We start from the raw sequence: 57,671 nt of genomic DNA on the forward strand, positions 1-57,671 counted from the left end.
TAAGATAATGGTGCATTAGGTTCATTCCATTCTAATTTACTGTACTCCTCTTTATCAAAATATAATTTTATGCCTACAGGTTTTCTACTAAAGTTTAATGCACAGTGAATATCTTCACATAATTCTTTAACAATATTTTTATCATATGGATCCTGCGGAAATCCATAAGTTATTTTTTCATGTTTAAATGGCATATTTATCCCTCCAATGTTTTATTATTGTACATACTTAACAGCAAAAGCGACAAGATTATTTAAATAAAGTATAACTACAACAGAAATAATATATAGAATATAAACTGTTGTCATAATTATTTCATTTATAGGCATATGAAGCTTTCTATAATAGGTTCTAGTTTTGTATTTATCAAAAGCACGTGTTTCCATAGCCATGGATATTCTTATACCCTTTCTAACAGCATTGGCCATCATAGGAAGTATATATCTTTGTGAATTCCATACTTTAATAAAAGGATTTTTGCTTTCCACAATTCCTCTTACTTTATGGGCATATTTTATGGTTTGAAGTTCCTCTTTAAAAGTAGGCAGAAATCTATAGGCAGTCAAAAAAGCATATCCTACCTTAGGAGGTATCCTAAAATATTTTATTAAGGATATAACAAACTCTGTAGGATCCGTTGTTTTTACGAAAATAGAAGTATAAATGCTTATTAATATTATCCTAAACCCTAAGCCTAGTACAGCAATAACCTTAAGAGGTTCCCCACTAATATATCTAATAGCTAAAATAACAAACATAAAAGTTACTGACATTATTATAAACCCTTTAACAGAATTTAATATTTGTAAAATACCTAAACTACTAAAAATAGAAGCAATTATAATTCCACTAATGATCAAAATACTTGATGTATAAGGTTTAAAATCTAGAGATCCTATGATAGTTATCAGTATAAGAATAAGTAATTTTAAAAATGGATTCATGTTATCTATAAAATAATTTTTTTTAGTCATATTTTCTCCTTCTTTTTAGGTAAAAATATTTTCTTTCATATTTTTTAGTGAACCTTCATATTTTACTTCTCCATTTTCCAAATATATTACTCTATCACAACAATTTAAAACCATATCCATATCGTGAGTTATCATAAGAATAGATGTACCTTCGCTGTTTATTTTATATAATAAATTTATTAATTCCTTAAGATTACTTCTATCTTGTCCATATGTTGGTTCATCCAAAATTAAGATAGATTGTCCATTTATCATCATGCTGGCTGTACTTAACCTTCTTTTTTGTCCTTGACTTAAAGAAAATGGATTGGATAACCTATGGTTAGCTAAATCAAACATGGACAAATATGAGTCTACAGTGTTTTTGATTGTTTCTGAATTTCGATTCCTTATTTCTAGACTTAATGCCATTTCCTTTTCAACGGTCATTTTAATAAATTGATGCTCAGGATTTTGAAACACAAGTCCCATATGTTCTCCCAATTCTCGTGGATTTATATTTTTTATGTTTATATCCTTTACTAATATATCTCCCTTGTCTGCTTTTAATAATCCCATTAATATTTTTGATAAAGTAGATTTACCTGCCCCATTTGGGCCAATAATGGCTGCTATTTCCCCTTTTCTTAATGAAAAGTTCACATCTTTTAGCACTTTACTGTTTTTATTATAAGAAAAGCATATTTCTTTAGCTTCTAATACTTTTTCTGTAGTTGATTGATTTTTATTACCAGCAGGAAGAGTTGATTCACTTTTATAGGATTGTATAAAGAACTCCTTATCTATATTCCTAGCATAGTCTCTTTGAAACCAGATTATATCATCTATTATTTCACTAAATTCATTTATTTTATGTTCAACAATTAGTATAGTTTTTCCAAATTTATCCCTAAGGTCTTTTATAAGGTTGATTATTTCCATAGTAGATTTAGGATCTAAATTTGCAGTAGGTTCGTCCATCAAAATTACTTCAGGATCCAATGCTAATATAGAAGCTAAAGCAACCTTTTGTTTCTCTCCCCCTGAAAGGTGATTTAATTGTCGCTTCCTAAGATGCTTTATACCTGTTAGCTTTAAAACTTTATCAATAGTAGGATCCATATGAGATGGTTCCATTTTTATATTTTCAAGTCCAAAGGCTATTTCGTCTTCAACCATAAATGTACACAACTGACTATCTGGATCTTGAAACATATAAGCAATTTCACCTGAAACAGTTTTTACACCTTTGTTTTCTATATTTTCATCTTTATAAATAATTTCACCAGTAATGTTCCCCTCTATAATATCCGGTATAACCCCAGTAATACACATAAGTAATGAACTTTTACCACATCCACTTTTACCAGTAAGAAGGGTAACTCTATTCTTTTTTACTTTGATATTTATATCTTTAAAAACCTTATAATTCTCATGAAAAGAAAGACTTAAATTTTTTATTTCAAGCAATCTTAAGATTCACTCCCTCTACTAATTTTAAAATCATTAAGAACGCCTGTAGATTTTAAAGCTTTTCCTAAAGCTATTGAAAGGCCGGCTCCAAAGATAATTGAACTAATCACTCTAATAATAAGCATTATTGGTATAAGTTTAGGATAAAGTTGAAATCCAAAAATAAAGTAATCTCTTATTGTTACAAGAATCATTGCCAATATTGAGGCAATAGACATTTGAAAATAAGAAAACTTTGAATATTTTCTAATTGCTACAGCTATTTCAACGCCAGCACCTTGAAGTAAGGATGCCACAATTATATGGATTCCATAAGGACTTCCCATTAATAAATTTACTAATCCTGTGAAAAGTGCTCCAAGAATACCAGCCCCTGGTTTTCTAACGATATACATTGATAATAAAGCTGATATTAAATATACTCCATATATAATATCTCCTCCTAAGGGACCTGCTATAGTAGTAAGGGGCTGATAAACACTGTCTAAGCCCATAAAAACAACTCCCATAAGAGCACTTAGCATAGCCATTACTACAATTTCTTTTAATTTTAAAGTTTGTTTCATATTATATCTCCTCCAATTATTAATTTGTATAATGTCCATTATAATATTAGTAAACATTAAATATTTTGTCTAATAAGAAAGATTTATGCTTTAACGTGTAATGATTTAAAAAATTAATAAGTATTGACTTTTAATGAAATTTATATAAACGCATAAATATATTAGAAAAGATTAGAGAGTGAAATTAATTCACTCTCTAATCTTAAAAATATATTTCATAAAAAATTATTTACTATATTTAGTTACATATTCAGAAGTCATAGCTGCAAGTAAACATCCATAATTCATATTAAACTCTACAGTATCTCCTATTTTGTATTGCTTTTTACATTCAGTTAAATTCAGCAAGAGATGATCACTGCTTGCTCCTAATATTTCTATTTCACTATCCTTAGGAATAAGTCCATCTAATTTTATATCCTGCTGTCCTAAGGCGAGTATAGCCCTTTTCATAATACCTTTATCTATAAAACTTGGCTTATTTCCAAAAGCATCTAACCCTATATTCCCTTCTGGCATAGAAGGCTTTTCCTTTAATTCTACAATTTCTCCTACTAAAGTTACACAATCTTCATAAAAATTATCTAGTTTTTGTCCAAAAGCTGTTTCTCTTCCTAATATGGCAGCCTCCCCTATTCTTAGTTGGTTTATGCCTTGTGGTATAGAATGGTTTACAACCATGTGTAAACTACTAGAATTCCCACCAGAAACTATAGAAACCTTTATTTTTAGTTCCTTTTCTATTTGATTTTTTATTTCTAAAAGTTTTCCCAAATTATTTTCATCAGGAATAACTCCACCATAGCAAGTAAGATTAGTACCTACGCCTACAAATTCAAGGTTTGGAAGTTTTATTATTTCTTTTACTGTAGGCAATACGTCCTTTGGAAGAATCCCCTCTCTTAAATCTCCTAAATCTATCATGAGAATTATTTTATGAATTTTATTAAATTTCCTAGCTTCCTTTGACAATTCTTTTATAATTTCTAGTTCTGAATTTAAACTTATATCTGCATATTCTATTACCTTTGAAACTTCGCTTTTCATAGGTATGCGTAGAAGAAGCTTTTCACAATTTGAATCCTGTATTTTCATAAGATTTTTCATTCTAGCATCTGCTATAGTTTTAATTCCTTCCTTTATTATGGTTTCTACCACAGCTTTTTCTGCACAAAAGGATTTAGTTACTATTACAGGCTCTATTCCTGCTCCATTACACAAATCAATAAGCCGTCCAATATTGTAAGTTATATTTTTAAGTTTTATTTCTACACATGGATAAATTTTATTCAAAAATCACACCCCCAGATTATTTTCATAAATTTACTATATTATACTATATGATTCTCATATTTTGAAATAATTCTTAATTACATTAAATTTTATAAAAAATATCTTATATTTCATCTTATTGTGTATTAAAACAACATTTGCTAAATATGTGAATCATTGAAAGAATTAAAAAATTATCAGAACTCTACTTAAAATTAATAGAAACATTATATAAAAATATAATTATATTGCATAGTTATTTTATTATAAGGGAATAATTATTTTATCTATAATATTTCCTATAAAGGGGTATGGTGTTTATGAGAAATAGAAATTTAAATTCATTACAAGATAAAATTAATTCTATTAAAACTTTAATTGGAGAAAAAAATGATTTAATAGTAAAAGAATTTATAATATGTAAAACTTCCAATATGGAGGCTGTATTATTATATATAAATGGGTTAACTAATAACCAAGTCATAGATAGAGATATTCTCAAACCTTTAATGTTTAATATAAAGGAAGATCTAAGTATTATAGATAATTTAGAAGAAATTCTTTGTAAGAAATACATATCACTTAGCAACGCTTTTTTAGAAGAAGATATTAATAAAGCTATTTTTCACTTAAAGCGAGGTAAAACTCTACTACTTTTGCAAGACAGTACAAAATTTATAATTCTTGACACTGCTGGGGGAGAATATAGAAGTATTTCAGACCCCATAAACGAAACTTCTACAAGAGCCTCTAGAGAAGGTTTTGTAGAAAAATTAGAAACTAATATAAGTCTATTGAGAAGAAGACTAAAGGATAACAATTTAATAGAAGAAAACTTTACAATTGGGAGAAGAAATCAAACAGATGTAGTGTTAATGTATATTGACAATATAGCAGATAAAGATATAGTTGAAGATGTAAAATCAAAATTAAGTTTAATAGATGTAGATGCATTAGTAGGTAGCGGTATTTTAGAACAATTAATAGAATATAGTCCCTATAGTATATTTCCTCAGGCTTTTTTTACAGAAAGACCAGATGTAGTAGGGGCAAACTTACTTGAAGGCAGGATTGCTATTATTACTGATGGGACTCCTTTTGTATTTACAGTACCTGCAATATTTTTTGAGTTTTTTCAAGCAATTGAAGATTATAGTCAAAGAACTATTATATCTTCTTTTACTAGAATATTAAGATATATTGCAGTTTTTATAGTTATAACACTGCCTGCTATATACATAACCTTAATAAAATTCAATCCAGAATTAATTCCCTTTAAATTTTTAGGGGCCCTTATTGAATCAAGAAAAGGTATAGCATTAACGCCTTTTATGTCTATATTATCTATGAATATGATTATAGACTTTTTAAGAGAGGGTGGATTGAGATTACCCTTTAAGATAGGTCAGACATTAAGTGTGGTTGGTGGTATTATAATTGGTGATGCAGCAATAAGAGCAAAAATAGTTAGCTCTACTACTCTGCTTGTAGTAGGTATCGCTACAGCAGCCACTTTTTTAATCCCTAATTATGAAATGGCTATTTCTATAAGATTAATAGGTTATCCTATGTTATTTTTAGGTAATTTTTTAGGCATGTTCGGCATTACCATAGGATGGTTTTTTTTAATAGCCTATTTATGTACTTTAGAAAGCTATGGAATACCCTATTTTAAAATTTATAAAAGCGATTTAAAAGATATATTAATAAGAGCTCCTAATTATAAAATGAAAAAAAGGCCAGAAATTATCCCAAATTCAAACCCAACTAGACAAAGCAATTTTAGAGATTTGTTTAGGAGGAAAAAAAGTGATGAATAATAAAGAAAATGCCTTAACTGAGAGCCAATTAACCTTTATGGTTATAGGTAGCATAATTGGAATAAGTGTACTAAATTTACCCTTAGCTCCAATAAAAGTAGCTAAGCAAGACGCTTGGATAGCTACTTTTTTAGGAACGATTTATCCAATATATGTCGTATTTATAACAATTTATATAAGAAAAAAACACCCTAAAAAGGATATTTTATATTTAAGCAAAAAAATTTATGGAAAAATCCTAGGAAACATATTAAATTTAATATTTTTATTATTTTTTTTCCTAATTGCCACAGATGTAGCTGCAGGTATAAATAATGTTCTAAGAACTTATATGGTGAATTTTTTAAATTCTTGGAACATACTGAGTTTGCTATTTTTGGGAGCTGCTTATGCTGTCTATGGTGGGACTAAAACAGTAGGAAGATTAAATGAAGTATTGTTTTATATTACCTTTATAGTTTTTCTAATACCTATCTTTTCATTAAAAGAAGCTGATATACTAAATCTACAACCAGTACTAGGAAGTGGAATAAAAAATATTATAAATGCTACAAAAAAAACTATTATAGCTTATTCAGGAATAGAAATGCTTCTTATATTATATCCCCTTGTAGATGAAAATATAGAACTAAAAAAAATAGGTTTTAAAAGTATATCCTTTATTACAATTTTATATACTTTATATACTTTGCTTACTACGTTATATTTAGGAATTAATATCACTAGTAAATTTTTATGGCCAGTTATAACCATATCTAGAAGCATAATAATACCTGTAATAAATTCTTTTAGCTATATATTTTTATCTCTATGGACTATGACTATGTTTAAATGTATATCTGTACATTACTTTTTATTTGCTCATGGATTAAATAAAATATTTAAGAAAATTAGCAGGAAAACTTGGGTAATATTACTCTATCCTGTAATGATTATAGTATCAAATCTATATGGTACTCCAGTAAGGAGAAGAAGTTTTTTAGATAAAATTTTCCCTCCCTATGTGATTTTTAATATTATATTTATTTCTATTACTGCTCTATTAGTAGCTTTAGGAAAAGGTGATAAAAATGAAAAATAAAATGAAAACAATAATAAAAATTGCTTTTATTTTAATTATAATTGTTAATTTAATAGGGAAAAGAGGAACTCTGATAGAAGAATTAAATCTTCCTAATAGCATAGGTTATGATATAGTTGAAAAAACAGGAGATCAAGTATTGTATAGTGTACCTCTAAGAATTTATTTTTCTGAAAGTAAATTGCCTAATGAAAGTAAATTAATAACTGCGGAAGCAATAAATTTAGGAGAAACTAGAAACAAAAGACAGCTACAAGCTAGTAAAGATTTTATATTAGGACTAGAAAAATCTCTTGTTATAAGTGAAAAAGCTGCTAGATTTGAAATAAGTAATATAATTGATATATTGCTTAATAATCCTTTAGTAAATGATAATGCTGCAATGGTAATCTGCAGTGGTAAAGCAAAGGATGTTTTAGAGTATGAAGTAAAAAAATATAGTGGCACAGAAGAATATGTCGGTTCATTAATAGAACATTTATATGCTTTTAATTTTTTTTCTAAAAAATATACCTTAATGGATTTTATCATAAAATCTAGTTCGGAGGGTAAAAATCCAGTTGTTCCTTATATAGAGATTGTTGATGATGAATTAAAAATAACAGGTTTAGCTATTTTTGATAAAACTAAAATGGTAAAAAAGTTAGGCGTAGAAGATGGTAAAATATTAAATCTTTTAAGAGAAAATAATGGTAAAGGAATTTTAACCCTTCAAAAGAACTCTAAGGAATATGTAAATTATTACCCTAAATCAAAAAAAAGAGTTAAATGTTATAAAGAAGGAGATAAATATAAGTTCATAATAGATATTACTCTTAAGGGACCTATAGTATCTAATCAACTATATAAAAATTTAGATACTGATTCAAAGATATTAAAAAAATTTGAAAAGGATATGGAGCAATTTGTAGAAAAAAAATGTACTCTTTTTATAAGTAAAATGAAAGAAAGTTGCAAAGTAGATGTATTACAATTAGGGAGTGTTGCTGCAGCTAAATATGGTAGAGAATCTGGAGTAGACTGGAATAAAGAAGTATTGAACTCTGAAATTAAAGTTAATGTAAAGGTTAAAGTAGATAGCCAAGGTAGAGGAGATTATTAATTAAAATATTTTGTCTTATAATAAATTAGGAGGATATTTCATGAAAAATAATAGAGATAATGAATTGACAGAAATGCAATTCACTCTAATTCTAATAGGATCTATGATGGGTGTGGGCATTTTGAGTCTACCAAATGATGTTATAAAAATTGCAAAACAAGATGGATGGATATCTGTTCTATTAGGATCTATTTACCCCTTATATATAGTATTTATAGCAAGTTATTTAGGTAAGAATTATCCAAAAGAAAATATGCTTATTTTAAGCAAAAAATTTTTTGGTAAAATATTGGGGAACATTCTAAATTTAATTTTTATCTTATATTTTGTAATTATATCTACAAAAGTAGCTGCAGATGTATCTAATGTATTACATATTTACATGGTTCAAAGTTTAAATAAATGGACTATATTAATTGTTATGTACTGTATGATAGCCTATGCTGTACATGGAGGATTTAAAACTGTAGGAATATTAAATGAATTTATATTTTTCTCCACTATTATCATTTTTTTTATACCCCTAATAGCAATAAAAGATTTAAATATTTTAAATATACAGCCAGTATTGGGAAGCGGAGCATTAAATATACTAAAAGCAGTAAAAGAGACCATTTTCTCCTTCTCTCAAATAGAAATAATTTTATTAATCTATCCATTATTAAAAGATAATAAAAAAATAAAAAAATGTGGGTTTAAAAGTATTATTTTTATAACGGTAGTTTATTTCTTATTTACTATTATAGATATACTTTATTTAGGCATAGAGGCTAGTTTAAAATTTACATGGCCAATAGTTAATATTACTGAAAGTATAATGGTACCAGTAATAAATTCTTTCAGATATATATTCATGTCCTTATGGAGCTTAACTATGTTTAAGACTATATGTAATGGCTATTTTATAGCTTTTCATGAATTAAACAATCTAATTAAAAAAATAGATAAAACAAAAATTTTATTATTGAGCATTCCTTTAATGATTATAATATCATTCTTCTATGGTAATGTAACTAATTCAAAGAAAATTATAGGCAAAATAATGCCTATATATATAATTTACAATATAATTTTTTCCACTTTAATCGCCCTATTTGCTTGGAGAGAAAAAGATAAGAAATTACTCCAACCTAATTCATAAGCATATAATTTTTAAATTTTACTTTTTTGTGGAATAATAATCTAAAACAGAAAATTTATCTTCTACTATATAACTAAAATTTAAAATACATATACATAATTCATTAGTAAATCTATATTAAAATATAGAAAATCAAAATATTAAGGGTTAAAGTATAAAAACAACTTTTTTATACTTTAACCTTTTTATAATAAAATTAATTTCTATATAGATATTATAAAATTTAAATTTGTATTTACAATATTAGCTTTCCCTACAGCTTTATTTTCTGTTTCAGAATCTTTATTATCATCTATAAAGTTTTTTATTAAATTATCCAAATTTTCTTTAGCTGAATTTAAACAATCTTCATTTTCTGAATTATTAGGCGTATTTGTGTTTGGGGCAATTAGTATATTCTTGTTTTCATTATAAGCATAGGCTGTTACAGTACATTTCAAATGTTTTTTATTATAATACTTTTCAGTTCTATTTCTTTTATTATATGAACATTCTTCTATGTTTTTTTATATGTATTTTAAATTTATTTACTTATAATGATAAGTAAATGTTATTTTTTACAATTATACGTTTTGTATTTACCTTCTCTATTTCACAATACTCAACTTCAATATTACGATAACATTCTGCACAAATTCCTTATATAAAGCTTTTACTCTATCTATATAAGCATCATCCTAGTATTTTATATTTTTTTTATTTCATCTTAATATATCTTATTCATAATTTTAAAATATGGCACTAACATTTAAACTTATATTWTATATTTTCTTGGAACTATAAAATTATCATTATAAATACACTATTTATGTAATAGATTTATAAAATTATTTATTTTGTAATATCTCTTTTAAAATAACAATTACATCTGATACTAATTTAGGACAAAATGTGGTGAGTAATTCTTCTTCCTGAATCTTTTTCATATCTTCAGAATTCGTAAGGTCATATCCTAAAAGATCTTTACATATAACTGAATCATATTTTTGTAAGAACTTTTCTCTAAATTCTATTAACTTAGAAATATTTTGTTCTTTTATATGAGGGGTATCTGGAATACTATGACCATATTTTAATCCTATGGCCATAAGTGCTCCAGTTACTGCTCCACAGGTACTTCCACAAAACATCCCTCCACCAAAACATGCTGATATTTTTTTAGCTATAATCTCATCTATACCTAGATCTTTAGCTACACTACTTAAAACCACTTGTGAACAATCAAACCCCTCTGAAAAAGCTTTTAAAACCTGTTGTTCATTCACTTATATAACCTCCCTATTTGTAGTAAATTAGAAATTTTTGATAATTTTATTATATCATATACTATAGTCATCATGCCTAATAAAGGGTCGAATATTGTAAAATATTGATAATATATAGTAATACCACCCAATCACTGTATTACGTTTTTCTATTTGACACAAGTTAAACAAGCATATACAATAATTGTGATTATACACTAAAATTAACATGATTTTGTAGTTATTTTAGTAAATATATCTATATACATAAAATAACTAATATATAAACTATTTATACTTATATATAAACTATTTATAAGCATACAGTTTGAATTTAATATTTAAAATTATTTTTAAAAAGCTTAAGGGAGGATATATAAATGAATACTTATTATGATCCACAGGACCTTGGAAAGTTTGGAACAATTGGAGAAGATGCACCTGAACTGTGGGAAAAATTTCTTGAATATTATGGTGAGGTTTTTAAAGAAGGAAATTTAACTGCTCGTGAAAAAGCAATTATAGCTTTAGCAGTAGCACACGCATTACAATGCCCTTATTGCATAGATTCTTATACTCAAACTTGTTTAGAACAGGGTGTAAATAAAGAACAAATGATGGAGGCAATTCATGTAGCCGCTGCAATTCGTGGAGGTGCTACTTTAGTTCATGGTGTTCAAATGAAAAATGTAGCAAATAAATTAGAACTTTAAAGGGAGTAAGATATGAATAATAAAAGTTATTTAGATAAATTAGATTGTATTCCTAGCTTTGAAAGCAAAGTGACTAATAAAGATTTTTGTAAAACTAATAAATCCTTAACAACAATACAAATAAATATTGGAAAGCTTTGTAATTTATCCTGTAGACATTGCCATGTAGAAGCAGGTCCAAGCCGTACAGAAATTATGAATTTAGAAACTATGAAAGATTGTCTACAGGTTTTTAAAGAAAATAATTTTTCTATTTTAGACATTACTGGAGGAGCTCCAGAAATGAATCCTAATTTTGAATGGCTTGTTAAAGAAGCTATAAAAATAGGAGCTAAAGTTATTGTACGCTCAAATTTAGTTATATTAAGAGAGGAAAAATATAAACATTTACTAGAATTTTATGCAGAAAATAAGGTAGAAGTGGTATGTTCTCTTCCCTATTATAGTGCTAAAGATGCAGATAGACAGCGTGGTGAAGGAGTTTTTAATGAAAGTATTAATATATTAAAAAAATTGAACAAGCTAGGATATGGAAAAGATGAATCTCTAGTTTTAAATCTTGTATACAATCCAGGTGGAGCATTTTTACCACCACCTCAAGAATCCCTAGAATTAGAATATAAACAAAAATTAAAAAAGGAATATGAAATAACATTCAATAATTTATTTACAATTACTAATAATCCTGTAGGTCGTTTTGGAGCATTTCTTAAAAGAAGTAATAACTTAGAAGGATATATGGAAAAACTTTCAAATAGTTTTAACTCATCAACTGTAGAAAATATGATGTGTAGAGATCAACTTTCTATCGCTTGGGATGGAAAACTTTATGATTGTGATTTCAACCAGACATTGGGATGGACTGTTAATGGTAAAAATCATATTAGTATGCTAAAAGGTAATCCCATTGTAAAACGCCAAATTTCTTTAGGAAACCATTGCTATGCTTGTACTGCTGGTAGTGGATCAAGCTGTGGTGGATCTACAACATAATAAAAACCAAAATACAGAGTTTTGTTATAACTTCTGTATTTTGGTTTTTGTATTTATAACAAACATTAATATATAAAATATTGTTCTTATTATTTATATTTAAAGGCTATCAATATCCCTATGAAATTTTAATAATTTTTATTATAGACCCTCTTTTCAATTTAATTAAGCTATATTTATTTTTCATATACACTGATACACTAGCTATAGTTATTTTATATATTAAAGCATTCTATTGCCCTTATATAAAAATATGCATAGAATAAAGTTGAGTGAAAAAAATTTGGGGAGGATTTATTTACTTATGAAGTGTATAAATTTTAATGAGTTTAAATGGTCAAAAGAAAACTTGCAAATGGGAAAATATGAACATGATGCGGAAAAGTTTTTTTCTAATGGCTACTATTCTTCGGATATAAAAGAAAAAATTAAATTTTACACCATTTCAATAAAACTAAAGCCTTCTTTTATAGATGCTTATTTTAATAGAGCTGAATTATATAAAGAATTAGAAGAATATAATAAATCTATAGAGGACTATAGCAAAATTTTAGAATTAGATCCTAAAGATAAAGATTGTTACAATAATAGAGCTATTGTATATTATTTAATAAAAGATTATGATAAAGCCCTACAGGACTTAGATAAGTTAGTTTCCATAGATAAACATTATAAAAACATATATTTTAATAGAGGTATGGTTTTCCTTGAAATAGAAGATTATAAAAGAGCAGCCATTGAATTTACAAAAGCTATACATGAAGACTCGAGAGATAGTGAAGCCTACGAAAATAGAGCTTTTGCTTACTATAATTTAAAGAAATATTCTCCTTCTATAAAAGATTATACCAATGCTCTTAAACTCAAACCTGAAAATAAAAATATTTACTTAAATAGAGGAACTATGTATTATAAAATGAAAAGCTATGAAAATGCTATATGTGATTATATGAAAGCTTTAAATTGCAAAGAAAAAGATCCTTCTTTTTATCATAAAGTGTACACTACTTGTAATGATAACCTTAATAAAAAAATTGTACCCTTTGTTAATTTCAAATAACATAATACATGGAAAAGGTTGCAATGAGATTATATCCTAAAAAACAATGTAAATGTTATAATGAACTTTTCTTAAAATTTACTATATATTTTAGTAATTTCTATGGAGCACTAAAAAATCCTAAGAACTTGTTTCAAGTGTTCCATATGATTTATTTATCACAATTAATATTAATTTTAAATTACTCTCAATTACGAATCTAAAGCATTAAAATATAAAAAAATCAAAGCTTACTATGCAAGCTTTAATTTTTCGTCTATCTTTAATAACTTATTTTTATCTTCTGCTGAAAATACAATGGTATCATTAGCTTTAATTACAGTTGATCCATTAGGCGTAATGATTTTTTCCCCTCTTCTAATCATAATTATTAAAACATCTCCTGGAATGTTCATATCCTCTATAGCTTTACCTATCATTTTACTGTTTTTATCAATATTAACTTCTAATAATTCCACTGCAAACTCTTCATAATCATTAAAAGTTTTAAGTACTGTTTCTTCCTCTCCTACTAGATTAAGCTTCTTAGCTATAGGAACAAATAGTGTTCCTTGAACTAAAACAGATACTAAAGCCACAAAGAATACTATATTAAATATTTCATCTGCTACTGGAAGTCCTGCCATTAATGGATAAGTAGCAAAAACAATAGATGCCACACCACGGAATCCAACCCAAGACACAAGTAGCATATCTTTTATAGGCTTTTTAAATAATGTTAATACGAAGAATACTGCTATTGGACGTGCTACAAATATAATAAAAGCTGCAGTTGCAGTTCCCTTTAACGCTACCCCTAATAATTGAGATGGGAAAACTAATAAACCTAAAGTAAAGAATAGTAGAATTTGCATAAGCCAAGATATACCATCGAAATAGCGAACTAAACTTACCTTGTTCACAAGCTTACCATTTCCCATAACTAATCCTGTAATGTAAACTGCTAAAAATCCATTTCCCATAGTTGCACTGGCTATAGAATAAGATAATAAAGCTATACTAATTGCTAAAACAGAATAAAGTCCTTCAATATCAAGATTTATTTTGTTCATTAACCACAAGGCAATTTTACCTATTAAAAGGCCAACCAAAACTCCTATTAATATTTGTGTTGTAAGAAGTATTACTATATTATGTTCATTACCTGTTATAACGCCTAAAAAGATAGTAGTCAACATATATGACATTGGATCATTTGAACCGCTTTCCATTTCTAACATAGGAGCTAAATTATTTTTTAGATTTAAATTTTTAGAACGCAAAATAGAGAATACAGACGCTGCATCCGTAGAGGAAATAATAGAACCAAGTAGCATTCCTTCAAGAAAAGTCATGCCAAGAAAATGATGAGCAAAAATACCTATAAGAAAAGCTGTTAAAGCTACTCCAATAGTAGCAAGAACTGTAGATGGAAAAATAATAGGTTTTGCGGTTTTCCAGTTTGTTTCAAATCCACCTGAAAACATAATAAATAGAAAACCAAAATTACATAGCTGACTAGCTAATTGAGAATTATCAAAATAAATCCCACCTAAGCCTTCAGAACCCATTATCATACCTATTGCAAGAAATATAATAAGTGTAGGTATACCATACTTATATAAAACTTTACTTGAAATTACACATAGAAACAAAATCACACCAGAAATTAATAAAACATTCATACACTACCTCCAACCTTTATGTTTATTCATTCTTATGTCTTTGATTAATAAAAAAGTGAAATGAAAACAGAGATTAATTAGAATAAATATTTATATTCTCATATTGGGATATTTAATTATAACATATAAATTTTAAGGATTTTTTAATATTCATGTTAAAATTTTTTAAATATTTTAAATATTTTATAAAGAAATGTTTTTTCATAAATAGAATATATGATGAAACCTTTGATTTTAAAAATAACTTACTATAAAATTATTAGAAAATTAAATATAATTTTGCGAAAAGTGTTTTCTTCCATATAAAGATTAGAATTTCTTATCTAAGGTCTTGCCACTGTTATCTTCCATGTTTATAAAAAAGCAAATATCCAACAGTGATAATGACTTTTACATAATACCACGGAATCCTTACAGTGGCCAGACATAAGATAAATCATCTAAAAATTCAGATAAACATAATAATATATATTGATTTTCAGATATTATTTATATTATAAATTTTTATGTTAACATTATTCAAAAACTTTTCTAAATAGATATATCTATTTCATTATTTTACAAATATTGTTTGTAAATTCTACTGGATCATTTATTGTTAATCCTTCTATAAGTAAGGCTTGATTGTATAATAAATCTGTGTATAATTTAAGTTTATCTTTATCTCCTTCATAAGCTTCTTTTAATGACTTAAATACATCATGATTTATATTTATTTCTAAAACTTTATCTGCTTTTATGTTTTCATTGTTAGGCATAGCATTTAATACTTTCTCCATTTCAATTGAAAGCTCACCCTCATTTGCTAAGCATACTGGATGATTTTTTAATCTTTTTGAGGCTCTAACATCTTTAACTTTTCCTGATAAAATATCCTTCATAGATTCAAACAACTCTTTGTTTTCTTTATCCTCAGAGCTAGATGTATTTTCTTTTTCCTCACCTTCTATACCTAAGTCACCACTTGATACAGATTTGAATTCTTTCTCTTTATAATTCATAAGCATTTTAATAGCAAATTCATCTATATCATCTGTAAAGTATAGTACTTCATAGCCTTTATCTAATACTCCTTCTATTTGTGGAAGTTTTTCAATTCTTTCATTAGATTCCCCTACAGCATAATAAATATATTTTTGGTCTTCTGGCATTCTAGAAACATATTCATCCAAAGTAACCATCTTTTTCTCTTTAGAAGAATAGAACATTAATAAATCCTGTAATACATCTTTGTTACTTCCAAAATCACTATAAACACCATATTTTAATTGTCTACCAAAGGATTCATAAAATTTTTCATACTTTTCTCTTTCCTTTTTTAATAAGCTCTCTAATTCATTTTTAATTTTAGTTTTTATGTTTTTAGCAATCAGCTTTAATTGTCTATCATGTTGTAGTATTTCTCTAGATATGTTAAGAGATAAATCCTCAGAATCTACTATACCTTTAACAAAACCAAAATAGTCTGGTAACAAGTCTCCGCACTTATTCATAATTAAAACGCCGTTTGAGTATAACTCTAAACCTTTTTCATATTCTTTTGTATAGAAATCATAAGGTGTTGTTTCTGGAATAAATAAGATTGCATTGTAGCTTACTATACCATCAACACTAGTATGAATATATTTTATTGGTTTATCAAAGCCATAGTGCTTTTCAGCATAAAAGTTCTCATAATCCTCTGCTTTTAGCTCATTTTTATTTTTTCTCCAAATAGGAACCATACTATTTATAGTTTCTTCTTCTTTGTATTCTTCAAATTCTTCTTTATTGTCCTCTTTAGGTTTTGTCTTTGTTAAATCCATTTTTATTGGGTATCTAATAAAATCAGAGTATTTTTTGATTATAGATTTTAATGTATATTCATCTAAAAACTCATCATAGTTTTCTTCTTCTGTATTATCTTTAATTTTAAGTATAATTTCTGTACCATAGGATTCCTTTTCACAAGGCTCTATAGTGTAACCCTCAGCTCCCTTTGAATTCCATTTGTAAGCCTCATTACTCCCAAAGGCTTTACTTATAACTGTAACATCATCAGATACTAAAAAAGCTGAATAAAAGCCTACACCAAATTGACCTATTATGTCGTAGCCTTCTTTTACTTCATTTTCTTTTTTAAATTGCAAAGATCCACTCTTAGCTATAACCCCAAGATTATTCTCAAGCTCTTCCTTTGTCATACCAATACCAGTATCGGAGATTTTTAATATTCTATTTTCCTTATCAGAAATTACTTTAATATAGTAATCATCCCTTTCGAATTTTAAGGAATCATCTGTTAGAGTTTTGTAATAAATTTTATCAATAGCATCACTAGCATTGGAAATAAGTTCTCTTAAAAAAATCTCCTTATGAGTATAAATTGAGTTAATCATAAGATCTAAAAGTCTTTTAGACTCCGCTTTAAATTGTTTAGTTTCCATATCAGTCTCTCCCTTCAGAATAAAAACTACAAATACACTTTTATGTATTTATTGTAATCTCATGTAGCATAATTGTTAGCACTTTAACCTAGCGAGTGCTAACGGCTACTTTTTATATAACATATTTAAGGATTTATGTCAATATTTTAAGAAATTAATTAACAGTTATTATCCCTTTGAAAGCCAATCATTACATGCTTTTTATAAAAAATTTTATTTAAATACAATAATTAATTAGTGTACAAAAAATATAACTAAAATAAAAATACTGTATATAAAATTCTAAAAAAATTATCCTCAATTTCATTATATCCCCATATTCTTGATAATTCCTTTTGTAAAATTATAAGAATATGCGCATAAGGACCTCCAAATGATATCAACTTAATAAAGTCTAATCTTATATAGTAAATTAAAGATTTTAATAGATTTTAAGAAATATTTAATATAAAATGTAAAAAACTAATATTAAGTCATAAAATACATGTTAAAATATTATTATATAAAATTTTTATATTTCATATTGAAAGGAGAACAAAATTGAATAAAAAAGTAGCTTTAAATTGGGCAAAAATACAATATGAAGAAGGTGATGAAAAAAACAGAAAATTTAAGAATATAAGAAAATTTTTTGATATGAAAGAAAAACAAGATTATACCATTGATGATGAAACCTGGTCTGATATGGATATGGATAGAATCTATGGAAAATTAGATAGAAACTCCAGTACTTTAGGGGAATCTGTTTTATATTATATGCTTAGAAACCCCTTAAATAATGAAGAAAAATTAAAAAGCAGGAATAATCTAATTCAGCTATTTAAAGAGGATGTAAATTTAAGAGATAAGCTTTTGATTATATACTATGAATTAGGTAGAGATAGAAAGAATACTTTCTTAGACATGATAGAAAGTGAACTAGTGGTAAATAAAATAAAATATTATTTATATACAATATTAGGTAAAATTTTCCCTTTAATAGCTATCCTGCTTACTGTATTTGCAAATGTAAATTATGCTAAATATATAGCTATTTCAGCTGGTTTAAATATGTTTGTTAATTATATTGAAAGAAATACAATAAAATCTAAAGGAATTATATATTTAAGGGCAATTATAAAAGCAGCTAAAAAAATAGGTAGTATAAAAAGTAATGGTCTTAACTATTATACAAATAATATAAACCATAATCTTAAACAGGTAAAATCTATTGACAGAGGCACTTTTTTAATAGGCTTTGTAAATATGTGGCAGGGTTTGTTTGAGGCTATATGTGTAATATTTTTAGTAGAAGAATGTGCCTATTATAAAGTATCTGAAGTTTTAAAAGACAAGAAAGAATACATAATGGATATATTTTATATTTTAGGTGAATTAGAAGTATTACTATCCATATCTGGATATCAAAAAAAGTTAAATGAATCCTATGTAAATCCTATTTTTACAGAGGAAGTTTCCTTAGATATTAAAGAAGGTATTCACCCACTTTTAGATAAACCAGTATCAAATTCTATTTCTATTAAAGATAAAGGAATAGTACTTACAGGTACAAATATGTCTGGTAAATCAACATTTTTAAGGATGCTAGGTATAAACATACTATTATCACAAACCTTTTATTTTGCATTAGCTAAAGAATATAAAGCTTCCTTTTTTAATATAGTATCCTCTATTAGTCCTAATGATGATCTATCAAAGGGAAAAAGTTACTATATGGCTGAAGCAGAAGGAATACTTAGAATAGTTAAAGCTCTTGAAAAAGATTTACCTGTATTCTGCCCTATAGATGAAATATTTAGAGGAACAAATCCTATCGAGAGAATAGCTATGTCAGCAGAAATACTTTCTTATCTTCAAAATGGAAGAACAGTTTCTATTGTAGCTACCCATGATAGAGAATTAGTAGATATTTTAAAGGATAGTTACCAGTTTTATTATTTCAGCGAATCCGTTGATAGTAAGAATGGATTAAACTTTGATTATAAGCTAAAGGTTGGAGTTTCTAATACAAGAAATGCCATAAGACTTTTAGAGTATATTGGCTATCCAAAGGAAGTAACTGAAAAAGCCTATAAGAGAGCTGAAACTATTAAAGGATTTATTTAACTTATCATAATATACCATAAGCTATTTTAAGACAATATTAAAAATAATATTGTCAGTATGTAAGTTAAAAATTTATAACTATGTAATGACTACTCTTAAATTAATTCATATATTAAATAATTTATTTGTATTATTATTATAAGGACTTATTTGGGTTTATTTAAACTACCCCAGATAAGTCCTATTATTATTAAAATTTCCTACAAGAAAATATTAATGTTTTTTGATTTTATGATAATGGCTTAAAAAAGAAGAGTATAGCTAATGTTACCCTCAACTCTATTTCCCTCTTATTTTCCATTTGTATATGTTTTTACTTTAATAGAAAAAATAAATATAATAAAAATTTATGAAAACGTATTGACTAGCATGTACGTACAAGATATAATTTAGTTATATTAACTTGTACGTACATCTTTCTAATAGATAAAAATATTTACGAAAGTATAAATAATAAAGGGGGATTATAATATGTCTAAGTTTTCAAATGACGTACAGCAATTATTAGAATATATTGGTGGAAAAGAAAATATCTCTGCAGTAACCCATTGTGCAACCCGTATGCGTTTTGTATTAAATGATATTAAGAAAGCTGATGTTAAAAACATTGAAAAAATTAAATCCGTAAAAGGGGTTTTTACACAGGCCGGTCAATTTCAAGTTATTGTTGGTAATGAAGTATCAACATTTTATAATGAATTTGTAAAAATAGCAGAAGTAGATGGTGTTAGCAAAGATCAAGCCAAGGTAGCTGCTAAAAATAATATGAATTTTATGCAAAAACTACTGGCTAATTTAGCAGAAATATTTACACCTCTTATCCCTGCTCTTGTAGTTGGAGGTTTAATATTAGGATTCCGTAATATTATTGGAGATATTAAATTAGTTGAAAATGGAACTAAAACTTTAATACAGGTATCACAGTTTTGGCAAGGAGTTCATTCCTTCTTATGGTTAATTGGTGAAGCAATTTTCTTCTTCTTACCTGTTGGAATAACTTGGTCTATTTCTAAAAAGATGGGCACCACACAGATTTTAGGAATAATATTAGGACTTACTTTGGTTTCTCCTCAACTATTGAATGCTTATGCCGCTTCAAGTACTCCTATCGATAAAATTCCAGTTTGGAATTTTGGCTTTGCAAAGATTCAAATGATTGGTTATCAGGCACAGGTTATTCCATCCATGCTAGCCGGTTTTCTTTTAGCCTGGTTAGAGAGATCTGTACGTAAAATTGTGCCAGAATATATTTCAATGATTGTAGTACCTTTTCTTTCCTTAGTACCTACTGTATTAATAGCCCATATTGTTTTGGGTCCAGTGGGTTGGAAAATAGGTACAGTTATAGCAAACGTAGTATATTCAAGTTTAACTTCAACTTTTGGATGGCTCTTTGCAGCGGTATTTGGATTTACCTATGCACCTTTAGTAATTACAGGATTACATCATATGACAAATACTATTGATTTGCAAATAATGGCCGAACTTGGTGGAACTAATTTATGGCCAATGATTGCTCTATCCAATATAGCTCAGGGCTCTGCTGTTTTAGCAATGATTTATTTAAATAAAAATAATGAAGAAGAAAAACAAATATCTATTCCAGCAGCAATTTCCTGTTATTTAGGGGTAACGGAACCAGCTATATTTGGTATAAACCTAAAGTATGTGTTCCCTTTCTTAGCAGCTATGATAGGTTCTTCCATAGCCGCAGTAATATCAGTAGGTTCAAATGTTATGGCTAATTCAATTGGAGTTGGTGGCCTACCAGGCATCTTGTCTATAAAGCCACAATACATGCTGTCTTTTGCATTAGCAATGTTAGTAGCTATTGTTGTACCTTTTATACTTACAATTGTGTTTTCTAAGAAAAAAAAGTGGAGTAAAAAAACACAATAAACTAATTACATTTTAAAGAAAAAAGCTTTAAAATTACCATAATAAGATTTGAAATAGAAAAATGCTTAGAATATAAAATAATAGTTCAAATAAAAGTAAATTTAAAATACAAAATTTCAAAGGAAAAACATCTTAAAATAATATTACAAATAGAAAAGGAGGATTAAATTCCTCCATTTTCTGATTCATATTATAAAAAAAGGAGCAAATTATATGAAAGATTTTAAAAAAAGCGTAGTCTATCAAATATACCCAAAATCCTTTAATGATACTAATGGTGATGGATTGGGAGACTTAAAAGGAATTACAGTTAAATTGGATTATTTAAAAACATTAGGTATAGATTATATATGGTTAACTCCTTTTTATATCTCTCCTCAAAAAGACAATGGATATGATGTCGCAGATTATTGTAACATTGATCCCCTATTTGGAACCATGGAAGATTTTGATAAGCTAGTTAAAGAAGCAAATAAAAGAGAAATTGATATTATGCTTGATATGGTATTTAATCATACCTCTACAGAACATAAGTGGTTTAGAAATGCTCTAAAGGGTGATGAAAAGTATAAAAATTATTATATTTTTAAAGAACCTAAAAATGGACAGGTTCCTACCAATTGGGACTCCAAGTTCGGTGGTTCTGCATGGGAATATGTTAAAGAGTTTAATGAATATTACTTACATTTATATGATGCTACTCAAGCGGATCTTAACTGGGAAAATGAAGAAGTTAGAAAAGAAGTTTTTGATATTGTTAATTTTTGGATTAAAAAGGGTGTAAAAGGCTTTCGCTTCGATGTTATTAATGTGATCTCAAAACCAATGGAATATAAGGATGATACTATGGGAGATGGTCGCTCATTTTATACAGATGGTCCTAATATTCATAACTATCTAAAACAGCTAAATAAAGAAACCTTTGGGAGATATAAAGATATAATTACTGTAGGCGAAATGTCCTCTACCACTATAGATAATTGCATTAAATATTCAAATCCTAAAGAAGAAGAATTATCTATGGTATTTAACTTTCATCATCTAAAAGTAGATTACAAAGACGGTGATAAATGGAGCTTAATGGATTTTGATTTTATAAAATTAAAAAATCTCTTCAATCATTGGCAGGTTGGAATGGAAGAAGGAAAGGGTTGGAATGCAGTATTTTGGTGTAACCATGACCAACCTCGTATTGTATCCCGTTTTGGAGATGATAAAAAATACCATAAGGAATCCGCAGAAATGTTAGCTACATCAATACACCTACTTAGAGGAACTCCCTATATTTATCAAGGAGAAGAAATCGGTATGACAAATTGTTATTATGATACAATTAATTCTTATAGGGATGTGGAATCAATTAATTTTTATAATATACTAAAATCTGAAGGTAAAACTGAAGAAGAAATAATTAAAATTCTACAGTCAAAATCCAGAGATAATTCTCGTAGTCCAATGCAATGGGATAACTCAAACAATGCTGGATTTACTAAAGAAGAGCCCTGGATAGAAATATGTAAAAATTATAAAACCATTAATGTAGAAAACTCTTTAAAGGATAAGGACTCTATTTTTTATCACTATCAAAAATTAATCAAATTAAGAAAAGAATATGATATTATATCTTATGGAAATTTTGAGTTGATATTAGAAGAAGATAAAAGTATATTTGCTTATTTAAGAAATTACAAAAATGAAAAACTACTTGTAATAAATAATTTTTATGGAAAGGAATCCTTATTTAAATTACCTACAGAATTAAAATTAGATGAATATGAAAATAAAATTTTAATTTCTAATTATAAGGATTCTCCTACAAACTTTAGAGAAATTAATTTACGACCTTATGAGTCTATTGCTTATTACCTTGAGAAAAAATCAAAAAAATGTTAAAATGTTTCTGGTGATAAGATATGGAAAGCAAGTATTTGACTATTTATAATGAAATTTCAAATAAAATAGAAAATAATAAAATTGAATCCGGTGAAAAACTTTCCTCTGAAAATGAGATGATGAAAGAATATAATGTATCTAGAGATACCATAAGAAAGGCATTAAATTTACTAGAAAGTAATGGTTATATTCAAAAAGTAAAGGGTAAAGGTTCCTTTGTTATAGATATTAATAAATTTGATTTTCCTGTTTCAGGACTTACAAGTTTTAAAGAATTATCTACTAAAATGGGCGTAGAATCTAATACCCTAGTTAAAGAATTAAAGCTAATGGAACCAGATAACTTTTTAATGAAACAACTAAACCTATCAAAAAATGATAACGTGTGGAAAGTTATAAGAGTAAGAGAAATAAACAATAAAAAAATCATCTTGGATAAAGACTTTTTTAATAAGAAATATGTACCTTTATTAACTAAGGATATTTGTGAAAATTCTATATATGAATATCTTGAAAATGAACTAGGACTTAAAATTAGCTTTGCCAAGAAGGAAATTACAGTGCAACAAGCTACTGAGGAAGACAAATCATATTTAGATTTTGAAGGCTATAATATGATAGTAGTGGTAAAAAACTATATATATCTAGATGATATGAGTCTATTTCAATACACTGAATCTAGGCATAGACCGGATAGATTTAAATTTGTAGAATTTGCACGAAGAAAATAATACTGTTTTTTAACTTTACAGCAATAGATTAAAAAGAAACTGTCTTAAAATCAAACCTACTTTAAGACAGTTTCTTTCTCTTGTGTTATAACTTTTTTATGTTTAAATTTATATAATTATATTAGTTATTGATTTCATATTATTGATTTTATAAAATGAATTTTAATTGAGATAGGGTTTTTCTAAAATCCAAATTGTTAGAAGTAATTTAAATTATTTCTAATATTTCTGATTTTGATTTTGCGTTTAATATTTTTCCTCTAAAATCTTCATGCATCAATTTTCTTGATAAGTTAGCTAATGCCTTTAGATGAAGATCACTTTGCATATCGTTTACTGCTATCATAAATATCATGTTTACCGGCTCTCCGTCTATTGAGTCATAATCTACATTATCTTTAAGAATTCCTACTGCAATACGCGGTTCTTTTACAGCTATAGATTTAGCATGTGGTATAGCAATACCAAAACCTATGCCTGTATTACTTAAAGATTCCCTATGATAAATATCTGCTTTAAACTTATCCTCATCAAGAACTGCTCCATCTTTTACCAAAACGTCAATCATTTTATTAATAAGATCTTCTTTATCCTTTGCCACTACATTTAATTCTATAGTGCTTTCTGTTATTAATTCATTTAATTCCATAATTATTTTATTCATCCCCTTATCCTAAATACCTTGTAAATTATTGTTTTTATCTTATGTTTAACAATAATGTCCAATGCTATTATAAATTATAATTAGCCTAGTAACAAGGTATATATTTTTTAAATTAACCTTATTGAGCTTTCTTTTGTGTATGTCCTCTATATATTCCATATAATATTGCACCTACTGTTGATCCTACTAATATAGCACCTACCCATAGTAATGGTTTACTAACTAATGGTAGTATTAAAAATCCACCGTGAGGAGCTGGTACTTGAATTTTCATTAAATAAGTTAATACAGAAGATACAGAAGAACCAACCATTAATATTGGAATAACTCTTAATGGATCTTTGGCTGCAAAAGGAATTGCTCCCTCTGTTATATGAGTACAACCTAAGATGTAGTTAACCAAACCTGCTGCTCTTTCCTCTTCATCAAATCTATTTTTGAAGAATGTTGTTGCTAAAGCGATTACAAGTGGTGGTGTTATACAAGCTGCTGAAACACCAGCCATGAAATAATAATTTCCTTGTGCAAGTAGCATTGTACCTGTTAGGTAAGCGGCTTTATTTACTGGTCCGCCAAAGTCAAAGGCAGACATACAACCTATAATTATTCCTAATAAAATGGGATTTGCTTGTTCAAGTGATGCAAGCCATGCCATGATACCCTTATTTAAAGCTGCTACCGGTTCACCTAATAATGTCATTAGTACACCTGTTACCAATATTCCGATTATTGGCAATATAAATATTGATTTTAAACCTTCAAATTGTTTTGGTAATCCTGAAAGTAATTTTTTAAAGTAAAGCATTAGATATCCTGCAAAGAAACCTGCAATGATACCACCTAAAAATCCTGATCCTGTAGTATTTGCTATAAGTCCACCAACAAATCCGGCTACCATACCTGGTCTTCCAGAAATGGAATCTGCAATATAAGCTGTAAATATTGGAACTATTATTGCAAATGCTTCTCCACCTATTCCCTTAATCATAGCTGCTATAGGATTATATTGTGTTGATTTTGGATCAAAGGAATATATTCCCCATAAAAAAGATATAGCTATAAGTACACCACCTGCTACAACGAAAGGTAACATATGAGATACACCATTCATTAAGTGTTTATAGATATCTCTAGTTACAGATTTTTTACCTGGAACTTCTTCTGAACTTTTCTTTATAGTTTTTTTAGCTGCTCCTCCTTTTATAGGAGCCTTTCCATCTAATACCGCTTGAATTAATTCTTTAGGTTTACGAATCCCATCTGCTACTGAAGTTTCTATAGTTGCCTTTCCTGTAAATCTATCAGCTCTAACATCCTTATCTGATGCAACTATTACTCCAACTGCTTCTTCTATATCCTTATCTGTTAATTCATTTTCTACTCCAACAGCACCATTAGTTTCTACTTTTATGTCTACTCCTAATTCTTTGGCTGCCTTCTTTAATGCTTCTTCTGCCATAAATGTATGAGCTATTCCTGTAGGACATCCCGTAACAGCAATAATCTTTTTCATTTACATTACCTCCTTAACATCTATTTTTTGTATATACTCTGATACTTTACTAAAAGTTCCTAACGCACTAGATTCAGCAACATTTGCACCGGTAGCGGATGCCTTTTTAAGTGCCTTTTCTATATTAGATTCAAATAACCATTCACTTAAAAATGCTGCTAAGGATGCATCCCCTGCACAAGCAGAACTTAAAAGTTTAATCTTTGGTGCATTGCAATAATAAACTTTGTCTCCATTGTAAAAATACATTCCCTTTTCTCCTAAGGTTAAAAGTATATTTTTTGCACCTAACTTATAAATATATTTTAATGCCCCTTTTATATCCTCTTCATCTTTTAACCTAAGTCCAAATATAGCCTCAACTTCTTCATCATTAGGTTTAATTAATAAAGGTTTATATTTTAATAATTCTTTTAATTTTTTAGAGCTTATATCTAATATAACTTGGACATTATTTTTCATACATATATCTAAAATTTCATTATAGTAATCCTCTTCAATACTTTGAGGAAGACTTCCACTTATTATTAAATAATCATCTTTTTTTAAATTTAATGATAAATATTTTAATAAATCCTTTTGAGTTTTCCTTGAAACAAAAGGTCCCTTGTTTACATACTTAAATTCTTTACTATCTTCCGTATTTATAAATACATTTATCCTTGTATTTTCTTCTATCCAAAAAGCTTCTGTAAGTATATTTTTCTTATCTAGTTCCTCTACAATATACTTTCCTGTAAATCCTCCGAAAAATCCAAGAGCTTTACTTTCTATAGAATAATGATTTAAAACTAGTGATACGTTTACTCCTTTTCCATTAGGCGAATAGGATAAATTATTAGTTCTATTTACCTTAAAAGGTTCATTACTACTGGAAGAACAGTTCATATCGATAGCTGGATTAGTAGTTAATGTATAAATCATAGCCTCATCTCCTCTAGGTCTAAGCTTGTCCATTACTTCCGCAAACCATTATTTTATGTCTTACTACTTCTCTCATGGCTTCTTTTCCTGGTGTCATATATTTTCTTGGATCATTAGCCTTTGGATTTTCATTAAAGTAATTTTTTACAGCATCTGAAAATGGTATTTTTAAATCTGTAGCCACATTTACTTTACAAATTCCAAGAGATATAGCTTTCTTAACTAATTCATCTGGTACATCTGAAGCCCCATGCAATACTAAAGGTACACTAACTTTTTCTCTAATTTCTTTTAATCTATCAAAATCAAGTTTTGCTTCTCCCTTATATAATCCATGAGCTGTTCCTATAGCTACTGCTAAAGAATCCACCCCGGTTCTATTTACAAATTCTACAGCATCATCTGGATTTGTATACATAGCATCCTTTTCACTTACTACTAAATCATCTTCTTTTCCACCTAGCTTACCAAGTTCTGCTTCTACAGTTGCATCGTATTTATGAGCATATTCTACTACTTCTTTAACAGTTTTTATATTTTCTTCAAAGGGTTTTTTAGATGCATCAATCATACAAGATTTAAATCCAATATCGATATTCTTTTTAATTTCCTCCACATTTTCAAAGTGATCTAAATGAATTGCTATTGGAATATCATATTTTTCTGCTGCAACTTCTGCCATAGCAGCTATATAATCCGGTCCTGCATAATCACTAATTGTTGATGGTGTTCCTGCTATAATAACTGGAGATTTTAATTCTGCTGCAGTTTCTACCACAACCTGTAATGTTTCTAAATTATGAATATTAAATGCTGGTATAGCATATGCTCCTGCTTGAGCTTTTTTTAACATTTCTCTAGTAGATAAAATTCTTCTCATTATTTTGTCCTCCGTTTATATTTTATTTATACTTTTATTTTATCTAATATATAGAGAAAATGTTTTCATAGTTTATATGTGTTTTTTTATGTAAATATACAATGAACTCCTGTATTTGTCTATATTAGAGCTATGTAAAATAATTCTGAAAATATAAAAAAGAGATTTTCAATATTAAAAAATCTCTTTTCATACAGCTTTTAAATTATTAAATAATCTATAATAGCTCTTGATATTATAAACAAGGGTAACCTTGAAGTAACTTCAAATTCTTTAATAGCAGTTCTAGACTGTTTATGGCCTATCAATGTAATATCTGATAAATTTTCTAATTTACTATTTTTAACACAACAGCAAGTGATTAATTTTGCTCCAGTTTTAATTGCACTTTCTGCTGACTCTACTATTTCAGGAGAGCCGATTTTTAGTGAAAAGACTATTACAAGTTCCTCTTTATTTAAAGTTTTACATATCTTTCTCATAATATTAGGATCTACTATCAAAAATGTATTATATCCTAATAATTCTAATTTTAAATTAAACTCTTGAGCCACAAGTTCTGTAAGACCTCTAGCTAAAATGTATATACGCTTTGCTTCTTTTATTAGCCTAACAGTTTTCAATACATTTTCTACAGAAATATTTTCTATAGTCTTTGTTACTTCTATTAAAGATTTACCTAGTATTTCATTTACCTTTTTAGAATCATGATTGTAATCATTTTTAGCTGAAATTTTGTATCTTAATTCGGAAAAACCTTCTAATCCGCATTTTTTAATAGTTCTAGAAACCGTTGCTGGGGAGGTAAAAGATTTTTCTGCTACATCTACTATAGACATATTAGGTATTTTGCTTTCATTAGAATTAATATAATTAACTACTGTTTTCTCTGTTTCAGTAAGACCATCAAAAATACTTTTATTAACTTCTATAACCATTTTTTCATCCCCATTCATATAATTGCTAAAGAAACCCCTAAATTAAATACTTCTAAAATTAAAATATTTGAACTAAATATTATTGCATACAAACTTTTTGTATAATAATTTAATATTATTACTACATAAAATAGGTATGTTTTCCTTTATTTTTTCAATGGGCCAGTTCCACCATTTTATTTCTAATAACATTTGAATTTCATCCTGTGAAAATCTTTTTTTTATAGGTTTAGCTGGGTTTCCAGCCACAATGGTATATGGCTCTACATCTTTAGTAACCACTGCTCTTGTTCCTATTACAGCCCCATCATTTATTTTTATTCCCGGCATTATTATAACTTCAGTTCCTATCCATACATCATTTCCTACTACAGTATCTCCACTTCGCACATATCCATCCTTTGAATTTTCATTAAGATTTGTATAATAGAAGGGATAGCTTGTTATCCAATCATATCTATGGCCTTGATTTCCTGCCATAATAAATGTAGCTCCTGAACCTATTGAACAAAACTTTCCTATTTTTAGTTTATCAACATCATCTCTCTCTTCGGATAAATATCTTACACAATAGTCTTGAAAATGCTTAGCATGATAATAGCCAGAATAATAAGTGAAATCACCAACTTCAATGTTCTTATTTGTAATATGATCCTTTATTATATAGCTATGCATCCAATTTTCAAAAATATTATTATTCATAAAAACTGCCTCCTATACTTTTTTTTATTATATAATTGTGATTTTTCATAAGTATAGAAGGCTTACTTGTGTGTTCTTTTTGTTGTAGACATTTTCTAACTCCTAATAAATATTTTTTTATAACATATATCATTTCTATATTAATGTCCCTTTTTCTTTTGAAATTTCTTTTCCTGTCTTTTTTGAAATTTAAGTTCTTTTTTATTTTCACGATTTTCCTTTAACTTAATCTTTCTTTCTGTTTTTTTATTTTCATGATCAAGTTTTAAAGCCTGTTGCGCCTTTGTTCCAATACCTTTTTCCTGTACTGTTTTCTTAATTTTTCTTTGCATCCTCTTGGGATTAATTTTTTTCTTAGGCTTTTCGTCTATAGATATTGGATCACTAAATTTAAGATTGTAATAATTTTTTAAGATAAAATCATATACTTCATAGTCTTTAGGTTCCTGACCAAAGACCACCCTACATATTTGAATTTTATCTTGATACTGTTTTTCAAAAATACCTATCCAAAAAGGATCATCAAATAAAACTGTTAATTTAATCATTTTTCTCCTCCTGTTATACAGCTCAATTAGAGAACGGACAACCCCAGGAGGGCAGGTTACTGAGGGTTAATTACCCCATTCGGACTACCAACCGAATCGTGTTTTTATCTCAAAGCTATTTATTTCAACTTTATTATAGCATTAATTAGTATTCATTGACAAAATCTATTTCAATATATATATTTATAGCATGGGAGGTATTAAAATGAAAGAATGTTTATATGCTAGTAACATAGAAAAGAATAAGCATTCCATCTCTGTTTTCGATAAATAAATTTCTATCAATGGATAACTATATATTATAAGCAATATATAGTGGTAGAAATTATTTTATCCCAATAGAGAAAGGAATTAATAAAAATGGATAATAATGTAGTTAATAGATTGAATTCTTCAAAAATAAGTAAAGCAGTGGGTAATTATACTCATATAACCAAAATAGAGCCTAATGCAACATTTTACACATTTTCTGGACAAGTTGGAGCAGATTTAGATGGCAATTTCCCTGTGGAATTCAATGAACAGGTAAACAACACATTTTTAAATATATCAAATCTATTAAAGAGTATAGATTTAACACCTAATAATGTTATAAAGGTTAATATTTGGGCAACAGAAGAAATTGACTGGGATTACTTTGATAAAGTATATGATGATTTTTTTGGAAAACCTTATCCTTCAATGACTGTTGCTTATGTAAATGCTTTAGGATTAAAAGAGATAAAATTAGAAATTGAAATATGGGCAGCAAAATAATTTTATCTCATCCTCCTAAATAAAAATATTCCATTATAAAAAATGCCCTCATTGTTAAAAAACATTGAGGACATTTTTTTCATTTTAAAAACCTTTTTTCTCAAGTAACTTCTTAAATTTATTCTCTGATAATATTTCATTGGTCACAAACTTACCATCATAAAAAAGACTATATGTGGTAAAGGGTGAAGGTGCATTCTGAGCTTGCTGCTTAGATTCATACCTTATCAATGAAAATTTCACCTTTTTTAATTGAGCAATCTCTTTAATTAGTGGTGCATATTTATCAGTATGTGGACATTGATTTGAGTAATATAAAACCATTCCCTTTTCATTAATTGTAGCATTTTTACAGCACTCTTTAAATTTTGGCTTTACTTCATTTTCATCAAAAGGAAGGTACAACAGTTCATAATAAGGTTCTGCTATATCACATATTTTAAACCCTTTATATTTTAAGTATTTAGGATCTGACAAAAAGGGCATTTTCTTTTTTGATGAAAGGATAACAAGCCCCTTTTTATTCTGTTGCTTTGCATCCATAATACATTCTTCCAACAATTTATTTCCACAACCCTGACCTTTAAATTGACCAGAAACCCAAAAACAATTGATAAACATATATCCTGGGGCTTCAATTGGACACCATGCATTTTCGGCAGGTATATATTCTATAAAAACCTTACCACGTACATTAAACTTTTTAAAAACAAGTCCTTCATTAAATTGTTTTTTCATCCAGTTTTTCTTAGATGATATACAAGTTTCTCCTTTTTTATCTGATATAGCACAACAAATATGCTCTTTATCAATATTTTCATTATCAACACTTATGATATTCATAAATTATTATCTCCTTGATATTTAAATTTATCTTTAATATATAATTTCATTATACCAAGGCTATTATGACACCTGCATGTCATATTAAAAATCTTTCCTATCATTAATTTTTATTTGCAATATTTATTTATATTAATATATCCTTCTACTTTAATATCTGTTTTCAATTTTTAATATTCCTAATGTAGTTTATTTAAATTGATCCTATAACAATCTATACATATCTTCTTTGTAATAAAAATCTTTCTTTAATATATTTTCTATTACATTTATTAATTTTTCTTTATCCCTAGGTAATGTACCTCTTAATGCCACATAATTAGAGGCATGATTACTTCTAAATATACAATTAGTTACATTCATATTTTCTAGCATTAATTTTGTTTCTTTCATAACCTCTTCTGGTTTTAGTAAAGTGATCTCTCCTCTTTTCACCTGTTCAGTCATTTCTGTACCTTCATCTAAAAGAAGCGTTAATAAACCAACATAATCTGGATCTATTAAAGATAATGCTTTACCTGTTTCTATGGCATGCTGTTGCCATTTTTCTTTTCCTCCAAGGCCAGATATTACAGTTATAGATGATTTTATCCCACTGGCCCTTGCCTTTTTAGAAGCTTTTATATATTCCTCAACTTTAACCCCTTTATTTATGTCCTCTAAAATTTCTGGACTACCACTTTCTAACCCCATATAAACTATTCCTAGGCCTAATTCTCTAAGCTCTTTTAATTCTTCTATGGATTTTCTTAGTACATCTTTAGCTGTAGCATATATACCAACTCTTTCACACTGAGGATGAGTTTCTTTTATTTTTAGTAATATTTTTTTTAAAGTTTCTGTTTTTAAACAAAGTGCATCTCCATCTGCTAAAAATATTCTATTTATTCTTCTATAATATAATTTACTTTCCTCTAAATCCTCAAATATTTCCTCTAAATTTCTTACTCTAAACTTCTCATTTTTATACATAGAACAAAAACTACATTTATTATGAGAACACCCTATAGTAATCTGTAAAATTAAACTATTTGCTTCACTAGGTGGTCTAAATATAGCGCCTTCATACCTCATAAACTTCTCAATACCTCCGTTAAAAATACTCTAATCTATTCATCAAAATTTTTATCTTTTGTTCTATACTAAAAACTTCACATTTTTTAGTTAATTTTTATAAAATATCATTTTAATAAGAACTACTTATTAAGAATGGTCTTTTAATTCAATTATATTCTATTATCTTCCTTTATTCCAATAATTATTTTAGGATGGTTCATTTGTATATTATATATTTTTTTTATTATTTTAGTAACAATTCCTCATTTGTTTTGTTATATACTTATGAACATACATTTTAATTAGGAACCAATAAAACCTACAAAAATTTGTATATTCCATTTAATCACTTCTTTTATAATACTTGTTTCTTATAATAAGAAACTATTACTAATTAAAAAGGAGGACTTCTGTAAAATGCAGAAATCATCCTTTTATAATAAATATAGTCTTTTACTTTATATATTTCTTATAGTTATTTTGTATGACGTTTTAAAAAATTGATACTATCCTGTAAAGCCTTAAACCCAGGTTCAGTATCTAACTTAAACTGATATTCATGTTCTGTTATATATTGTTCTTTAGGGAAAAATAGTGTCTGTATTTCAACATTATTTTGTTGAAACTTTTTATTTAGCTCTTTACCATGACTTTCAAAAGAACTTGTATTTCCATCCGTAATAAAACTAGGTGGAAAATCCTTTGTTACATAATTTACAGTAGAAATTTCTTTAATTTGTTCACTATCTTTAAAATTTCGTTTACCTATATAACTCCAAGCTGTTTGGTTAATCCAAAATTTAACAAAAAATTAGTATTGGGATTGGATGGCTGCTCAATATCATACGGTCCACAATATAACAAAGCTCCTTTTATTGAATCTTTAGGAACCCTCTGTTTAGATCCCATCTTATCTGCAAATTTTTTATTAGTTTGAATTGCTAGAAACTGACTTACTATTTGTGCTCCTGCGGAATCTCCTGCAAAAAATAACTGATTTTCATCAATCGAGTACTTTGTTTTAATACTAGCTATATGACTATAAAATTCTTCTAACTGCATTATTGGAATAGGACATTTTGCTTCAGGAGCTAATTCATAATTCATTGAAAGTACTACATAACCATTACTTGCTAAAGTTGTAGCAAAAATATCAACTTGATCTTTGTCCCCTCCTACAAAAGCTCCACCATGTACCCAGATAATTGTTGGGCATTTGCTTTCTTCCAAGACAATATAAGTCCTTTGCAATAACTAAATTAATCTTTTTATCTTCTATATCTTGAATCATGCGTTGAAAAGCAGGTCTATTGAAATTAGTACCACTATAACTATCATCTATATATTCGTCAAATATAATATATCCATACTCTTTACAATATTCTATTAATATTTTTCGCTGAGTTGTAATACTTGAACTCTCTTGAATGCCAGCATCTGTTGATAATCTCATATAGAGAGCAACAATATATTTATTTTTACTAATTCTCTAACAGCTCTATTAAAGCATGTTATTTAAATGCGTCCATTGACACAAAAGTTCTAAATATTTAATTAAAGAAAGCCTTTAAAACAAGATATAATTCATGCAACTAAACGTGCGCATAATAACACCATTACCTTAAAAACATATAATATCTTAGGTGATTAATCACCTAGAATACCTTATTAGGAGGAATCTTTATGGATAGAACTAATAAATGTTATGCCAAAACAACTAATAGTAAATGTATAAATAAATATGAAAACGGTTCACCAAACTTGATATCTGCACTAAGTCGTCGTTACTGTAATAATCCAAGCCTTCCTCTAAAACTACACTGTTGCTGTAGAGGGCATTGTTGCTGTAGAGGGCATTGTTGCTGTAGAGGCCCTATTGGACCTACTGGTCCTAGGGGTGTTACTGGTACTACTGGCCCTAGAGGTGCAACCGGTACTATTGGTCCTAGAGGTGTTACTGGTGCTACTGGCCCTAGAGGTGCAACCGGCGGTATTGGTCCTAGAGGTATTACTGGTGCTACTGGTCCTAGRGGTGCAACCGGTACTATTGGTCCTAGAGGTATTACTGGTGCTACTGGCCCTAGAGGTGCAACCGGTGCTACTGGTCCTAGGGGTGCAACCGGCGCTATTGGTCCTAGAGGTRTTACTGGTGCTACTGGTCCTAGGGGTGCAACCGGCGCTATTGGTCCTAGAGGTGTTACTGGTGCTACTGGTCCTAGGGGCACCACTGGTGCTACTGGAACAACAATTGCAAATTATGCGTATATCTATAATCTAGCCGCACAGGTTGTTGCAATAGAAGCTGATATAAACTTTAGCAACAATGGCATCATTGTTGGCCCAATAACCCATGCACCTGGAACAACTTCAATTAGTCTCGGTGCTGCTGGAGATTATGCAGTATGGTTTAATGTAGCTGGCGCTGAACCTAACCAGTTTACTCTTTTTCAAAATGGAGCTCCCGTTGCTGGAAGTGTGTACGGTTCTGGAGCAGGTACCCAGCCAAATCCAGGTATGGTAATAATTACAGCTGCCACAGGAGACGTTTTAACCTTGAGAAATCACTCAAGTGCGGCAGCTGTAACTTTACAAACACTGAGTGGAGGTACCCAGATTAATTCAAATGCATCTATTCTTATACAAAAACTAAGTAACTAAAAATAATTTTAGAATTAAGCTGTAGAAGTTATTTTATTAGAAGCATTCAAAATTAGCATGCATAATACTAAATATCAAGGTAAAAAGTTGTGGTAAGAATGCTTCTAATTTTAATTATAAAACTCCTGATCAATTATCATTCTCCTCTATACGTTAAATCTTAGTTTAACTCATTTAACCTTTCTTCTGCCTCTTTCTCTGCTAGAAATACTGTTTTACCTAATAAATTCATATTCAATCTATGACCATCTAACATATTATCATGTCACATTGTGGGCAATAAAAAAAGACTAGATAAATAGTCTTTAAAATATATAAGTTATGAGTTAAGTTGACTTTTTAACACGCATAAGGTTTTAAACCATGCACAAGCAATATAACAGGTTTACCTTTTTCCCCAAATTCTTTAAATTCCATATTTAATTCCCCACTATAAATATATTATTCCATTATCATCATGATTTTTATTGTATATTCCTATTTCTCTATTTTTTAATTATCTTATATTTGAATTCACAAATCTCATCACCTTTTGATAACACTTTATCTCTTATTAATACAATATCTTTAGGCATATATTTCATAACATAACAATCCGCTTCACACAAGTATTTACCTAAAAATAATAAATCATATTTTTTAATAACTGAACAATAGGACACTGTAAAACATCAAATTCATATAAATACTCTTTCTTTTTAGATTTTAGTTCATATTTAAAACCCAATGAATTATCCTTACTATTTGCATCTTTTATAATGATTTTTCTTGAAATTCTTAGTAACGTTTTACTCTTAGAAAAACATCTTAAAATTGGTGACTTAAACATAATATCCACATTATGCAAAAAGCATTTTTGTGTAAAAATACAAGTTTCCTCGTGCTTCATTCTTTTAATCAATGCCTTATATATAGAAATCCCAAAGATTCCTTGTTCCATAAATCCTTGAGAAGCTTTTGACTGAAATACAGGCTCGTCTCCATGAATTTTCTCACTTTCTTCTATGGCTTCTCTTAGAATTTTATTACATTCATCCTTAGAAAATTCTTTTTTTATAATTGGATAAGTTCCTTTAATCATTTCTAAAGTTTTCATAGTTTGTTACCATCCCTTCTGTTGTTCATAGATTAAGGATATTAACCCTCTATTTAAACTTTCTAATTTTTCAAATTATATTTATTCTATTATAATTTAAAATCACAGAAAACATGAATAATATCAATTTTTTTAAATCTCATCTTATATATTTTTTAACATATGTAACTTAGTTTTCTCTATTTTATACTATATTTTTTAATATACAATGTCAATTGTGAATAAATTTCAAATAATAAAATCTCTTATTTAATCAATTTATGTATAAATAAAACTTAAAATTTAAATTTTTTAACAATAAATTGATAAAAAATTAACTATTCTCTGATATAATAAATATAGAACTAAATATACTTTTTAGGAGGAAAGAATATGAGTAAAATAATAATTTCCCCAAGTAAATATGTTCAAGGTAAGGAAGAACTATCCAACTTTGGAGTTCATGCTAAATCTTTAGGTAAAAAATTTTTAATAATAGCTAGTCCTAATGGAATAAACAGAACTAAATTTACTTTAGAAAAAAGTTGTAAAAATTTTAATATACAATTAATATTTGAGTCCTTTAATGGAGAATGTTGCAAAGAAGAAATAGATAGATTATGTTCTTGTGTGGAATCCAATAACTGTGATGTGGTAGTTGGTATTGGAGGAGGTAAGATTTTTGATACAGCAAAGGCTGTGGCTTACTATAAGAATACTCCAGTAGTTATCGCTCCAACTGTAGCCTCCACAGACGCTCCTTGTAGTGCCCTTTCAGTAATATATACAAAGGAAGGAACTTTCTCAGAGTACCTATTACTCCCTAAAAATCCCGACTTAGTATTGGTAGATACTTCTATGATAACTAAAGCCCCTGCAAGACTTTTAGTAGCAGGCATGGGAGATGCTTTAGCAACTTATTTTGAAGCTAGAGCTTGCACAAATTCAAATTCCGATACTTTAGCTGGTGGTAAAGGAACTAATAGTGCTTTTGCATTAGCTAAACTTTGTTATGAAACTCTGTTAAGGGATGGACTTAAAGCAAAACTTGCTGTAGAAAATAAGGTTTCCACTAGAGCTGTAGAAAATATTATTGAAGCTAATACTTTCTTAAGTGGAATTGGCTTTGAAAGCTGTGGCCTAGCAGCAGCCCATGCCATCCATAATGGATTTACAGTATTAGAGGAATGTCATCATTTGTACCATGGTGAAAAGGTTGCCTTTGGAACTTTAGTACAACTGGTTTTAGAAAACAGTCCATTAGAAGAAATTGAAAAAGTTATAGGCTTCTGTTTAGACGTAAATCTTCCAATAACTCTAGAAGATATGGGAATTAAAGAGATAAAAAAAGAAGGCATTATGAAAGTGGCTAAAGCTACCTGTGCTGAGGGAGAATCTATTTTCAATATGCCTTTTGAAGTAACTTACGAGGATGTTTATGCTGCTATTCTTACTGCAGATAATCTAGCAAATTTGTATAAATAGTATATAAATCAATTATTTTTCAACATTTTTGTTAATAATTTAACCCTCTAATAAGACCTTTTTAGGGATGGTTCATTTATTTATAATTTTATTATTGTTGAATAAATGAAACTTTATCAGCATATTAAATATTAGACAACTATCTTCATATTTAATATATATCATAACTAAGAAATAGATCTTTAGTTATAAAAGCTTAACTATCATCTATTTCTTATCTATTTCCTATGAACCGCCCCTTTTAAGATCATTATAAATTTATTAATTTTTTATAAGCCGTCCCTTATTCTGTTTTTAAGTTTGATACTAAGGTTGCTAGCCTATCTGCTAGTTCTGTAAGCTCTTCAGCTGAAGAAGATACTTCTTCTGTAGAAGATGCTTGTTGTTCCATAGCTGCAGCGATTTCTTCTGTGGAAGCTGAAAGTTCTTGAGATATATTAGATACTGTTCCCACATTATTAAGAATAGTATCTTTTTTATCCATAGTCATATTTAATTTTTGGGATACTTCTTCAACTTCAGGATTAATTTTTTCCACTTCTCCTAGTATATTTTTAAAGGAATCTATAGTATCTTCTATAGAATCTGCTTGCACTTGTATTTTTTCTGATACTTTTTCAGTGTTATGGGAAACTTCATTTGTATTAGTTGTTACGGTCTCAACTAATGTATGTATATTCTTAGATGAATATAAAACCTGTTCTGCAAGTTTTCTTATTTCTTCTGCTACTACTGAAAAACCTCTTCCAGCTTCACCAGCTCGAGCTGCTTCTATAGCAGCATTTAAGGCTAAAAGATTAGTTTTTTCTGCTATTTCATTTATAACATCTGTGATTTCACTTATTTTAAGAACACTACCATTTAATGAAGAAATTCTATCTGTAACAGATATAAAGGTTTCTTTAATATCTTCTACGGATTTAACAAGGTTGTCTATCTTTATAGAACCCTCATGGGCAGAATTTTTTATATTTGAACTGCTGCTGGCTACATCTATAACTTTATCATTTATATTTTCTAAAATTTCTCCAAATCTCATAAGAGCTTCAGTAGCTTCATTAATTTGTTGTGCTTGATTTGTAGAGTTTTCTGCAACCTCTGCTAAGGAATTTGAAACCTGAGTAGTTGAAGCAGAATTTTCTTCACTGGAGGCAGATAAATTTTGAGAAACTCCATCTATAGTAATTGCTTCATCTTTAATTTTACCTATAAGATTTCTTATAACTTCCATAGTTTTATTTAAAGAGTTCATTAGTTTTGAAATCTCATCTTCGCCCTTTGCATGAAATTCTATAGTAAAGTCACCCTCAGAAATCTTATTCACTTTAGTTACCATACTTTCTATAGGTTTTGATATATTTCTTGCAATTAAAATGGCTATAATAAAGGAAATTACTAATATTACTAAGACTATAACTAATGTTTCAATAAGCCCTTTTTCTATTAACTTATTCATGCCTTCAAGGGAGATTCCTACATTTACAATGCCCACTACTTTCCCATCCTCATAAAAGGGAGTAGATACATTATATACCTTATCTCCAGTTGTCCTTTTAAATATTAATCCTATAGTTTTTCCCTCTTTAAGTACATTTTCAAATTGCTCTTTATTCTCTATTCCAGTATTTAGCATATTGTCATCATTATGAGCAATTACCTTATAATCTGTATCACACACTGATAAATACACCATATCTTCTTTTAAATCTTTTTTTATATCCTTTAATATTGTACTTATTTCTTTTGTTTCAGTTATTTTATTTTTACCTAAAGATTTTCTTACCATATTACTTATAGCAATACCATCCTTTTTCATTTGATTAGTAGCTATTTTTCTAGTCTCTAATGATGATACTACAGTTAAAGAAACCACACACATTATAGTTACTAATAAAAACCCTGCTAATATTTTTTTCTTAAAGCTATTTAACATAAATTACACCTACTTCTGTCTATTTTATCTAATACTGTATTAACTTCTATAATTATAATACTCTTATAAATTTTTTCAAGTATGCTAACATTATCTATACAAAATAAAAGTCATTCTTTATCGATATTTTTTCTAAAAATACAAAAGTATCAATAAAGAATGACTAAAAAATCTATAATATAATTTTATGAACATACTCAGAAGTCATTATGGATAAACATCCTCCAAAGGTAACATTAAATTCTACTTTATCACCTATTTTATAATCCTTATTACAATTTGTAATATCTAATAAAAGATGGTCACTACTTGCCCCTAAAACTGCTATTTTATCATCTATGGGTATTAGGTTATCTGGACTAATATCTTGTCTTCCTATAGCACATATGGCTCTTTTCATAATACCTTTATCCTCAAAAAATGGTTTGTTACCAAAGGCATCTAATCCAATACTTCCAATGGGCACTGAGGGCTTGTTTTTAACTTCCACTATCTCAACCACTAATTTAAATGCATCTTTTAGAAGAGGCTCTATATGTCCATCATTCAATCCTATTCCCAAGGATATGGATGCTCCTAATCTTAATTGATTAATTTCTTTTGGTACCTTATTTTCTTTAAATAAACTAATACATCCAGAATTTCCTCCTGAAATAACCTCTATTTTTATATTAAATTTACTTTCTATATTTTTCTTTATATTAACTAACTGTGATAAATTTTCGTATGTAGGAATGACTCCCCCATAGCAGGATAGGTTTGTTCCTATGCCCATTAGTTTTATACCTTTAAGATTAAGTATTTCTTCTACAGTAGTATAAATTTCCTCTTCATTAAATATACCTTCTCTTAAATCTCCTAAGTCTATCATTAATATAATATTATGTATCTTATTTTGTTCTATAGCCTCTTTAGAAAGTTCCCTTATAGTAATAATATCTGATACAAGTGAAATGTCCGCATATTTTATAACTTCCTTTACCTGACTTATCATAGGTAATCTTAAAAGCATTTTAGGCAAATTAATATGAGTTAATTTTTTTAAGTTTTCTATTCTAGAATCTGCTAGAATATCTACTTTTTCTTCTGCAATAACCTTTGCAATTTTAGGATTTCCACAAAATGTTTTGGTTACCGCCGTTACTTTTATTCCTCTTTTTTTACATTCCTCTACTAGAACCTTAGTATTATATCTAATTTTTTTAGTATCTACTTCAACCCTTGGATAAGACATTATATACACCTGCCTAATTTATATTATTTTATTATTGTATTTTTATACTATTATACATAATAATAATACATTTTTCAATTTTTTAGCACAATCCTAAAAAAACACATTATAACTACATTAGATTTAAATACATCAGTCAGACCAATACTTATCGTTCCTCATCATTGTATGTTTAATGATATTTATATACTAAAAGTGCTAATTTCATTGCCTTTAAAGTATGAAATATTATTCATTTAAGTTTAAGAAATATTATTTTTACAAACTACAATTTACAAAATAATATTTAGGAAGGTTTAATAACACTATTAAAAAAAGTTGCCTCAAAATAGATTTAATTTTAAGGCAACTTTTTTATTATCTTTTATCTTTAAAAGCTACAAATTCTTTTAATACTTTATGAAATTTATTTTTTATTAGAACATCATTTATTATGCCTATTAACTCATAACTGGAGGTTTTTTCATTATCCTTTCTTATGTTTTTAATTATATTTTTTATATCTTTTACTATGGCATTTAAATCTGATTCTGTTAAATGAACCCCCTCAGTATCTCTAGCAGAATTAGCTATACTTGTTTTTAACTTTCTTTCATCAAAGTACTCTAATTTCCCACTCTTTTTTATAATTTCCATATATGATACCTCCTTCTAAATTTCTAATTAATTTTAACTTTATGAATTAACACTAATTGAAGCATCTTTTAATCAATTTTACTATATTTATACATATTCCTCAAGATATTTTTGCAATTTTCAAAATCTTACAACATTCTTAATCACTTAAAAAAGTTCCTTCCTTTGATAACATATTCTGAAGCAGTATCTATAGCCGTTATTATATTTAATTAGGCATATAAATTTCCATTAGTATAGATTTATATTTTTACAAAAATAAATTTAGAGCTAATATATAAATTATAAAAGTTTAAGTATTAGCCCTAATTAACATAAATTATTATTCATTGTAACATTATGTTTAAAATCTGTTTTTAGAATTTTTTAATCTATTCTATTTATAAAATTACCAATTGCGAAATTATCAAGATTTTCTCTAGTTTTATAATTTTTATAGCAATGAAAATACTAATTATATATATGTGTTACTTCTATATGTATTACTTCAAGAATTTTTAAAGTAATACATATAGAATTATAAGCTTATTTTTAAAAAATGTATTTTATCATATTTCCAGGAATATTTAATAGGAATATTTAGCGCATTAAAAGTATGATGTGATATTAAAGGTTCTTTATTCTGAAAAGCGGTTATTATTGCAGAATGAAATATATGACTGTTATTATCTTCAAAAAATATTAAATCTCCAATATTTAATTCATTCTTATTATAAACTTCTAGCCCCTTTGCACCAAAAGAGCCTTTTTCTTGATTTACTTTTAAATAATAGTATAAAGAATGAGCTACAGCCCAAGATATAGACCAAGTATCATCTAATACATTTATAGTATTGCTATGATTATACCACCAAGGATACTCGCTACTAAATTTCATGGGAGCCCCACCAGCTAATAGACATTGAGATATAAAATTTGCACAGTCACCACCATTATTATTTATTATAGGGAAATATCTATATTGAGGATTAGGATTTAAAGCATAAGTTATAGCATAATTCACAGCCTTTTCTCTTAAGTATATATTTTGTCTTTGCATTGTCCAATTCATTACAATTTAAAACCTCACTAAATGATTATAATTAATATAATATGATAATTTAATTGTTACAGTGAAGGGTATAAAGATATAATACAATAAAATTAAATATTTAAAAAGAAAAATGAACAGATATGATATAATACTGTGTTTTTTATATGGATTATAGGGATTTAGTTCTTAAAATTATATTTACTAAAATTATGGGGTGTTCACTATTATAAGAAAATAGTATAATATTCAAGGGAAAGCCTGTGTGATCATTAAAATATAGAAATTAGAGGATAATAATATGAATGAAAGTACTATAGAAAAAATGAAAAAAATAATAGAAGAAAATAAAAAGAAATCTTCACAAAATAAAAATTATAGAACTAGCTCAAAAAAGTAGTGAAGAAAAAAGGTGGATAAAATTCACACCATAATATTTGACTCTTTAAAAAGATGATATGTTCAAATCTATCTAATTTTCATGGAAATTCTCCTTATTATTTCCATAAATATGTTTTTGTTTACTTTCCATAAAAAATCACCCCGTTATGTATACACAGTCTTTTTATCTGTATATACATAACGGAGTGAATACCATATGTACTTCTACTTTAATGGAAATAGAGGTAGTTTTTCTAAAAATATTATATCTTCTCTCTTTGAAGCTTCCCCTTCTGCTAAAATTGCAGCCTTACTAGTTACAATTCCGCCTGCATCCTCCACTAATTTTTGTAGTGCAGTTAATGATTCTCCAGTGCTTATTACATCATCAATGATTGCAACTTTTTTACCCTTAATTTTATCTACATCTACCCCATCTAAACACAATAATTGTTTTTTCTGAGTAGTTATAGAGAGCACTTCACTACATATAGCATTTTTCATATAAGGTTTTATGCTTTTTCTCGCCACAATAAAACTTTTCATATTTAATATTTTTGATATTTCATAAACCAAAGGAATTCCCTTAGCCTCTGCAGTAACTAATACATCAACCTTTGGCAATTTTTTTGCTATATCCAAAGCTACATTAGATATAAGTTCTGTATCCCCAAGAATTACAAAACTAGCAATGGCCAACTCTTCATTTATCTTGATTATTGGAAGATTACGCTTAACACCACATACATTTAATTCATAATATTTATTCATATATTTCCCCTCCATTTACCCTATCATAGGTAATAATATTTTCATTAATAATCCTGAAATCATACCAATAAAAGGATCTGTTATAGCTGTAACAGTCATTGTAACCCCACCTATAACTGTACCATTAGCAGCAGTAGATGTAAGGGCAGAGGCTGCGTTTACCGGAGCGGTAACTATGGCTCCTAGCACAAATAAAAATCCTGCTATTGATTCTGTAGGAATATACTTTCCTATTTTAGGCAAAAATCCTGCAAATAATATTGCAGACATAAGTAGCATCATTATAATACCACTAGCTTTAGGATTAGGTGCTCCTCCTGTTGCTGAAATTATAGACTCTACTGGCGCACCACCCAAAATAGAAGAACTCATATCAGCTAATGAACTTATTATGGATACATGATCTATGTTTACCTTACGATTTGCTAATTGTCCAGTAATATTCCCAAAGGCAATGTTAGCCCCTATGTTAAGACATACCATACTCATAGCTCCTCTTAATATTTTTAAGCTAAAGGATGGTTTGTTTATAGCTATTTTTTCTCTTTCTGTAATAGAAGATTCATTTTTTTTATTTCCAAGGATGTTATATACAATACTTGATATTATTACAGACACTGCTATGGTATAAACTAAATCCTTTGTAAATAGATGAGTTATTACTCCTGAAGCTATAGAAACATATCCTATAATTTTATTTTTTCTAGCCATTTCTATAGAAACCCTAGCTAACATAATTCCAACTCCAGCCATCATTCCTGCTGTAATAACAGGACCAATAGAGTCAGTTATTTTACTCATTAATCCAAATAATCCAATGAAGGTCATTATTAAACCACCATAAAAAATCATTGAAAGTCTTTCTTTAAGGTTGTCCCCCATAGTACCAGCTAAAGTAATTGTTTCTGCTTGAAATGATATAGGTACTACACTTCCTGTTATTGCGTTACCAGCAGCACCTATTAGAAATGCAAAGGCTGTAGGAACAGAGGCAAAACCAAAGGATAATGCTAAAAGCCCTTGTGGTAAGCCATTTAAAAGCACACTAAAAATTGATAAAATGTCTTTCCATAAATCCATATCTTTTATCTCCCTTCAATTATATCTACTCTTAATAATAAAAGGAGATAAGTTATAGAATATATGCATCCTAATAACCTCTCCTATAGTAGAGTAGTTTAAGGCTACTCTGTAGAAACTCCTGAACCCTATTATCAGAATTATATAAGAGCGAATATTTTATTTTATAACATAATAAACATTACCACATTATGCGAATATTTTCAACATAGTTTTACATATTATACGTATATTAAATAAAATTAACTTACTTTTCCTGAAAAATTCATCATTAAAATATATAATAAAAGCTATAATTTTTAGCCTAGGAATTCTTTCTTTTATTCCTTAAAATATAATTATGTTTATAAAGATATAATTTGCTTCAAAATAAAATAAATTTAATTTTAACACTAAAAATAAAAAAGGAGCTGTGACACTAAAAAAAATTAGTGCCACAGCTTTTTGCCTAGTCAAAAAAACCTTAATATCAAAGGCTTATTAAAGTGCGTTATTTTTCGATTATTAAGCTTATTTGGGGTTAAAATATCATTAAAATTTCTGTGAAATACACGAAAAACGCTGTCACGTTAACATATTTTTTTATGCTAATACGACAGCCCCTTCAAGTCTTATCCAATTTTCCTCTTATTCTCATACATTCTATAATCCGCTATTTTTATTAAATCTTCCATGGTTTTATTCGTATTTTTATTATACTCTACTAAACCATAACTTAACCCCATTTTATATTCCAAATCTTCCCCCAATTCATCTATTTTCTTTTGAATTCTAGATAATATTTTATTTGCATCATTCATATTAGATTTCAGGAATACAATTATAAATTCATCCCCTCCATATCTAAAAATAAAATCCCTTTTTCTTATATTGTTTTTTATTATACTACATAGAGTTTCCAATACATAATCTCCCGTATCATGACCATAGTTATCATTTATATATTTAAGATTATTTACATCCGCAAAGGTTATAATTAAGTTACATTTATTAATTTTTGCTAGCTTAATTTCTCTATGAAGTTTTTCCAAACCTAATTTTCTATTATATACAGAGGTAACAGGATCTCTTCCAAAAATATATTTCATCCTCTTTATTATTTTATCTTTTTTATTTAATTCCTCTATCAATTCATTCTTAGACATATGATTATAATTCATAAAGAATCACCTCTACTAATTTCAAATATTATCTATACCTATTTTACAATATTATCCAGTCGGATTTTGTCCTTTCTAGAGATGATTTAAAAATATTTTTAAAAAATTATCCAATTATTTCTATTGCTAATACTTACATCCCATTTTGTGTAAGATATTCGCACAAAATCAGCACTCTGTATAAACTATTCACTCCAAATATTTATAAAGTTCAGATGAAATAAATGAATTTTCTAAGAAAACTCCACCTGAACCTTAAAATCTTATATACTATATTACCTCTTTACAGGCTATAGAAAGCATTACATCATCTGCTTTATAAAATCCATCTTTACATAGCATCCCAAGATTGTTTATTGTATCTTCAACGGTATTTCCTATAATTCCCGTATTGTTAGGTACAATTATATCATTTAAAGCTAAATAAGCTGATATAACCGCTTCAGAGGCTGAGGTTGAAAGTTTAATAGCACAGCTTCCTTTAGCTCCATCACATACCATTCCTGTAAGGTTTGCTAACATATTTAATATAGCTCCTTCTATTTCCTTATCTTTTCCACCTAAAAGCCAAGCAATTCCCGCTGTTGCTCCTATACCTGCTGCTATGGCACAACCACAAATTGCAGATAATTTTCCTGTATATTTCTTTACAAAATTATTAACGGCGTGACCAAAAAATACTGCCCTTTGAAGTCTTTCCTTAGGAGCCTTTATATCCTCTCCTACTACGTTAATAGGTAAAATTACACATAATCCTTGATTACCACTTCCACCACTGGTCATTATAGGGCACATTCCTCCACCCATTCTAAGATCAGAGCCTGCAGCAGTTAAAATCCTTGCTATGGTTGCAGAATCCTTACCTATTTTTCCTTCCTCTTGTAATTTTAAAAGAGAAGATCCTAAGGTTAAACCCTTTTGTCTTTTTAACCCTTCCATCGCAGCCTCTTTATTCATCTCTATTCCATCCATTATAAAGTCTAATTTTTCTATACTAATATCCTCTGTAATTTGTCTTATATCCTTTAAAGAAAGCTCCTTAATAAAATCACAATCTTTATTATCTTTTTTATTTTTATTATCTTTTTCAAAGGCTATTTTACCATTTACAATAACCTTCTCTATATTAGTATGCCCTCCTCTTAAGATGGCAACAACTTCATCCTTTTCTCCCTTTAAAGTAGCCTCTACAAAAACAGGATCTGTATCCTCAATTGGATTAAGGGTTACAACTTTATTTTTTATAATTTCTTTTGCTTTATCTAAATATTCATTGTTTACATTTCTAAAAACAAATAATCCTTCCTCTGGATCTCCACATATTTCTCCAAGAGCCCCTGCAATATCTAAACCACAAACCTCTGTATTTGGTATAGTAACGGATTTACCATTTTTTAATATATTTTTACTCACTTTTAAGTCTATTTTTAAAATCTTACCCTGCATATACTTCTTACCTGTTGCTACAGTAAAAGCTACTGCCACAGGTTCAGTACATCCTATAGCTGGTTTAGTTTCATCTTTTATTAGCTCTAATAATCTTTCACTTATTTCCTCTTTTGATAATCTTGACATCCTAACCCACTCCCTTTAAGTTCTACTACTTATAATACGTAGCAATAAGGATGCCAAAGAATTTAAATTTTATCTTCAATCCATTATAAAGCCTTACATTCCAATGGATTTAAGTATTTAATTATTTTTTATTTACTTAATATATAGATTATTTTAATTTATATTTTTGCATTATTGCAAATAATCCTGTTATTAATTATAAATTTCAAGACATTATATATTGATATTAAAGGTTTTTTGCACTTTTGCAAAAATATTCTCACTTTTGCAAATTATATTTATTTAATTTTCTGTAGAGTGTAGATAAATTAACATCTAGTTCTTTTGCAATTCTCTCTTTCCCTTTTCCATCTTCACCATATTCCTCCATCATTGATATTAATAAATTTTTTTCATATTCATAAAGTCTATCCTGTAAACTTTTATTACTTTTTTCATCTTCTTTAGATATTTTAAAGGATTTTGGTAAATGTTCATTATATATTATATTTTCCTTTGTGGTATTTACTATATATTCTATTACATTTTCTAGTTCTCTTATGTTTCCAGGCCAAGAATACTTTTTAAAACTATCCTTTACTTCCTTTGAAAGCTGTTTAATCTTTAGATTAGATCTTTCGCAAAATTTATCCATAAGATATTCACTAAGTAATATTATATCTTCCCCTCTATCTTTAAGACTAGGTAAATATATAGGTATTACATTTAATCTATAATATAAATCCTGTCTAAATTGTCCATGTTTAACCATAGTTTCAAGTTCTCTATTGGTAGCTGCTATTATTCTAACATCTACACATATTTCTTCTTTACCACCAATTTTAGTAAAACTTTGTTCTTGAAGTACTCTTAATATTTTAGGTTGGAGATGCAAAGGTAAATCCCCTATTTCATCTAAAAATATGGTTCCCCCATTGGCAAGTTCAAATTTCCCCATTTGACCTTCCCTTTTTGCCCCTGAAAAAGCCCCTCCTTCATATCCAAAAAATTCACTTTCTAATAAATTATCTGGAATAGAAGCACAATTAACAGCTATAAAAGGAGCATCACACCTTTGGCTTTCAAAATGTATAGCTCTTGCAAAAAGTTCCTTTCCTGTACCACTTTCTCCTCTTAATAATACAGTTGAATCAGTTTTAGCAATATTTTTAGCAATCAGCTTTACATTTTTTATATTATTACTACTACCCATTATATCTTCAAATTTTATAATTTTACTACTAGCAAAAAGCTTATAGGCAGCTTGAACTTCATCAATTTTTTTATTAAATTCTATAATATTACTTACCCTTTCACCTTTGAATATAATGGGACTACTTTTAATCAAAAAACTTTCATTTTTACCATGGATACTTATTCTTTTACCCTTATATTCTTTACTTAAAAGTTTAATATTAAAGTTTGATATTGTATCTTTAATATTAGTGTTTACTAATAACTTCTCTTTAATATCTAATAGTTTTTTTCCCTTATGATTAATATATTTTAAAATTCCATTGTTATCTACACACATTATACCGTGGCTTAAACTATCTATTATATGATTGGTTTCTTCAGTTTGAATTTGTAATTTTTTTATAGTATCATAATAAATAATATTTCCTACAAGTAATGTACTTAATCTATTTAAAAATGTTATCATAGAATCAAATTCTTCAGATATTATATTAAGTTGTTTTTCATTAAAAATATTTATACCAATTACTCCTATTACTTCATCCTCCATAATTATAGGGTAACCTATGGTTGCATATTCTGTACATCTCTCCTTCGCTTCACAGCTTTCGCATACAGATGGATTTATCTTCTTTTCATTATCTTTTAGATATCTTTTTATATGATTGGTTTTTTTCTCTTTTATAACTAATTCAAATAAACATTTTCCTGGTATTTTATTTCCTATAAATTTTTTATACTTACCGGTGGCGGCAATTCTATTAAAATTTTTATCAATTATAGTAACATCCACCTTAAGAACTGCGGCTATAGCTTCCGCCACCTCTTGAACAGAGCCCTTTATACTATTTAAAGACACTTATATTCGTTACGTAAAACTTTTAAAATTATTTTGCACAAAAATATAATGCTTTCGTTTTAACGTAACTCCTCCTCTCTTTGTTTTCTATATCCTTTTGATACCTAATTTTATCATTAATCTTTATAAATTTTCAATTGAAGACATATTTTATTTTTATTTGTTTTTAATAAAATTTTTTCTATAATTATTTCCTATTATGAAATACTTATCTTAAATTTAAGCTTTATATAATATTACCATAACTTTAATGATAAATATTCCCCATCACATTTAACCATAATATAAGGAGACGCTTCATTAAAATTTGCTATTTTTATAATAAAATTTTATAAACCATCAATTAGAATAACAGTGACTTAAGCTGATTTCTCCCATGTTTCTTTTTATTATATTAAAAATGTGTTATACTTAGCTGATTTAACTTATAAAAAGCTAAAAATATATTTGAAAATTGAAAGGTAAATTATTATGATAAAATTTGAAGAACTAGGTCTTAGTGATAGTATAATAGATGTTCTTAAAAATCAAAGAATCATTGAGCCAACACCAATTCAAGAAGAAAGCATTATGTTAATAAAAAACGGTAATGATGTTATAGCTGAAGCGCAAACTGGAACTGGAAAAACCCTTGCATTTTTACTTCCAATGTTTGAAAATATATCTCCTGATATAAATGCAATTCAAGGTTTAATAATAACCCCTACAAGGGAACTTGCTATACAAATAACTGAGGAAGCTATGAAGTTAAAAAAAGCCAAAGATTTGAATATTTTAGCTGCCTATGGTGGTAAAGATATAGGATCTCAAATAAAAAAACTTAAAAATAATATACACTTGGTAATTGCAACTCCCGGTAGACTTTTAGATCACCTTAACAGAAACACACTGAATTTTAAAGATCTAAAAACATTAGTATTAGATGAAGCTGATGAAATGTTACTTATGGGATTTAAAAATGAAGTTCGATCTATCATAGATAATACACCAAGAAAGCGTCAGACTCTATGTTTTTCGGCAACAATGAATTCTGAAGTTAAAAAACTAGCCTATAAAAACATGCGTGACCCAAAACTAGTAATAATAGAAAAAGAAGAAGTAACCCTTAAAAATATCAAACAAGTTTTAATAGAAACCACTGACCGAAGAAAACAAGAGGACTTGTGTAAAATTTTAGATGAAGAAAATCCATTTATGGCTATTATATTTTGTAGAACCAAAAGAAGAGTTGATAATCTTGAGGAAGACCTTTATAAAAAGGGTTATAACTGTGAAAAACTTCATGGTAGTATAACTCAACCAAAACGTGAAAGAATAATGCGTTCCTTTAAAAATCTAGAAATTCAATATTTAATAGCTACAGATGTAGCGGCTAGAGGACTTGATATTACTGGAGTTACTCATGTTTTTAACTATGATATTCCAGAAAATGCTGAAAGCTATATACACCGTATAGGCAGAACTGGAAGAGCTGGTGAAAAAGGATATACATTCCTATTTGTAGCACCAAAAGATGAAGCTACTTTAGATACCATAGAAAAAGAAATTAAATTAAAAATCCCTAGAAGAGTTTTAACAAATTCTAAAGAGGATTAATGATCTTATAATAAATCTTTTAAAATAAAATCTTTTGAAATTTAAACAATTAAATGTAAAATAGGAGTATCTCACTTTAAAGTGAGATACTCTTTATTTTTACTCTTTATATAAGGGGACGATTCATGAAAATTTATTATCTTTATAATATATTTTCATAAACCATCCCTCTTTTGAAATAAAAAAGACAGCTTATTTTTATATGTAAAAGCACTTAGTTTTTACACTCATTATATTCTAAATCAACACCCTAAAAGCTTAAAGTGATGAAATAGTAAATGGAATAAGTTTGATGTTTTTCCACAACATTACCTTGGACATGCCCCTATATGTAACGTATAATGTGAAATATAAATTTTCACAAAAATTTTAAATAAATTTAAAATGTGAATCTTTAAAAAATATTTTAAGGTAGGTGTTACAATGAATAAATCTTCCATAAGAAAACTTATGGCTACTTCAGTGCTTACTGCATTTATAGCAATGTCTAATATACAATTAGTATCTGCTGCATCTAAATACCCAGTAAATTTGAGCAAAATTACTACTAATTGTGCACAAACTCAGTCTAACTACGGCATAAAAGTAATAAAGACTTATAAGGGTAATACTGACTGCAAAAACACAAAAAATAATACAAATAATACTGCGGACACAACTTCTCAATCTAAACCAACTAGCAGTAATACAAATAATACTGCAAACACAACTTCTCAATCTAAACCAACTACTACAGCTACTAAACCTAGTGCAACTAAACCTGATTCAAGTGTAGCAGCATTAGAAAAAGAAGTAGTTACTCTTGTTAATGCAGAAAGATCAAAAGCTGGTTTACCAGCACTTAAAGCCAATACAGAGCTTTCAAATGTAGCAAGACTTAAATCTCAAGATATGATTGATAAAAACTATTTTTCACATACATCACCAACTTATGGATCACCATTTGATATGATGAAAAAATTCGGGATAAAATACTCTGCAGCAGGTGAAAACATAGCTTCTGGATACCCTACAGCTAAAGCAGTTGTAGATGGATGGATGAATTCACCAGGACATAGAGCTAACATATTAAGCAAATCTTTCACTGAAATAGGTGTTGGATTAGCTAAGAGTTCTAATGGAACATCCTATTGGACTCAAATGTTTATAAATCCAGGTAAATAGACATATAGAACATATAACTAATAGGAACTGCTTTAGCAGTTCCTATTGTTTATATAAAACATTTTTATAAGCTCCTGGATTATATCCAAAAGTCCTTTCTCAATATAATCTTCTCTTACATTTGTCACATTCAATTTAAGAATTTTTTCCCTTGGAAACGTGCTTAAATAATGTCCATCCTCTGTAGCCACCATAATAGATTTATCTTTCAATCTATCTATAAGTCTTTCTCTATTTATTTTTTCATCTAAAGTTATATATGTATGAATACATGGATTTTTAATAGATTTATACTGAAAAACATCACTATAAATTTCATATTGTTTTCGTAAAATTGAAGCTAAGTATTTACTTCTTAAGGAATAAGAAGCTTTAATCTTTTGTTTGTGGCGCTGAAACATACTACTTTTAATATAAATTTCTAAGGCTCCTTGAGAGAGCATAGAACTATCTACATCTATAAGTCTTTTATATTTTCCAAAGCCCTCTAAAATGGTATTAGGAATAACCGCAACTCCTATTCTAAGTCCAGGAAATATAATTTTTGAATAACTCTTTAAATAAATAACATGAGAAAAATCATCATAGGCATATAAAGGATCCGCCTTTGGATCTTCTTCTAAATCTGCTAAATAGTCATCTTCCACAATAAATACATCATATTTTTGAGCTAGCTTTACAATAGATTTCTTTTCCCTTTGAGAATAAGAAGTACCTAAAGGATTATGAAACCTAGGCATAGTATAGAAGAACTTAATACTTTCCCTTTTAAATAATCTCTCAAGTTCATTTAAATCAATACCTTTATCCGTCCTTTTAATACCTAGTACAGGAACATTATGAGTTTCTAAATAATCTATAAATAAATGATAACTAGGTTGTTCTATTAAGATAGTTTCCTTTTTATTTGGAAAAGTTAGTGTAGTTAGTATAGCCAAGGCCTGCTGAACTCCAGAGGTAATAAAAATATTATCTTTATTAGCAAATACCTGATAATTTGCTAAATGCTTTTGTATTACATCAATTAATGAAGGTAATCCTTTAGGTGTTCCATAGATAAATAATTCATTCTTATATATATCAATGGCTTCATTAATACAATGCTGAAAATCTAAATAGGGAAAAACCTGTGGATCTGGAGCAGAGGATGCAAAATCTAATAATATTTCTTTATTGCTATTGGTAGGATTTTTTCTCTTTACAACATAATAACCACTCTTAGGTATGGAATATATTCTGTGCTGCCTCTCTAATGCCTCTAACGCTTTTATAATAGTACTTTTATTGCAGGAATATATCTTAGTAAAATCACGAATAGAGGGTAACTTATCCCCATCTTTATACTCTCCCTCTTGAATTAAACTCTCAACATGATTTAATATTTCTAAATATTTATACATATATTTCCACTCCTATATAAAATCTGTACCGGTATAGATAGCTTTTATTCTTATTGTACCACAACTAGTAATCTACTAACATATAATTATACTCTAGAGTAAAATTTAAAACTTATAGCAAGATATAAACTTAGGAGGAATGTATACCATGAAATTTTCACATAAAAAAAAGGCCTATGTTTCCGCTATCTTATATTCTATTATAATAGGTTTCTCATTTTTATTTTCAAAAATAAGCTTAACTTTTGCAGATCCTTTAGATACACTAGCTCATCGTTTTACTATATCCTTTATATTTGCTTTTGTATCTGTTTTATTAGGATGGATAAAATTAGATATAACTAAAAAAGATATTCTTTCTATTCTGCCTCTATCATTATTTTATCCAATTATGTTCTTTGGTTTTCAGATTTTTGGACTAGTTTATATTGCTTCTTCTGAAGCAGGAATTATCCAAGCAACTATTCCTATTTTTACAATGATATTTTCAATAATATTTTTAAAGGAGCGTCCTAGTATATTACAGAAACTATCAATTCTATTATCTGTAGCAGGAGTAGTGTATATATTTTTTATGAAGGGAGTAAATTTAAAAAGTAATATATTTATAGGTATAGTTCTTATTCTGTTATCTGCCCTTTCCTCTTCTGGTAACAACGTACTAGCAAGAAAAATGTCAGGACAATATAAACCTATATCCCTAACTTATACAGTAATTTGTATAGGATTTGTGTTTTTTAATATTGTGTCTATTATTAATCATAGCTTAAATGGTACTCTTAATCTTTACTTTAAACCCTTTACCAATCCATTATTTATAGTTTCAATATTTTATTTAGGAATATTATCTTCTCTTGTTACATCCTTTTTATTAAACTACTCTCTATCTAAAATAGAAGCTTCTAAAATGAGTGTATTTAATAATCTCTCCACCTTAATAACTATGATGGCAGGAGTAGTATTTCTGGGAGAAAAATTACAATACTTTCATATAATTGGTTCATTCATGATTATACTTGGAATAATTGGGACAAATTTGGGAGATAAGATGTCTTAACCCTTATGAAATTAATATAAAAAATAACATTCTAATACAATGTTATTGAAGATAAATCAATAAAACTTAAAAACATAGATTTAAAAATTTTATAAACAATCTTTTTTATTAAACTTAAATTTAGTATATTTAAAATACCTTTAGCCAACATAATAAGTTTATAACCTTCTTTATAACAGAACAAGACACCCCCTTTTGAAGTGCACCTTAAAATATTAGATTTACCTCTAACTTTTGGTTACACTTCATTTGCGGATGTCTTTTTTATTTATCCTATAACTACCCGCTCTAATACTCCCATCGCACTCTGTGAAAGCGATTCGCACCAAATCGACGATTTGGACTCTCTGCTTTTCTTCAAAGTGAGAATAAAGAGCGGGTAGTTATAGGATAACCATTTCCTAAGCTTTAGTGGGAGTAAATACTTCCTCTGAAGCCAAGAAATCTGTTTATAGTATTTTTTCAATTCTATCAAAAGCTTGCTCTAATTCTTCTAAACCTACTGTACAAGCAATTCTTATGTATCCTTCTCCATACTTACCAAAGGCCTTTCCCGGTATTGCTACTATATGAGCTTTATTTAATAAATCATCACAAAATTCTTCAGAGCTTTTACCTGTTTCCTTTATATTTACAAATATATATATGCCTGCTTTAGGTTTAAAAGCACTTAGTTTTGGTATGGATTCTATCCTATTATAGGCATATTCCATTCTTTCTTTAAATTCTTTTTTTATTTTATCTACAATATTATCTCTATTTTTTAAAGCATATATGGCAGCTCTTTGAGAAATTGTAGGAGCAGAAAAACATATACCTTCATTAATGTTTTTCATAGTATTAATTATATAATCTGGAGCAGCTACATAACCAATTCTCCACCCAGTCATACAGAAATCCTTTGAAAAACTACCTAAAGTTATGGTTCTCTCTTTCATCCCATCTAGGGAAGCTATTGAGCAAAAATCCTCCCAATAAGTAAATCCATCATAAACCTCATCGGATATTATAACTAAATCATTTTCTATGGCTATTTTAGCTATTTCTTTTAACAATTCCTTAGGGAAAAATGCACCAGTAGGATTATTAGGGGAATTTAATACTATAGCTTTTGTTTTACTGTTTATTAATTTTTCTAATTTTTTAGGGTTTATATTAAACTCATCATCCTCTAGGGTTTCAAATTCAATAAATTTCCCACCTACCATCTCTATTTGTTCCTTGTATGGAGTAAAATAAGGAGAATGTACTATTACTTCCTCACCAGGGTTTATAATGGATTGCAGAGCTAAATACATACCATGACAAGCTCCTACCACTGCCATAATCTCATTTTCTTTAAAAGTTATATTACGATCTTTTTTATAAAAATTAATAATTCCCTCTATTAATTCTTTATCTCCTGTTGGATCTGAATATCTAGTATATCCCTTTTTTGTATCCTTAAAAGCAGTCTGTATAATAGATTTATCCGTTATTATATCTGGATCCCCTAAGCTTAAATCAATTATATCTTCAAACTTCTTTTTTAAATTAGCGGTTTCTGACATTAAATTATTTTCATTTTCTTTATACTTATAGGCTAAAAATTTATTTTTCATAACATACTCCTTTCCTAGACTAAATTATTTTACTTAGAAAGTCCTTTGTCCTTGAATTTTTAGCATTGTTAAATATATCCTCCGGTGTGCCTTCTTCTAGTATTTTCCCTTCATCCATAAACATGACTCTATCTCCAACTTCTTTTGCAAAACCCATTTCATGAGTAACTACCACCATAGTCATACCCTCTAGAGCCAAATCTTTCATTACATTTAAAACTTCCCCTACCATTTCTGGATCTAAGGCTGAAGTAGGTTCATCAAAAAGCATCACATCTGGTTCCATAGCTAAGGCTCTTGCTATGGCTATTCTCTGTTTTTGTCCCCCAGAAAGCTGAGAAGGATAAAAATTTGCCTTATCCTCTAGTCCTATTTTTTTTAGAAGTTTCATAGCAATTTCATTAGCCTTTTCCTGTGAAAGTTTTTTTACCTTTATTGGAGATATAGTTATGTTTTCCAAAACAGTCTTATGAGGGAAAAGATTAAATTGCTGAAAAACCATACCCATTTTTTCTCTTACCTTATTAATATTTGTTTTTTTACTTGTAATATCTTCACCTTCAAATATAATAGCTCCCTCTTCTGGACATTCAAGTAAATTTAAACATCTTAAAAAGGTACTTTTCCCCGAACCGCTGGGTCCTATAACTACCACAACTTGACCCTTATCTATATGAGTATTTATCCCCTTTAATATATGATTCTTACCAAAACTCTTATTTAAATTCTTAATTTCTATCACTTACTCTCATCCTCCTTTCAGCTACTCCAAGTAATTTTGACAATGTAAAAGTCATTATAAAATACATTACTGCAGCTACAAGTAAAGGTTCAAAGGG

The 57,671-nt window shown here is 28.0% G+C and carries 52 protein-coding genes and 1 riboswitch (2 of these 53 cut by a window edge); of the genes, 17 read left to right on the plus strand and 35 right to left on the minus strand.

Annotated elements, in window-relative coordinates; translation table 11 throughout:
* The 5 genes from ACYUEW_RS05275 to orr (ACYUEW_RS05295) all read right to left on the minus strand — a co-directional run.
* Positions 1-194 carry the 5' portion of a DUF169 domain-containing protein gene (locus ACYUEW_RS05275; RefSeq protein ID WP_265203765.1) on the minus strand. Its footprint begins 622 nt before the window's first position, so 194 of the gene's 816 nt are visible here — the first part of the coding sequence; its start codon is at positions 192-194; the stop codon falls past the left edge of the window.
* 21 nt (positions 195-215) lie between these two features.
* Positions 216-974: an energy-coupling factor transporter transmembrane component T gene (locus tag ACYUEW_RS05280; RefSeq protein WP_460276349.1), complete on the minus strand. Its 759-nt coding sequence runs from the start codon at positions 972-974 to the stop codon at positions 216-218.
* Between the two features lie 15 nt (positions 975-989).
* Complete coding sequence (locus ACYUEW_RS05285; RefSeq protein WP_460276350.1) at positions 990-2,423, minus strand: ABC transporter ATP-binding protein; 1,434 nt, start codon at positions 2,421-2,423, stop codon at positions 990-992.
* 2 nt (positions 2,424-2,425) lie between these two features.
* Positions 2,426-2,992 carry an ECF transporter S component gene (locus ACYUEW_RS05290; RefSeq protein WP_049042783.1) on the minus strand — a complete coding sequence of 189 codons (567 nt, stop codon included), beginning with the start codon at positions 2,990-2,992 and terminating at the stop codon, positions 2,426-2,428.
* A gap of 225 nt (positions 2,993-3,217) precedes the next feature.
* Positions 3,218-4,285, minus strand: coding sequence for an ornithine racemase Orr (orr, locus tag ACYUEW_RS05295; protein ID WP_460276351.1), 1,068 nt, complete (start codon positions 4,283-4,285; stop codon positions 3,218-3,220).
* 299 nt (positions 4,286-4,584) lie between these two features.
* Here orr (ACYUEW_RS05295) and ACYUEW_RS05300 point away from each other — a divergent pair, with 299 nt between their 5' ends.
* From ACYUEW_RS05300 to ACYUEW_RS05315, 4 genes are read left to right on the plus strand one after another with little or no spacing between them, the layout of a single operon-like run.
* On the plus strand, positions 4,585-6,084 hold the full coding sequence (locus tag ACYUEW_RS05300) for a spore germination protein (protein ID WP_460276352.1): 1,500 nt from the start codon (positions 4,585-4,587) through the stop codon (positions 6,082-6,084).
* Positions 6,077-7,165 carry a GerAB/ArcD/ProY family transporter gene (locus tag ACYUEW_RS05305; protein WP_460276420.1) on the plus strand — a complete coding sequence of 363 codons (1,089 nt, stop codon included), beginning with the start codon at positions 6,077-6,079 and terminating at the stop codon, positions 7,163-7,165. Before ACYUEW_RS05300 ends, ACYUEW_RS05305 begins: the two co-directional genes overlap by 8 nt.
* Positions 7,155-8,267 carry a Ger(x)C family spore germination protein gene (locus tag ACYUEW_RS05310; RefSeq protein WP_460276353.1) on the plus strand — a complete coding sequence of 371 codons (1,113 nt, stop codon included), beginning with the start codon at positions 7,155-7,157 and terminating at the stop codon, positions 8,265-8,267. Before ACYUEW_RS05305 ends, ACYUEW_RS05310 begins: the two co-directional genes overlap by 11 nt.
* Before the next feature lie 40 nt (positions 8,268-8,307).
* On the plus strand, positions 8,308-9,408 hold the full coding sequence (locus tag ACYUEW_RS05315) for a GerAB/ArcD/ProY family transporter (RefSeq protein WP_460276354.1): 1,101 nt from the start codon (positions 8,308-8,310) through the stop codon (positions 9,406-9,408).
* Positions 9,409-9,611: 203 nt separating this feature from the next.
* Here ACYUEW_RS05315 and ACYUEW_RS05320 read toward each other — a convergent pair whose 3' ends face one another.
* Positions 9,612-9,848: a hypothetical protein gene (locus ACYUEW_RS05320; RefSeq protein ID WP_460276355.1), complete on the minus strand. Its 237-nt coding sequence runs from the start codon at positions 9,846-9,848 to the stop codon at positions 9,612-9,614.
* 387 nt (positions 9,849-10,235) lie between these two features.
* Complete coding sequence (locus ACYUEW_RS05325) at positions 10,236-10,673, minus strand: C-GCAxxG-C-C family protein (protein WP_003485666.1); 438 nt, start codon at positions 10,671-10,673, stop codon at positions 10,236-10,238.
* Positions 10,674-11,032: 359 nt separating this feature from the next.
* Between ACYUEW_RS05325 and ACYUEW_RS05330 the strand changes: the two genes are divergently transcribed.
* The 3 genes from ACYUEW_RS05330 (at position 11,033) to ACYUEW_RS05340 (ending at position 13,418) form a co-directional block, all read left to right on the plus strand.
* Complete coding sequence (locus ACYUEW_RS05330) at positions 11,033-11,365, plus strand: arsenosugar biosynthesis-associated peroxidase-like protein (RefSeq protein ID WP_030035275.1); 333 nt, start codon at positions 11,033-11,035, stop codon at positions 11,363-11,365.
* Positions 11,366-11,377: 12 nt separating this feature from the next.
* A complete protein-coding gene (gene arsS, locus ACYUEW_RS05335) occupies positions 11,378-12,358 on the plus strand; it encodes an arsenosugar biosynthesis radical SAM (seleno)protein ArsS (protein WP_460276356.1) in 981 nt (326 codons plus the stop codon).
* Positions 12,359-12,662: 304 nt separating this feature from the next.
* Entirely contained in the window at positions 12,663-13,418 is a 756-nt protein-coding gene (locus ACYUEW_RS05340; RefSeq protein WP_460276357.1) for a tetratricopeptide repeat protein, read from the plus strand.
* Between the two features lie 233 nt (positions 13,419-13,651).
* On the opposite strand, the gene ACYUEW_RS05345 is transcribed toward ACYUEW_RS05340, so the two are convergent.
* Together ACYUEW_RS05345 and htpG are read right to left on the minus strand one after the other, a co-directional pair.
* The gene (locus ACYUEW_RS05345) at positions 13,652-15,082 is read right to left on the minus strand and encodes a potassium/proton antiporter (RefSeq protein ID WP_003485658.1); all 1,431 of its coding nucleotides are present in this window, start codon (positions 15,080-15,082) and stop codon (positions 13,652-13,654) included.
* A 545-nt stretch (positions 15,083-15,627) separates the two neighbouring features.
* Positions 15,628-17,508, minus strand: coding sequence for a molecular chaperone HtpG (gene htpG / locus ACYUEW_RS05350; protein ID WP_460276358.1), 1,881 nt, complete (start codon positions 17,506-17,508; stop codon positions 15,628-15,630).
* A 540-nt stretch (positions 17,509-18,048) separates the two neighbouring features.
* Between htpG and ACYUEW_RS05355 the strand changes: the two genes are divergently transcribed.
* The 4 genes from ACYUEW_RS05355 to treR all read left to right on the plus strand — a co-directional run bounded on the left by ACYUEW_RS05355 (position 18,049) and on the right by treR (position 24,137).
* Positions 18,049-19,614, plus strand: a complete 1,566-nt coding sequence (locus ACYUEW_RS05355) for a MutS-related protein (protein ID WP_003485654.1) — start codon at positions 18,049-18,051, stop codon at positions 19,612-19,614.
* A 471-nt stretch (positions 19,615-20,085) separates the two neighbouring features.
* Positions 20,086-21,513, plus strand: a complete 1,428-nt coding sequence (gene treP / locus ACYUEW_RS05360; RefSeq protein ID WP_003485651.1) for a PTS system trehalose-specific EIIBC component — start codon at positions 20,086-20,088, stop codon at positions 21,511-21,513.
* Between the two features lie 213 nt (positions 21,514-21,726).
* Positions 21,727-23,406: an alpha,alpha-phosphotrehalase gene (gene treC / locus ACYUEW_RS05365; protein WP_460276359.1), complete on the plus strand. Its 1,680-nt coding sequence runs from the start codon at positions 21,727-21,729 to the stop codon at positions 23,404-23,406.
* Positions 23,407-23,426: 20 nt separating this feature from the next.
* Complete coding sequence (gene treR / locus ACYUEW_RS05370) at positions 23,427-24,137, plus strand: trehalose operon repressor (protein WP_460276360.1); 711 nt, start codon at positions 23,427-23,429, stop codon at positions 24,135-24,137.
* A gap of 208 nt (positions 24,138-24,345) precedes the next feature.
* On the opposite strand, the gene ACYUEW_RS05375 is transcribed toward treR, so the two are convergent.
* The 7 genes from ACYUEW_RS05375 to ACYUEW_RS05405 all read right to left on the minus strand — a co-directional run bounded on the left by ACYUEW_RS05375 (position 24,346) and on the right by ACYUEW_RS05405 (position 30,306).
* Positions 24,346-24,786, minus strand: a complete 441-nt coding sequence (locus tag ACYUEW_RS05375; protein ID WP_460276422.1) for a PTS sugar transporter subunit IIA — start codon at positions 24,784-24,786, stop codon at positions 24,346-24,348.
* Positions 24,787-24,919: 133 nt separating this feature from the next.
* Positions 24,920-26,314 carry a PTS fructose transporter subunit IIC gene (locus ACYUEW_RS05380; protein WP_003496169.1) on the minus strand — a complete coding sequence of 465 codons (1,395 nt, stop codon included), beginning with the start codon at positions 26,312-26,314 and terminating at the stop codon, positions 24,920-24,922.
* Complete coding sequence (gene pfkB, locus ACYUEW_RS05385; protein ID WP_460276361.1) at positions 26,315-27,238, minus strand: 1-phosphofructokinase; 924 nt, start codon at positions 27,236-27,238, stop codon at positions 26,315-26,317.
* A gap of 19 nt (positions 27,239-27,257) precedes the next feature.
* Positions 27,258-28,118 (minus strand): tagatose bisphosphate family class II aldolase, encoded by an 861-nt coding sequence (locus ACYUEW_RS05390; RefSeq protein WP_207130234.1) that lies wholly within the window; start codon positions 28,116-28,118, stop codon positions 27,258-27,260.
* 200 nt (positions 28,119-28,318) lie between these two features.
* The gene (locus tag ACYUEW_RS05395) at positions 28,319-29,056 is read right to left on the minus strand and encodes a MurR/RpiR family transcriptional regulator (RefSeq protein ID WP_072584094.1); all 738 of its coding nucleotides are present in this window, start codon (positions 29,054-29,056) and stop codon (positions 28,319-28,321) included.
* A 72-nt stretch (positions 29,057-29,128) separates the two neighbouring features.
* Positions 29,129-29,758 carry a CatB-related O-acetyltransferase gene (locus ACYUEW_RS05400; RefSeq protein ID WP_085333341.1) on the minus strand — a complete coding sequence of 210 codons (630 nt, stop codon included), beginning with the start codon at positions 29,756-29,758 and terminating at the stop codon, positions 29,129-29,131.
* A gap of 140 nt (positions 29,759-29,898) precedes the next feature.
* Positions 29,899-30,306, minus strand: a complete 408-nt coding sequence (locus ACYUEW_RS05405; RefSeq protein WP_085333342.1) for a YjdF family protein — start codon at positions 30,304-30,306, stop codon at positions 29,899-29,901.
* 360 nt (positions 30,307-30,666) lie between these two features.
* On the opposite strand from ACYUEW_RS05405, the gene ACYUEW_RS05410 reads away from it, so the two are divergent.
* The gene (locus ACYUEW_RS05410) at positions 30,667-31,062 is read left to right on the plus strand and encodes a RidA family protein (RefSeq protein WP_085333343.1); all 396 of its coding nucleotides are present in this window, start codon (positions 30,667-30,669) and stop codon (positions 31,060-31,062) included.
* An 84-nt stretch (positions 31,063-31,146) separates the two neighbouring features.
* On the opposite strand, the gene ACYUEW_RS05415 is transcribed toward ACYUEW_RS05410, so the two are convergent.
* The 4 genes from ACYUEW_RS05415 to ACYUEW_RS05430 all read right to left on the minus strand — a co-directional run bounded on the left by ACYUEW_RS05415 (position 31,147) and on the right by ACYUEW_RS05430 (position 34,414).
* The gene (locus tag ACYUEW_RS05415; protein WP_460276362.1) at positions 31,147-31,905 is read right to left on the minus strand and encodes a YoaP domain-containing protein; all 759 of its coding nucleotides are present in this window, start codon (positions 31,903-31,905) and stop codon (positions 31,147-31,149) included.
* A 204-nt stretch (positions 31,906-32,109) separates the two neighbouring features.
* Positions 32,110-32,979: a radical SAM protein gene (locus ACYUEW_RS05420; RefSeq protein ID WP_265204347.1), complete on the minus strand. Its 870-nt coding sequence runs from the start codon at positions 32,977-32,979 to the stop codon at positions 32,110-32,112.
* Positions 32,980-33,726: 747 nt separating this feature from the next.
* On the minus strand, positions 33,727-34,191 hold the full coding sequence (locus tag ACYUEW_RS05425; RefSeq protein ID WP_265204348.1) for an alpha/beta hydrolase: 465 nt from the start codon (positions 34,189-34,191) through the stop codon (positions 33,727-33,729).
* Positions 34,115-34,414: a recombinase family protein gene (locus tag ACYUEW_RS05430; RefSeq protein ID WP_460276363.1), complete on the minus strand. Its 300-nt coding sequence runs from the start codon at positions 34,412-34,414 to the stop codon at positions 34,115-34,117. Before ACYUEW_RS05430 ends, ACYUEW_RS05425 begins: the two co-directional genes overlap by 77 nt.
* Positions 34,415-34,644: 230 nt before the next feature.
* Between ACYUEW_RS05430 and ACYUEW_RS05435 the strand changes: the two genes are divergently transcribed.
* Positions 34,645-35,619 carry a hypothetical protein gene (locus ACYUEW_RS05435; RefSeq protein ID WP_460276364.1) on the plus strand — a complete coding sequence of 325 codons (975 nt, stop codon included), beginning with the start codon at positions 34,645-34,647 and terminating at the stop codon, positions 35,617-35,619.
* Positions 35,620-36,104: 485 nt separating this feature from the next.
* Here the strand turns inward: ACYUEW_RS05435 and ACYUEW_RS05440 are convergent, their stop codons facing one another.
* Complete coding sequence (locus ACYUEW_RS05440; RefSeq protein WP_265203254.1) at positions 36,105-36,281, minus strand: L-2-amino-thiazoline-4-carboxylic acid hydrolase; 177 nt, start codon at positions 36,279-36,281, stop codon at positions 36,105-36,107.
* Entirely contained in the window at positions 36,236-36,715 is a 480-nt protein-coding gene (locus ACYUEW_RS05445; protein WP_265203255.1) for a hypothetical protein, read from the minus strand. Before ACYUEW_RS05445 ends, ACYUEW_RS05440 begins: the two co-directional genes overlap by 46 nt.
* 372 nt (positions 36,716-37,087) lie before the next feature.
* Here ACYUEW_RS05445 and ACYUEW_RS05450 point away from each other — a divergent pair, with 372 nt between their 5' ends.
* Positions 37,088-38,179, plus strand: a complete 1,092-nt coding sequence (locus ACYUEW_RS05450; protein WP_265203256.1) for a glycerol dehydrogenase — start codon at positions 37,088-37,090, stop codon at positions 38,177-38,179.
* A gap of 283 nt (positions 38,180-38,462) precedes the next feature.
* Here the strand turns inward: ACYUEW_RS05450 and ACYUEW_RS05455 are convergent, their stop codons facing one another.
* From ACYUEW_RS05455 to ACYUEW_RS05495, 9 genes are all read right to left on the minus strand, one after another.
* Positions 38,463-40,112, minus strand: coding sequence for a methyl-accepting chemotaxis protein (locus ACYUEW_RS05455; RefSeq protein ID WP_460276365.1), 1,650 nt, complete (start codon positions 40,110-40,112; stop codon positions 38,463-38,465).
* 172 nt (positions 40,113-40,284) lie between these two features.
* A complete protein-coding gene (orr, locus tag ACYUEW_RS05460; RefSeq protein WP_043031970.1) occupies positions 40,285-41,346 on the minus strand; it encodes an ornithine racemase Orr in 1,062 nt (353 codons plus the stop codon).
* 357 nt (positions 41,347-41,703) lie between these two features.
* Positions 41,704-41,982 (minus strand): ATP cone domain-containing protein, encoded by a 279-nt coding sequence (locus tag ACYUEW_RS05465; protein ID WP_003485622.1) that lies wholly within the window; start codon positions 41,980-41,982, stop codon positions 41,704-41,706.
* A 517-nt stretch (positions 41,983-42,499) separates the two neighbouring features.
* Positions 42,500-43,033, minus strand: coding sequence for an amidase domain-containing protein (locus ACYUEW_RS05470; RefSeq protein ID WP_003485621.1), 534 nt, complete (start codon positions 43,031-43,033; stop codon positions 42,500-42,502).
* A gap of 585 nt (positions 43,034-43,618) precedes the next feature.
* Complete coding sequence (locus ACYUEW_RS05475) at positions 43,619-44,164, minus strand: phosphoribosyltransferase family protein (RefSeq protein WP_042384912.1); 546 nt, start codon at positions 44,162-44,164, stop codon at positions 43,619-43,621.
* 15 nt (positions 44,165-44,179) lie between these two features.
* A complete protein-coding gene (locus ACYUEW_RS05480) occupies positions 44,180-45,244 on the minus strand; it encodes a solute carrier family 23 protein (RefSeq protein WP_265203260.1) in 1,065 nt (354 codons plus the stop codon).
* A gap of 66 nt (positions 45,245-45,310) precedes the next feature.
* A riboswitch (purine riboswitch) is annotated at positions 45,311-45,412 on the minus strand.
* Positions 45,413-45,855: 443 nt separating this feature from the next.
* A complete protein-coding gene (locus ACYUEW_RS05485) occupies positions 45,856-46,404 on the minus strand; it encodes a GGDEF domain-containing protein (RefSeq protein ID WP_003485617.1) in 549 nt (182 codons plus the stop codon).
* Between the two features lie 270 nt (positions 46,405-46,674).
* On the minus strand, positions 46,675-47,979 hold the full coding sequence (locus ACYUEW_RS05490) for an L-cysteine desulfidase family protein (protein ID WP_460276366.1): 1,305 nt from the start codon (positions 47,977-47,979) through the stop codon (positions 46,675-46,677).
* Positions 47,980-48,238: 259 nt separating this feature from the next.
* Positions 48,239-50,014, minus strand: a complete 1,776-nt coding sequence (locus tag ACYUEW_RS05495) for a sigma-54 interaction domain-containing protein (RefSeq protein ID WP_460276367.1) — start codon at positions 50,012-50,014, stop codon at positions 48,239-48,241.
* A 471-nt stretch (positions 50,015-50,485) separates the two neighbouring features.
* Here ACYUEW_RS05495 and ACYUEW_RS05500 point away from each other — a divergent pair, with 471 nt between their 5' ends.
* The gene (locus ACYUEW_RS05500) at positions 50,486-51,610 is read left to right on the plus strand and encodes a DEAD/DEAH box helicase (protein ID WP_003485610.1); all 1,125 of its coding nucleotides are present in this window, start codon (positions 50,486-50,488) and stop codon (positions 51,608-51,610) included.
* A 423-nt stretch (positions 51,611-52,033) separates the two neighbouring features.
* The gene (locus ACYUEW_RS05505) at positions 52,034-52,774 is read left to right on the plus strand and encodes a CAP domain-containing protein (protein ID WP_265203264.1); all 741 of its coding nucleotides are present in this window, start codon (positions 52,034-52,036) and stop codon (positions 52,772-52,774) included.
* 32 nt (positions 52,775-52,806) lie between these two features.
* On the opposite strand, the gene ACYUEW_RS05510 is transcribed toward ACYUEW_RS05505, so the two are convergent.
* Entirely contained in the window at positions 52,807-54,174 is a 1,368-nt protein-coding gene (locus tag ACYUEW_RS05510; protein ID WP_460276368.1) for an aminotransferase-like domain-containing protein, read from the minus strand.
* 148 nt (positions 54,175-54,322) lie between these two features.
* On the opposite strand from ACYUEW_RS05510, the gene ACYUEW_RS05515 reads away from it, so the two are divergent.
* Positions 54,323-55,231, plus strand: a complete 909-nt coding sequence (locus ACYUEW_RS05515) for a DMT family transporter (protein ID WP_003485602.1) — start codon at positions 54,323-54,325, stop codon at positions 55,229-55,231.
* 449 nt (positions 55,232-55,680) lie between these two features.
* Here the strand turns inward: ACYUEW_RS05515 and ACYUEW_RS05520 are convergent, their stop codons facing one another.
* The 3 genes in view from ACYUEW_RS05520 to ACYUEW_RS05530 are tightly spaced (at most 19 nt apart) and all read right to left on the minus strand, a layout consistent with a single transcriptional unit that may run on beyond the window.
* Positions 55,681-56,832: a pyridoxal phosphate-dependent aminotransferase gene (locus tag ACYUEW_RS05520; protein ID WP_460276369.1), complete on the minus strand. Its 1,152-nt coding sequence runs from the start codon at positions 56,830-56,832 to the stop codon at positions 55,681-55,683.
* 19 nt (positions 56,833-56,851) lie between these two features.
* Positions 56,852-57,574 (minus strand): amino acid ABC transporter ATP-binding protein, encoded by a 723-nt coding sequence (locus ACYUEW_RS05525; RefSeq protein WP_460276370.1) that lies wholly within the window; start codon positions 57,572-57,574, stop codon positions 56,852-56,854.
* Positions 57,561-57,671: the final stretch of an amino acid ABC transporter permease gene (locus tag ACYUEW_RS05530; RefSeq protein WP_042384908.1), read on the minus strand. 576 nt of this gene lie beyond the right edge of the window; the window shows 111 of its 687 coding nt (coding positions 577-687); the start codon falls outside the window, past its right edge — the gene reads right to left on this strand; the stop codon is at positions 57,561-57,563. Before ACYUEW_RS05530 ends, ACYUEW_RS05525 begins: the two co-directional genes overlap by 14 nt.

Source organism: Clostridium sp. CTA-1 (assembly GCF_054768215.1).

Bases quoted from the DNA above. Each gene is read 5' to 3' on its own strand.
- ACYUEW_RS05280 (WP_460276349.1), bottom strand. From the start codon at position 974: ATGACTAAAAAAAATTATTTTATAGATAACATGAATCCATTTTTAAAA.
- ACYUEW_RS05290 (WP_049042783.1), bottom strand. From the start codon at position 2,992: ATGAAACAAACTTTAAAATTAAAAGAAATTGTAGTAATGGCTATGCTA.
- ACYUEW_RS05300 (WP_460276352.1), top strand. From the start codon at position 4,585: ATGAGAAATAGAAATTTAAATTCATTACAAGATAAAATTAATTCTATT.
- ACYUEW_RS05305 (WP_460276420.1), top strand. From the start codon at position 6,077: ATGAATAATAAAGAAAATGCCTTAACTGAGAGCCAATTAACCTTTATG.
- ACYUEW_RS05310 (WP_460276353.1), top strand. From the start codon at position 7,155: ATGAAAAATAAAATGAAAACAATAATAAAAATTGCTTTTATTTTAATT.
- ACYUEW_RS05315 (WP_460276354.1), top strand. From the start codon at position 8,308: ATGAAAAATAATAGAGATAATGAATTGACAGAAATGCAATTCACTCTA.
- ACYUEW_RS05330 (WP_030035275.1), top strand. From the start codon at position 11,033: ATGAATACTTATTATGATCCACAGGACCTTGGAAAGTTTGGAACAATT.
- arsS (WP_460276356.1), top strand. From the start codon at position 11,378: ATGAATAATAAAAGTTATTTAGATAAATTAGATTGTATTCCTAGCTTT.
- ACYUEW_RS05340 (WP_460276357.1), top strand. From the start codon at position 12,663: ATGAAGTGTATAAATTTTAATGAGTTTAAATGGTCAAAAGAAAACTTG.
- ACYUEW_RS05345 (WP_003485658.1), bottom strand. From the start codon at position 15,082: ATGAATGTTTTATTAATTTCTGGTGTGATTTTGTTTCTATGTGTAATT.
- htpG (WP_460276358.1), bottom strand. From the start codon at position 17,508: ATGGAAACTAAACAATTTAAAGCGGAGTCTAAAAGACTTTTAGATCTT.
- treP (WP_003485651.1), top strand. From the start codon at position 20,086: ATGTCTAAGTTTTCAAATGACGTACAGCAATTATTAGAATATATTGGT.
- treC (WP_460276359.1), top strand. From the start codon at position 21,727: ATGAAAGATTTTAAAAAAAGCGTAGTCTATCAAATATACCCAAAATCC.
- treR (WP_460276360.1), top strand. From the start codon at position 23,427: ATGGAAAGCAAGTATTTGACTATTTATAATGAAATTTCAAATAAAATA.
- ACYUEW_RS05375 (WP_460276422.1), bottom strand. From the start codon at position 24,786: ATGGAATTAAATGAATTAATAACAGAAAGCACTATAGAATTAAATGTA.
- ACYUEW_RS05380 (WP_003496169.1), bottom strand. From the start codon at position 26,314: ATGAAAAAGATTATTGCTGTTACGGGATGTCCTACAGGAATAGCTCAT.
- pfkB (WP_460276361.1), bottom strand. From the start codon at position 27,238: ATGATTTATACATTAACTACTAATCCAGCTATCGATATGAACTGTTCT.
- ACYUEW_RS05390 (WP_207130234.1), bottom strand. From the start codon at position 28,118: ATGAGAAGAATTTTATCTACTAGAGAAATGTTAAAAAAAGCTCAAGCA.
- ACYUEW_RS05395 (WP_072584094.1), bottom strand. From the start codon at position 29,056: ATGGTTATAGAAGTTAATAAAAGTATTTTTGATGGTCTTACTGAAACA.
- ACYUEW_RS05400 (WP_085333341.1), bottom strand. From the start codon at position 29,758: ATGAATAATAATATTTTTGAAAATTGGATGCATAGCTATATAATAAAG.
- ACYUEW_RS05405 (WP_085333342.1), bottom strand. From the start codon at position 30,306: ATGATTAAATTAACAGTTTTATTTGATGATCCTTTTTGGATAGGTATT.
- ACYUEW_RS05410 (WP_085333343.1), top strand. From the start codon at position 30,667: ATGGATAATAATGTAGTTAATAGATTGAATTCTTCAAAAATAAGTAAA.
- ACYUEW_RS05415 (WP_460276362.1), bottom strand. From the start codon at position 31,905: ATGAATATCATAAGTGTTGATAATGAAAATATTGATAAAGAGCATATT.
- ACYUEW_RS05420 (WP_265204347.1), bottom strand. From the start codon at position 32,979: ATGAGGTATGAAGGCGCTATATTTAGACCACCTAGTGAAGCAAATAGT.
- ACYUEW_RS05430 (WP_460276363.1), bottom strand. From the start codon at position 34,414: ATGAGATTATCAACAGATGCTGGCATTCAAGAGAGTTCAAGTATTACA.
- ACYUEW_RS05445 (WP_265203255.1), bottom strand. From the start codon at position 36,715: ATGAAAACTTTAGAAATGATTAAAGGAACTTATCCAATTATAAAAAAA.
- ACYUEW_RS05450 (WP_265203256.1), top strand. From the start codon at position 37,088: ATGAGTAAAATAATAATTTCCCCAAGTAAATATGTTCAAGGTAAGGAA.
- ACYUEW_RS05455 (WP_460276365.1), bottom strand. From the start codon at position 40,112: ATGTTAAATAGCTTTAAGAAAAAAATATTAGCAGGGTTTTTATTAGTA.
- orr (WP_043031970.1), bottom strand. From the start codon at position 41,346: ATGTCTTATCCAAGGGTTGAAGTAGATACTAAAAAAATTAGATATAAT.
- ACYUEW_RS05465 (WP_003485622.1), bottom strand. From the start codon at position 41,982: ATGGAAATTATAAAAAAGAGTGGGAAATTAGAGTACTTTGATGAAAGA.
- ACYUEW_RS05470 (WP_003485621.1), bottom strand. From the start codon at position 43,033: ATGAATTGGACAATGCAAAGACAAAATATATACTTAAGAGAAAAGGCT.
- ACYUEW_RS05475 (WP_042384912.1), bottom strand. From the start codon at position 44,164: ATGAATAAATATTATGAATTAAATGTATGTGGTGTTAAGCGTAATCTT.
- ACYUEW_RS05480 (WP_265203260.1), bottom strand. From the start codon at position 45,244: ATGGATTTATGGAAAGACATTTTATCAATTTTTAGTGTGCTTTTAAAT.
- ACYUEW_RS05485 (WP_003485617.1), bottom strand. From the start codon at position 46,404: ATGAATTATAATCATATGTCTAAGAATGAATTGATAGAGGAATTAAAT.
- ACYUEW_RS05490 (WP_460276366.1), bottom strand. From the start codon at position 47,979: ATGTCAAGATTATCAAAAGAGGAAATAAGTGAAAGATTATTAGAGCTA.
- ACYUEW_RS05500 (WP_003485610.1), top strand. From the start codon at position 50,486: ATGATAAAATTTGAAGAACTAGGTCTTAGTGATAGTATAATAGATGTT.
- ACYUEW_RS05505 (WP_265203264.1), top strand. From the start codon at position 52,034: ATGAATAAATCTTCCATAAGAAAACTTATGGCTACTTCAGTGCTTACT.
- ACYUEW_RS05510 (WP_460276368.1), bottom strand. From the start codon at position 54,174: ATGTATAAATATTTAGAAATATTAAATCATGTTGAGAGTTTAATTCAA.
- ACYUEW_RS05515 (WP_003485602.1), top strand. From the start codon at position 54,323: ATGAAATTTTCACATAAAAAAAAGGCCTATGTTTCCGCTATCTTATAT.
- ACYUEW_RS05520 (WP_460276369.1), bottom strand. From the start codon at position 56,832: ATGAAAAATAAATTTTTAGCCTATAAGTATAAAGAAAATGAAAATAAT.